Origin of the sequence: Corynebacterium meridianum (genome assembly GCF_016342265.1) — a bacterium.
In the GTDB taxonomy this organism is placed as follows: Bacteria; Actinomycetota; Actinomycetes; order Mycobacteriales; family Mycobacteriaceae; genus Corynebacterium; species Corynebacterium meridianum.
Genome location: NZ_JAEIOS010000009.1, coordinates 346028 through 403198 on the forward strand (window position 1 = coordinate 346028; position 57171 = coordinate 403198).

General features: G+C 67.1%; 56 protein-coding genes, 2 tRNA genes and 1 riboswitch (2 of these 59 only partly in view). Of the genes, 25 read left to right on the forward strand and 33 right to left on the reverse strand.

The window, feature by feature from the left end; all coding sequences use genetic code 11:
• Positions 1-58, forward strand: the final stretch of a protein-coding gene (locus JDV75_RS01555; RefSeq protein WP_198737493.1) for a TetR family transcriptional regulator. 623 nt of this gene lie to the left of the window's left edge; the window shows 58 of its 681 coding nt (coding positions 624-681); its start codon lies off the left edge, out of view; the stop codon is at positions 56-58.
• Positions 59-66: 8 nt separating this feature from the next.
• Entirely contained in the window at positions 67-1623 is a 1557-nt protein-coding gene (locus JDV75_RS01560; protein WP_255520494.1) for an MDR family MFS transporter, read from the forward strand.
• Between the two features lie 100 nt (positions 1624-1723).
• Here the strand turns inward: JDV75_RS01560 and JDV75_RS01565 are convergent, their stop codons facing one another.
• The 3 genes from JDV75_RS01565 to JDV75_RS01575 form a co-directional block, all read right to left on the reverse strand.
• A complete protein-coding gene (locus tag JDV75_RS01565; protein ID WP_198737494.1) occupies positions 1724-2254 on the reverse strand; it encodes a GNAT family N-acetyltransferase in 531 nt (176 codons plus the stop codon).
• A gap of 196 nt (positions 2255-2450) precedes the next feature.
• Entirely contained in the window at positions 2451-3161 is a 711-nt protein-coding gene (locus tag JDV75_RS01570; RefSeq protein ID WP_198737495.1) for an LGFP repeat-containing protein, read from the reverse strand.
• A 151-nt stretch (positions 3162-3312) separates the two neighbouring features.
• On the reverse strand, positions 3313-4023 hold the full coding sequence (locus tag JDV75_RS01575) for a type 2 periplasmic-binding domain-containing protein (protein WP_198737496.1): 711 nt from the start codon (positions 4021-4023) through the stop codon (positions 3313-3315).
• Positions 4024-4046: 23 nt separating this feature from the next.
• Here JDV75_RS01575 and JDV75_RS01580 point away from each other — a divergent pair, with 23 nt between their 5' ends.
• The 7 genes from JDV75_RS01580 (at position 4047) to pcaD (ending at position 12714) form a co-directional block, all read left to right on the forward strand.
• Positions 4047-4466 (forward strand): DUF5997 family protein, encoded by a 420-nt coding sequence (locus tag JDV75_RS01580; RefSeq protein WP_198737497.1) that lies wholly within the window; start codon positions 4047-4049, stop codon positions 4464-4466.
• A gap of 185 nt (positions 4467-4651) precedes the next feature.
• Positions 4652-5734: a bifunctional metallophosphatase/5'-nucleotidase gene (locus tag JDV75_RS11870; protein WP_232958056.1), complete on the forward strand. Its 1083-nt coding sequence runs from the start codon at positions 4652-4654 to the stop codon at positions 5732-5734.
• A gap of 17 nt (positions 5735-5751) precedes the next feature.
• On the forward strand, positions 5752-6705 hold the full coding sequence (locus JDV75_RS01585) for a 5'-nucleotidase (RefSeq protein ID WP_336244274.1): 954 nt from the start codon (positions 5752-5754) through the stop codon (positions 6703-6705).
• Positions 6706-6857: 152 nt separating this feature from the next.
• Positions 6858-9407, forward strand: coding sequence for an ExeM/NucH family extracellular endonuclease (locus tag JDV75_RS01590; protein WP_198737499.1), 2550 nt, complete (start codon positions 6858-6860; stop codon positions 9405-9407).
• A 172-nt stretch (positions 9408-9579) separates the two neighbouring features.
• Entirely contained in the window at positions 9580-11262 is a 1683-nt protein-coding gene (locus JDV75_RS01595) for an FAD-dependent oxidoreductase (RefSeq protein WP_198737500.1), read from the forward strand.
• A 52-nt stretch (positions 11263-11314) separates the two neighbouring features.
• A complete protein-coding gene (locus JDV75_RS01600) occupies positions 11315-11587 on the forward strand; it encodes a metal-sensitive transcriptional regulator (RefSeq protein WP_198737501.1) in 273 nt (90 codons plus the stop codon).
• 329 nt (positions 11588-11916) lie between these two features.
• A complete protein-coding gene (gene pcaD, locus JDV75_RS01605) occupies positions 11917-12714 on the forward strand; it encodes a 3-oxoadipate enol-lactonase (protein ID WP_198737502.1) in 798 nt (265 codons plus the stop codon).
• Between the two features lie 116 nt (positions 12715-12830).
• Here pcaD and glyA read toward each other — a convergent pair whose 3' ends face one another.
• On the reverse strand, positions 12831-14141 hold the full coding sequence (gene glyA / locus JDV75_RS01610) for a serine hydroxymethyltransferase (protein ID WP_198737503.1): 1311 nt from the start codon (positions 14139-14141) through the stop codon (positions 12831-12833).
• Between the two features lie 175 nt (positions 14142-14316).
• Between glyA and coaA the strand changes: the two genes are divergently transcribed.
• Positions 14317-15243, forward strand: coding sequence for a type I pantothenate kinase (coaA, locus tag JDV75_RS01615; protein WP_198737504.1), 927 nt, complete (start codon positions 14317-14319; stop codon positions 15241-15243).
• Positions 15244-15276: 33 nt separating this feature from the next.
• On the opposite strand, the gene JDV75_RS01620 is transcribed toward coaA, so the two are convergent.
• The 4 genes from JDV75_RS01620 to mca all read right to left on the reverse strand — a co-directional run bounded on the left by JDV75_RS01620 (position 15277) and on the right by mca (position 17860).
• Entirely contained in the window at positions 15277-15813 is a 537-nt protein-coding gene (locus JDV75_RS01620) for a flavodoxin domain-containing protein (protein ID WP_198737505.1), read from the reverse strand.
• 24 nt (positions 15814-15837) lie between these two features.
• Positions 15838-16608: an isoprenyl transferase gene (locus JDV75_RS01625; RefSeq protein ID WP_198737506.1), complete on the reverse strand. Its 771-nt coding sequence runs from the start codon at positions 16606-16608 to the stop codon at positions 15838-15840.
• 94 nt (positions 16609-16702) lie between these two features.
• A complete protein-coding gene (locus tag JDV75_RS01630) occupies positions 16703-16984 on the reverse strand; it encodes a hypothetical protein (RefSeq protein WP_198737507.1) in 282 nt (93 codons plus the stop codon).
• The gene (gene mca, locus JDV75_RS01635) at positions 16985-17860 is read right to left on the reverse strand and encodes a mycothiol conjugate amidase Mca (protein WP_198737508.1); all 876 of its coding nucleotides are present in this window, start codon (positions 17858-17860) and stop codon (positions 16985-16987) included. It lies immediately after the preceding gene.
• Positions 17861-18076: 216 nt separating this feature from the next.
• On the opposite strand from mca, the gene JDV75_RS01640 reads away from it, so the two are divergent.
• From JDV75_RS01640 to JDV75_RS01650, 3 genes are all read left to right on the forward strand, one after another.
• Positions 18077-18535 (forward strand): DUF4307 domain-containing protein, encoded by a 459-nt coding sequence (locus JDV75_RS01640; protein ID WP_336244268.1) that lies wholly within the window; start codon positions 18077-18079, stop codon positions 18533-18535.
• A 321-nt stretch (positions 18536-18856) separates the two neighbouring features.
• Positions 18857-19384 carry a transcription elongation factor GreA gene (gene greA / locus JDV75_RS01645; RefSeq protein ID WP_198735519.1) on the forward strand — a complete coding sequence of 176 codons (528 nt, stop codon included), beginning with the start codon at positions 18857-18859 and terminating at the stop codon, positions 19382-19384.
• Positions 19385-19418: 34 nt separating this feature from the next.
• Complete coding sequence (locus tag JDV75_RS01650) at positions 19419-19958, forward strand: hypothetical protein (protein WP_198737509.1); 540 nt, start codon at positions 19419-19421, stop codon at positions 19956-19958.
• A 228-nt stretch (positions 19959-20186) separates the two neighbouring features.
• Here the strand turns inward: JDV75_RS01650 and JDV75_RS01655 are convergent, their stop codons facing one another.
• The 8 genes from JDV75_RS01655 to JDV75_RS01690 form a co-directional block, all read right to left on the reverse strand.
• A complete protein-coding gene (locus JDV75_RS01655) occupies positions 20187-21017 on the reverse strand; it encodes a Bax inhibitor-1/YccA family membrane protein (RefSeq protein WP_198737510.1) in 831 nt (276 codons plus the stop codon).
• A 168-nt stretch (positions 21018-21185) separates the two neighbouring features.
• The gene (locus tag JDV75_RS01660) at positions 21186-22358 is read right to left on the reverse strand and encodes a helix-turn-helix domain-containing protein (RefSeq protein ID WP_198737511.1); all 1173 of its coding nucleotides are present in this window, start codon (positions 22356-22358) and stop codon (positions 21186-21188) included.
• Between the two features lie 720 nt (positions 22359-23078).
• A tRNA-Leu gene (locus tag JDV75_RS01665) sits at positions 23079-23155 on the reverse strand.
• Between the two features lie 38 nt (positions 23156-23193).
• Complete coding sequence (locus JDV75_RS01670; RefSeq protein WP_198737512.1) at positions 23194-24156, reverse strand: Ppx/GppA phosphatase family protein; 963 nt, start codon at positions 24154-24156, stop codon at positions 23194-23196.
• Positions 24153-24710, reverse strand: a complete 558-nt coding sequence (locus JDV75_RS01675; protein WP_198737513.1) for a DUF501 domain-containing protein — start codon at positions 24708-24710, stop codon at positions 24153-24155. Before JDV75_RS01675 ends, JDV75_RS01670 begins: the two co-directional genes overlap by 4 nt.
• Before the next feature lie 45 nt (positions 24711-24755).
• Positions 24756-25364, reverse strand: a complete 609-nt coding sequence (locus tag JDV75_RS01680; protein ID WP_198737514.1) for a septum formation initiator family protein — start codon at positions 25362-25364, stop codon at positions 24756-24758.
• A 116-nt stretch (positions 25365-25480) separates the two neighbouring features.
• Positions 25481-26758, reverse strand: coding sequence for a phosphopyruvate hydratase (gene eno / locus JDV75_RS01685; RefSeq protein ID WP_198737515.1), 1278 nt, complete (start codon positions 26756-26758; stop codon positions 25481-25483).
• A gap of 247 nt (positions 26759-27005) precedes the next feature.
• A complete protein-coding gene (locus JDV75_RS01690; RefSeq protein ID WP_198737516.1) occupies positions 27006-27794 on the reverse strand; it encodes a lytic transglycosylase domain-containing protein in 789 nt (262 codons plus the stop codon).
• A 184-nt stretch (positions 27795-27978) separates the two neighbouring features.
• Between JDV75_RS01690 and JDV75_RS01695 the strand changes: the two genes are divergently transcribed.
• Together JDV75_RS01695 and JDV75_RS01700 are read left to right on the forward strand one after the other, a co-directional pair.
• Positions 27979-28407: a hypothetical protein gene (locus JDV75_RS01695; RefSeq protein ID WP_198737517.1), complete on the forward strand. Its 429-nt coding sequence runs from the start codon at positions 27979-27981 to the stop codon at positions 28405-28407.
• 94 nt (positions 28408-28501) lie between these two features.
• The gene (locus tag JDV75_RS01700) at positions 28502-29023 is read left to right on the forward strand and encodes a hypothetical protein (RefSeq protein ID WP_198737518.1); all 522 of its coding nucleotides are present in this window, start codon (positions 28502-28504) and stop codon (positions 29021-29023) included.
• Between the two features lie 40 nt (positions 29024-29063).
• On the opposite strand, the gene JDV75_RS01705 is transcribed toward JDV75_RS01700, so the two are convergent.
• The 3 genes from JDV75_RS01705 to JDV75_RS01715 form a co-directional block, all read right to left on the reverse strand.
• On the reverse strand, positions 29064-29693 hold the full coding sequence (locus tag JDV75_RS01705; RefSeq protein WP_198737519.1) for a MazG nucleotide pyrophosphohydrolase domain-containing protein: 630 nt from the start codon (positions 29691-29693) through the stop codon (positions 29064-29066).
• 22 nt (positions 29694-29715) lie between these two features.
• A complete protein-coding gene (gene mfd / locus JDV75_RS01710) occupies positions 29716-33399 on the reverse strand; it encodes a transcription-repair coupling factor (protein WP_198737520.1) in 3684 nt (1227 codons plus the stop codon).
• Between the two features lie 68 nt (positions 33400-33467).
• Positions 33468-34166, reverse strand: a complete 699-nt coding sequence (locus JDV75_RS01715; RefSeq protein WP_198737521.1) for a TetR/AcrR family transcriptional regulator — start codon at positions 34164-34166, stop codon at positions 33468-33470.
• 86 nt (positions 34167-34252) lie between these two features.
• Between JDV75_RS01715 and JDV75_RS01720 the strand changes: the two genes are divergently transcribed.
• The 6 genes from JDV75_RS01720 to pth all read left to right on the forward strand — a co-directional run bounded on the left by JDV75_RS01720 (position 34253) and on the right by pth (position 39830).
• Positions 34253-34324: transfer RNA gene (locus JDV75_RS01720), tRNA-Gln, on the forward strand.
• A gap of 90 nt (positions 34325-34414) precedes the next feature.
• Positions 34415-35569, forward strand: a complete 1155-nt coding sequence (locus JDV75_RS01725; protein WP_198737522.1) for a hypothetical protein — start codon at positions 34415-34417, stop codon at positions 35567-35569.
• 83 nt (positions 35570-35652) lie between these two features.
• Positions 35653-37152, forward strand: a complete 1500-nt coding sequence (glmU, locus tag JDV75_RS01730) for a bifunctional UDP-N-acetylglucosamine diphosphorylase/glucosamine-1-phosphate N-acetyltransferase GlmU (RefSeq protein WP_198737523.1) — start codon at positions 35653-35655, stop codon at positions 37150-37152.
• A 2-nt stretch (positions 37153-37154) separates the two neighbouring features.
• Positions 37155-38132 carry a ribose-phosphate diphosphokinase gene (locus tag JDV75_RS01735; RefSeq protein WP_198735488.1) on the forward strand — a complete coding sequence of 326 codons (978 nt, stop codon included), beginning with the start codon at positions 37155-37157 and terminating at the stop codon, positions 38130-38132.
• A gap of 269 nt (positions 38133-38401) precedes the next feature.
• Positions 38402-39049 carry a 50S ribosomal protein L25/general stress protein Ctc gene (locus tag JDV75_RS01740; protein ID WP_418884369.1) on the forward strand — a complete coding sequence of 216 codons (648 nt, stop codon included), beginning with the start codon at positions 38402-38404 and terminating at the stop codon, positions 39047-39049.
• Positions 39050-39203: 154 nt separating this feature from the next.
• The gene (gene pth, locus JDV75_RS01745) at positions 39204-39830 is read left to right on the forward strand and encodes an aminoacyl-tRNA hydrolase (RefSeq protein WP_336244269.1); all 627 of its coding nucleotides are present in this window, start codon (positions 39204-39206) and stop codon (positions 39828-39830) included.
• Positions 39831-39903: 73 nt separating this feature from the next.
• Here the strand turns inward: pth and JDV75_RS01750 are convergent, their stop codons facing one another.
• The 5 genes from JDV75_RS01750 to JDV75_RS01770 all read right to left on the reverse strand — a co-directional run bounded on the left by JDV75_RS01750 (position 39904) and on the right by JDV75_RS01770 (position 45448).
• Complete coding sequence (locus tag JDV75_RS01750; RefSeq protein ID WP_198737526.1) at positions 39904-40374, reverse strand: hypothetical protein; 471 nt, start codon at positions 40372-40374, stop codon at positions 39904-39906.
• 19 nt (positions 40375-40393) lie between these two features.
• A complete protein-coding gene (locus JDV75_RS01755; protein ID WP_198737527.1) occupies positions 40394-42187 on the reverse strand; it encodes a S8 family peptidase in 1794 nt (597 codons plus the stop codon).
• Positions 42188-42496: 309 nt separating this feature from the next.
• Complete coding sequence (locus JDV75_RS01760) at positions 42497-42673, reverse strand: hypothetical protein (RefSeq protein ID WP_198737528.1); 177 nt, start codon at positions 42671-42673, stop codon at positions 42497-42499.
• A 131-nt stretch (positions 42674-42804) separates the two neighbouring features.
• Positions 42805-44256 carry a glyceraldehyde-3-phosphate dehydrogenase gene (locus tag JDV75_RS01765; protein ID WP_198737529.1) on the reverse strand — a complete coding sequence of 484 codons (1452 nt, stop codon included), beginning with the start codon at positions 44254-44256 and terminating at the stop codon, positions 42805-42807.
• Between the two features lie 145 nt (positions 44257-44401).
• The gene (locus JDV75_RS01770) at positions 44402-45448 is read right to left on the reverse strand and encodes a nitronate monooxygenase (protein ID WP_198737530.1); all 1047 of its coding nucleotides are present in this window, start codon (positions 45446-45448) and stop codon (positions 44402-44404) included.
• Positions 45449-45545: 97 nt separating this feature from the next.
• Between JDV75_RS01770 and JDV75_RS01775 the strand changes: the two genes are divergently transcribed.
• Positions 45546-47198: a peptide chain release factor 3 gene (locus JDV75_RS01775; RefSeq protein WP_198737531.1), complete on the forward strand. Its 1653-nt coding sequence runs from the start codon at positions 45546-45548 to the stop codon at positions 47196-47198.
• Positions 47199-47215: 17 nt separating this feature from the next.
• Here the strand turns inward: JDV75_RS01775 and JDV75_RS01780 are convergent, their stop codons facing one another.
• From JDV75_RS01780 to JDV75_RS01790, 3 genes are all read right to left on the reverse strand, one after another.
• Positions 47216-47494, reverse strand: a complete 279-nt coding sequence (locus JDV75_RS01780) for a FeoC-like transcriptional regulator (protein WP_198737532.1) — start codon at positions 47492-47494, stop codon at positions 47216-47218.
• Positions 47495-47505: 11 nt separating this feature from the next.
• Positions 47506-49518, reverse strand: coding sequence for a ferrous iron transport protein B (gene feoB / locus JDV75_RS01785; protein ID WP_198737533.1), 2013 nt, complete (start codon positions 49516-49518; stop codon positions 47506-47508).
• Between the two features lie 77 nt (positions 49519-49595).
• Positions 49596-49856, reverse strand: a complete 261-nt coding sequence (locus JDV75_RS01790) for a FeoA family protein (RefSeq protein ID WP_198737534.1) — start codon at positions 49854-49856, stop codon at positions 49596-49598.
• Positions 49857-50388: 532 nt separating this feature from the next.
• Between JDV75_RS01790 and JDV75_RS01795 the strand changes: the two genes are divergently transcribed.
• Positions 50389-51036, forward strand: coding sequence for a TetR/AcrR family transcriptional regulator (locus JDV75_RS01795; RefSeq protein WP_198737535.1), 648 nt, complete (start codon positions 50389-50391; stop codon positions 51034-51036).
• Here the strand turns inward: JDV75_RS01795 and JDV75_RS01800 are convergent.
• Positions 51002-51370 carry a GntR family transcriptional regulator gene (locus JDV75_RS01800; RefSeq protein ID WP_198737536.1) on the reverse strand — a complete coding sequence of 123 codons (369 nt, stop codon included), beginning with the start codon at positions 51368-51370 and terminating at the stop codon, positions 51002-51004. The two genes, JDV75_RS01795 and JDV75_RS01800, sit on opposite strands and share 35 nt — an antisense overlap.
• A gap of 127 nt (positions 51371-51497) precedes the next feature.
• Between JDV75_RS01800 and JDV75_RS01805 the strand changes: the two genes are divergently transcribed.
• The gene (locus JDV75_RS01805) at positions 51498-52763 is read left to right on the forward strand and encodes a DUF6882 domain-containing protein (RefSeq protein WP_198737537.1); all 1266 of its coding nucleotides are present in this window, start codon (positions 51498-51500) and stop codon (positions 52761-52763) included.
• A gap of 14 nt (positions 52764-52777) precedes the next feature.
• A riboswitch (FMN riboswitch) is annotated at positions 52778-52930 on the forward strand.
• A gap of 122 nt (positions 52931-53052) precedes the next feature.
• Entirely contained in the window at positions 53053-53790 is a 738-nt protein-coding gene (locus tag JDV75_RS01810; RefSeq protein WP_198737538.1) for a nicotinamide mononucleotide transporter family protein, read from the forward strand.
• Between the two features lie 77 nt (positions 53791-53867).
• On the opposite strand, the gene JDV75_RS01815 is transcribed toward JDV75_RS01810, so the two are convergent.
• From JDV75_RS01815 to JDV75_RS01835, 5 genes are all read right to left on the reverse strand, one after another.
• Positions 53868-54929 carry an enoyl-CoA hydratase/isomerase family protein gene (locus tag JDV75_RS01815; protein ID WP_198737539.1) on the reverse strand — a complete coding sequence of 354 codons (1062 nt, stop codon included), beginning with the start codon at positions 54927-54929 and terminating at the stop codon, positions 53868-53870.
• A 98-nt stretch (positions 54930-55027) separates the two neighbouring features.
• Positions 55028-55921, reverse strand: coding sequence for a polyphosphate kinase 2 (gene ppk2 / locus JDV75_RS01820; RefSeq protein WP_198737540.1), 894 nt, complete (start codon positions 55919-55921; stop codon positions 55028-55030).
• A gap of 80 nt (positions 55922-56001) precedes the next feature.
• On the reverse strand, positions 56002-56325 hold the full coding sequence (locus tag JDV75_RS01825) for a putative quinol monooxygenase (RefSeq protein WP_198737541.1): 324 nt from the start codon (positions 56323-56325) through the stop codon (positions 56002-56004).
• A 77-nt stretch (positions 56326-56402) separates the two neighbouring features.
• A complete protein-coding gene (locus JDV75_RS01830) occupies positions 56403-56891 on the reverse strand; it encodes a hypothetical protein (protein WP_198737542.1) in 489 nt (162 codons plus the stop codon).
• 230 nt (positions 56892-57121) lie between these two features.
• A protein-coding gene (locus JDV75_RS01835; RefSeq protein ID WP_198737543.1) for an ATP-binding cassette domain-containing protein crosses the window boundary here: on the reverse strand, positions 57122-57171 show its 3' portion. Its footprint extends 1786 nt past the window's final position; 50 of the gene's 1836 nt are visible here — the last part of the coding sequence; its start codon lies beyond the right edge, outside the window; its stop codon occupies positions 57122-57124.

Genomic DNA, 57171 nt, shown 5'->3' on the forward strand with positions numbered 1-57171 from the left:
CGCCGATGCGCTCGAGGACATGACCCGACTACTAGCGAAGGGAGATGAGGAGGCGTGAGCCGGCCTCTGACCACCACCCCGCCCGAGGTAGCGTCCCCCACCCCGTCGGAACAACCCCGACTACCACTGATCTTCACCGCACTGATCCTGGCCATGCTGATGAGTTCCCTCGGCCAGATGATCTTCTCCGCGGCACTCCCGACGATCGTCGGTGAACTGGGCGGGGTCGAACACATGACCTGGGTCATCACCGCATTCCTCCTCGGCCAGACGATCTCACTGCCGATCTTCGGGAAACTGGGCGATCAGTTCGGCCGGAAGCACCTCTTCATGTTCGCGGTCTGCCTCTTCATGGCGGGCTCCGCACTGGGTGGCTTCGCGGACTCGATGGACGTCCTCATCCTGGCCCGGGCGATTCAGGGGGTCGCCGGTGGTGGACTCATGATCCTCTCCCAGGCGATCACCGCCGACGTCGTCTCCGCCAGGCGACGGGGAAAGTACATGGGGATCATGGGATCGGTGTTCGGATTGTCATCCGTACTCGGTCCCGTGCTCGGTGGTTGGTTCACCGACGGCCCCGGCTGGCGGTGGGGCCTCTGGTTGAACATCCCGATGGGCGCCCTGACACTCCTCGGTATCGCACTGTTCCTCACACTGCCGAACCATGCGCAGGGTGGGAGGCTCGACTGGGCGGGGATGGCGACGATGGCACTGGCCACGACGAGTTTCATCCTCACCGTCACCTGGGGAGGCAGGGAACACGAGTGGACCTCGCCGGTGATCCTCGGATTGATCACCTCCGCCGTGGTGTTCTCCGTTCTCTTCATCATCGTGGAGCGGAGGGCCCGGGATCCACTGGTCCCGATGTGGCTGTTCAGCAACCACAATTTCCGGCTGACGACCGCCGCCGGCCTCATCGCGGGGATCTTCATGTTCGGCTCACTGGCGTACATGCCGACCTATCTGCAAATGGTCCACTCCATGAGTCCGACCGAGGCCGGCCTCATGATGGTGCCGATGATGATCGGCCTGATGGGCACGTCGATCGTCGTCGGCGCGCTGGTCACCCGGACCGGCAGATACCGGATCTATCCGGTCGTCGGAATGGCGGTCACCGGACTCGCACTGTGGTTGTTGTCCGGCCTCTCCTATGAATCCCCGTTCCTCGAGGTCGGAGGGTACCTGTTCGTGCTCGGATTCGGCCTCGGCTGTGCGATGCAGATCCTCGTCCTCATAGTCCAGAACTCGTTCCCCGTCGCGGTGGTCGGGACCGCGACCGCGGCGAACAACTTCTTCCGGCAGATCGGCGGGGCCGCCGGTTCCGCCCTGGTCGGTGGAATCTTCGTGAGCAACCTCTCCGGTCTGCTCACCGACCGCCTCCCGGCCGCACTGTCTCAACTCGGCGAGGAGGCTGCGGAGACCGGTGCGAAGATCTCGGAACACGGCGCCAACCTGACCCCGGGCCTGGTGCAGTCGCTGCCCGACCCGGTCCGTGTCGCCATCGACGCCGCCTACAGTGATGCGCTCACCCCGGTGTTCGCGCTGCTCGCGCCCCTCGCCGTACTCTCCGCGGTGGTTCTGTTCTTCGTCCACGAGGAACAGCTGAAGGAGACCGTCGCCTGACGGTCACGCCACGCCGGAGCCCCGAGAAAACGACGTGGACGGCCTCCCTCACCGGGAAGCCGTCCATGTCGGTGCGCGCGGCGGAAAAGAACGGAAAAACTCAGACGGCTTCGGGCTTGGGGAGGAGCTTCTCCCAGATGATGGTGTCGCGCCACTGTCCGGCGAGCTCACCGTAGGGCATCTTCGCGAGGTGGCTCAGTGTTCCCGCCTTCTCGAAGCCCCGGGACTGGTGGAGCTTCGTCGAGCCAGTGTTCTCCGGGAAGATCCACGAGTGGATGGCCCACTTCTCCAGCTCGATGCATTTTTCGATGAGGGTATCCAGCAGAGCGCCGGCCACCCCACGCCCCTGTGCCCTCGGGTCGATGTAGATCGAGTCCTCGACGACCCCGTGGAAGACCTCGCGCTGCGAGATCGGTGCCGCGGAGACCCACCCCAGGACCGTCTCATTGTCGGACCGTTCGACAGCCACGAAAGCACATTCCATGATCTTGCGGCCGTTGAATTCCTCCCATGTCAACGCGTGCCGTTCATAGCTGGCGTGACCGGTGTCGAGCCCACGTTCGTAGATGTGCCGGACCTGGTCGTAGTCGTCCTCGGTCAGCGGTCGGATGATGAAGTCGCGTTCAGACATGACCCGAAGAATATTGTGCGGGAACCCACACGGCAACCTGAGAATTCGCCGGAGTTTCTGACCGGTGTCAATTCAGCTGCTCCCGGACCGGAATCCCGGTGTACCGAAACGAAAGAATCCCCGGCAGCCGCCGGGGATTCTCTCATCCGACACTCACTTCCCGATCAGACGAGGAACTGGGTGTCCGGGGTCCGAACTAGTTCTTCTCGACCGTGGGGCCCCAGGTGCCGTCGGTCTGCGACCAGATGATGTCACCGTGCTCGAAGTTCTGGGTCCAGCCGTTGCCGTCCTGGCGCTCGACCTCGTACGCGGTGGGCATACCGAGCTCGGACTCGAGGCCACCCTCGGACATCCAGGTCTCGGCGATCTTGCCGTTCAGGCGCTGCGCACCGGTGTCCTTGGAGTAGGCGATGTAGTGGCCCTCGTTGAAGGCGGCGAGGTAACGGCCGTCCTTCTCCTCGAGATCGGTCAGCTTGCCGAGGTGACCGGCGGTGCCCCCCATGGACTCGTACATCTCGACGATCGGGGTCGGGACGGCGACCTCCTTGCCTGCGGCGTCGGTGACGTCGGTCTTGTGCTCGGCGTCGTTCATCGCGTCCTTCGCGCCGTCCTTGGCGTCATCGGCCGCATCCTTGGCCTTGTCGGCGCCGTCCTTGGTCGCGTCCTTGACGTCATCGGCCGCATCCTTGGCAGCCTCCTTGACGTCGGTCGCCGCATCCTTCGCGGCGTCCTTGGCGTCCTCTGCGCCTTCCTTGACCGCGTCACCGGCGTCGCCGGCGGCCTCAGAGACCTTGTCGGTTGCGGAGTCCAGGTCTTCCTTGGCCTCCTGCGAGCAGGCCACGGCGCTGAAAGAGATGCCCAGTGCGGCGACACCGGCGAGAATACGGGTACGGGTCTTCTTGGTCATTGAGAATCAAATCCTAAGCATGTAGTTGGTCAGTGCATCATCTACTATGACACCGCTGAGAGAATGATGCCAATCCTGATACATGACCGTCACCCTCCCGACACAACACTGTGATAATACCTTTTAGGTTCGCCTGACCTGGGAACACCGTTCACTTGCGTCGGCGGCGGCGTGCCGCACCGGCCCCGCCGCGGCCCACGGGCTTACGCCGTGAGGCGTCCCCGGAGGCGGTCCGGCGCGCTTTCTTCGCCGCCGCCTTCTCCGACGCACTCCGCTTCGGTTGAGCGGTTCGTGAGCTGGCCTCCGTCCGCCCCCTGGCGATGCCGACGAAGTCCTGGATCATGTCACAGTCATCGACCACCCGCCACACGAGAGCGATCGTCGTCGGCCGTCCGTCGCGGTACCCGCGGTTCTCGGTACGGCGGGAACCGAGTCGCCTCAGCAGCGGACGCGGGGCAAGGACGGCACCCACACCCGTCGCGACGATGTCCACAGCCTCCCCCACCGCCCGGATGTCGACGGAGCCGTCGACATCCGGGCGGTAGAAGACCGTCTGGTCCGAGATGTCGTCCACGCCGAGCGTGTCGGCGAGAGTGAGTTCACTGTCCTTGGGGACCGCGATCCCGGGCTCCTCCTCGTAGAGGCGCACGAGGTGGTACGTGTCGTCGATCCGGGGATCCGGGAGCCGGACGAGGGCCAGGTCCACCCGACCGTCGATGAGCTCCGCCATCGGATCGACACTTTCCCCGGCCACCGGTTCCCCGTGACCGGTCCGTTCCCCGAACCTGTCGAACCACTTCCCCGGCGCCGTACCCGTGACGAAACCGATGGACAGGGCGGGCTCGGAGCTACGGGGTTTCATACCGGGAATGTTACCGTGAAGCAATGACAGAGTCTGAAGTACGTCCGCCTTCAAGTACCGCGATGAAACCGCTCACCGCCGCCAAGAAACTGGGTATCTACCTGCCCGCGGCACCGGAGGAGTTCCAGCGCAATGCGCTGACCCACGCGGAGTTCGTCGAACTGCAGCAGAATCCCCCGCAGTGGCTGACCGAGCTGCGCGCCACCGGCCCCCATCCCCGTCCCGAGGTCGCCCGGAAACTGGGGATCACCGTCGCGGCGCTCAAGCGCAACGACATGGACCGGCCGCTGACGACCGCGGAGATCAAGGATCTTCTCGCCGATCAACCGGAATGGCTGCGGAAGGCCCGGACCACACTCGCCGAGGAGCGGGCGGCCGCAGCCGCCCGCGAAGCCGCCGCCGGGGACTCCGCGGAAACCGGTGACACCCCGGACGAGGGATAGCGCCCCATCAGCCCCCATTCCGGGGCTGAAAAGGGTGACGGAGCGATGAATACACGGGAAGCGGACGAAGAATCCCCAGCGGAGGGAACAGAATATCTGACAGTCCCCCATTAGTGACATGATTCGTTGATTAACTGCAAGGGACCGTGATCCGCGTTTCATTTCCCTGTTGGAGCGACCTTGCAATGAACATCCACCGCCATTCCAGCCTCTCCGCACTCACCGTCGGCACGCTGGCTCTCAGCGGCCTGGCGGTACCCACCGCCGGCGCGGAAGAGGTGACACCAGTCACCGTCAACATCCTCGCCACCAGTGACTTCCACGGCCGCATCTCCGTCGTTCACGGCCGTGACGGTTCCCTTGTCGACCCGGGCGCCGCCGCACTGGCCTGCTTCATCGACGCCGAACGGGACCGCAACCCCGACACGAACTTCGTCGCCGCCGGCGACCTCATCAGCGGCTCCCCCTTCGTCTCCTCGATCCTCCGCGACAAGCCGACCCTCGACGCGTTCAACGCGATGGGCCTCGATGTCTCCGCACTCGGCAACCACGAATTCGACAACGGCTTCGGGGATGTCAGCGCCCGGGTCTCGTTCGACGGCACCGGGCAGGCGAAGTTCCCCTACATCGCCGCCAACATCAGCGGTGCAGATCCCGCACCGGCCCCGAGCTACATCGTCACCACCGCGTCCGGGGTCCGGATCGCCTACGTCGGTGGAGTGACCGCGGAGGCCCCCTCCATCGTCAATCCCGACGGAGTCGTCGGCCTGCAGTTCAGCGAGCCCGTGGCCGCCATGAATGCCGAGGCCGAGAGGATCGCCGCGGCGGATGAGGCCGACGTGATCATCGGGCTCGTCCACGAGAGGGTGCACGTGAACTCCGGCTTCAGCGACGCCTTCGACGCCGTCGTCGCGGGACACACCCACAAGGAGACCCTCGAAACCGGCCCCGAGCGCGCGGGCCGCCAGCCCCTCGTCGTCTCCAGCCCGGCGAATACGGGCGCCTGCTCTCCGACATCGACATCGTCATCGATCCCACGACCGGCGAGGTCACCTCCGTCACCGCATCGAACCACACCGCCACCGACATCTGGGCGGAGTGCGGCGAAACCCCCGACGCCGAGGTGCAGTCGATCGTCACCTCCGCCGAGGAGGCGGCCGCCGAGGAGGGGCAGCGTGTCGTCGCCACCGTACCGGAGCCCTTCCTGCGCGGACGGGATTCCGCCGACGGTGACACCGGCGGCAACCGGGGCGTGGAGTCCTCACTGAACAGCCTCCTCGCCGACGTGGCACTCGACTCCATCAACGCGAAAACGGCGTTGAAGGCCGACATCGGCGTCATGAATGCCGGCGGTGTCCGGGCGGACCTCGCGGCCGGCGAGGTGACCTTCGCCGACGCGTACCAGGTCCAGCCCTTCGGGAACCCGATCGGCACCGTCGACATGACCGGAGCGCAGTTCATCGAGCTGCTGGAGCAGCAGTGGAAGCCCGGCCAGTCCCGCGCCCGTCTCGCCCTGGGTCTTTCCTCGAACGTCACCTACATCTACGATCCCGCCGGTGAACAGGGATCCCGGATCACCCGGGTCCTGGTCAACGGCACCCCGATCGATCCCGCGGCCACCTACCGCGTCGCCGGCAACCGCTTCCTGCTCAACGAGGGCGACAGCTTCACCGCCTTCGGTACCCAGACCGGATCGAACACCTTCACCGACACCGGTCTGATGGACGTCGATCTGTTCATCAGCTATCTCGCGGCCAACCCGAACATCGCCCCCCGTGACCAGCAGACCTCCGTCGGCGTCCACCTGGACGGAACCGCGGAGGACGGTTCCGTGGCAGCGGGCTCCGCGATCACCGTCAACCTGTCCTCGCTCTCCTACACCGGTGGGGAGCCCGTCCCGAAGAACGTCACCGTCACCCTGGGTGACGAGAAGGTGACCGTCCCGGTCGACAACACCATCGTCGCCGGCAACGACGAGACCGGCCGGGCGACCGCGACCCTGACCGCCCCGACCGGAGCCGATGCACTCATCCTCCACATCGAGACCGATTCCGGCACCGTCGCGGAACTGCCGCTCACCGTCACGGGCGGTGCCACCGGGGAACCGGAGCCCGCAACCCCCGGCAGCTCGTCGGTCCTGAGCTCGGACATCCAGAAGGCGGCCAGTCCCCTCGGTAACTTCGCGTACATCCTCGGCGGGGGCTCGCGGCCCTCATCGCGATGTTCGTCGCATGGTTGAGCATCCGGTAGCGGGGTAGACGGTCATGACACGACGACTCTCACTCCCGGCCACCGCACTCGTCACGGTCGGTGCCTCCCTGTTCGCCGGGGCCCTCCCCGCCACCGCGACGCCCGCGGGAGACAAAATCGTCATCAGCCAGGTGTTCGGCGGTGGCGGAAACAAGGGTGCCGGTACTCACCTCCGACTTCATCGAGCTGTACAACCCGACCGATTCCCCCGTCAGTGTCGACGGGTGGACCCTGCAGTACCTCTCCGCGAAAAACACGGCGGCGAACCCCGGACAGATCAGTGAGCTGACGGGAACGATCGCGCCGCACTCGCACCTGCTGGTCCGCGGGGCCCGGGGAGCCGGTGGCACCGTGGACTTCACGGCGGACATCGACGCTCCACAGCTCACACTGGGTGGCAGGGCCGGTACAGTGGTCCTGGCCACCGACGCAACGCCGTTCGACGCCGCAGCCACCGGCGGATCCGCCGTGGACATTCTCGGCTACGGCGGCGCAGCGGTCTCCGAGGGGACCCCTGCGCGGTCCCTGGACAACACGCTGGCGGCCGTCCGCGGTGACGACGGGGCGGACACCGACGACAACGCCGCCGATTTCACCGCCGCCGCCCCCTCCCCGAGATACTCGGGCGGCCCGGCCGTGGGGGCCACGGTCCCAGACCCCGAACCGGAGCCCGAGGCACCCGCCCCCGCAGGACCCCGGGAGGTGACGATCACGGAGATCCAGGGCACGGGTGACGTCTCCCCACTCGTCGATGAGGAGGTGCGCACCACCGGAATCATCACCGCCACCTGGCCGGACGGCGGACTGGGCGGTTTCGCGCTGCAGACCGGCGGCACCGGCCGACTCCACGGCGCGGATGCGGCGTCCACGGGTGTCTTCATCTACACCGGCCGGGGTTCCGAGCCCTCCCCCGATCTCATCGGCAGCTGCGTGGCCGTCACCGGAAAGGTGTCGGAGTTCCACGGACAGACACAGATCGCGGGGCGATTCGTTCCGGTCGATGCGGCGACCACGTCCGACTGCGCGGAACCGGTCACGCCGATCACCGACACGGTCCCCGAGGACCCCGCCCTGCGGGAGGCCCACGAGGGCATGCTGTTCCAGCCGGCGGGTGTGCACACGGTGACCGAGAACTACAACCTCAACAGGTACGGCAGTTTCGGCGTCGTCGCGGGTGAGACCCCGCTGTTCCAGGCAACTGACGTGGTAGAGCCCGGCGCGACCGCTGTCGCGTACGAACGGGACAACGCGCGTCGACCGCTCACGATCGACGACGGCAGTTCCCGGGATTTCCTCCGCAACAGTGAGGCCCGCGACGTGCCCCTGCCGTATCTCAGCGCCGACGGGGAAACCCGCCCCCTGCGCGCCGGGGATCACGTGACCTTCTCCCGGCCGATGGTGCTGGGCTACTCCTTCGGGGCCTGGACCCTGCAGCCGACCACGCCCGTCGACGGCACGACCCGGGCCGACGCACTGCCGGTCTCGTGGACCTCCGGCCGGGACGCCGAACGCGGTAGCCCGGATTCCGTCGGCGGCGACACGAGCCTGGCGAGCTTCAACGTCCTCAACTTCTTCACCGATCTCGGCCGCGACGAACCGGGGTGTGCTCCGGTCACGGACCGTGTCGGCACACCCGTGACCGGTGACCGGTGCACGGTCCGGGGGGGCGCCTACACACCGGAGGCGCTGGCGGACCAGCGGGCGAAGATCGTCTCGGCGATCAACACACTCGACGCCGACGTTCTCGGCCTGGAGGAGATCGAGGACAGTTCCCGGTTCGGACACGACCGTGACGCCACACTCAATCACCTGGTCGACGCGCTGAACGCGGCGGGCGGGAACTGGGCCGCGGTTCCTTCTCCGACGACTGTTCCGGATGGGCCGGGCACCGGTGACGTGATCCGCACCGCCTTCATCTACGACCCGGCGCGTGTCCGCCCGGTCGGTGAGTCCCGGATTCTCACCGACGACGCCTTCACCGGCATCGCCCGGGAACCCCTGGCCCAGGAGTTCGCGCCGGTGGGCGGCGGCACACACGTCGTGGCGGTGGTCAACCACTTCAAGTCGAAGGGTTCCGTCGCCCGCGGTGACGCGGACACCGGCGACGGTCAGGGCAACAACGCCAGGTTGCGCGCCGCGCAGTCCCTGGCGCTGGTGTCCTGGCTCGCGGGTCAGAAGGACTGGGGTGACCTCCCGCAGTTCATCATCGGGGACCTGAACTCCTATTCTCGCGAGGACGCGGTACGGGTCATCGAGGACGCCGGATTTACCAACGTCGGCCGGCACTTCGACGCCGGGACGAGCTACCAGTACGGGGGCCGCCTGGGGTCCCTCGACCATGTCCTGGCCAACCAGCGGGGCATGGCCGTGACCACGGGCGCCGATGTGTGGGACATCAACGCCGACGAATCCACCGCGTTCGAGTACTCGAGGCGGAACTTCAACGCGGTAGACCTCTTCTCGGCCGACCCGTTCCGGGCCTCCGACCACGATCCGATCAAGGTCGGACTCTCCCTCGGTGGCGGCACACCCGGCGACGTGGATCCCGGACCGGGGGTTCCCGAACCCGGAACGCCGGACGGATCAACGGCAGCGGCGGTGGTGGCGGGATTCCTGGCGCTGCTCGGCCTCGGTGGCCTGATCGCGTGGCTCACCGGACTCCCCGCACTACAGGGACTGCTCCACCGCTGATCGCACGGTGGTTTTCACGGGGACGGCCCCCGCACATCCGGAAGGAATGGTGCGGGGGCCGTCCCGCGTTCCTGCGGCGCCGGTACAGGACTGAAACTTGCCGCCCATATACCCCGGGGGGTATATTTCGCGGTACCCGTACATCCACCACCGACACCACCAGGAGCACACCATGAGACTCGTCATCGTCGGAGGTGTCGCAGGCGGAATGAGCTGCGCCGCCCGCGCCCGCCGCCTGGACGAATCCGCCGAGATCATCGTGTTCGAACGCGGCCCCCACCCGTCCTTCGCCAACTGCGGACTCCCCTACTACGTGGGCGGGGAGATCACCGACCCGGGCGCACTGCTCGTCCAGACCCCGGAGTCACTGCGCGCGGCACTCGACATCGACGTCCGCGTCCACCACGATGTCGTCGGCCTCGACGCCGCGACCCGCACCCTCTCCGTCGACACGCCCGACGGGAGCATCCGGATCTCCTACGACGCACTGGTGCTCGCCCCCGGTGCGAAACCCTTCCTCCCGCCCGTTCCGGGACTCGACTCCCCCAGGGTCTCCACGCTGCGTACCGTGGATGACGCGACGGCACTGCGGGACCGGGTGACCTCGGGCGACCGGAACGCGGTCGTCCTCGGCGCCGGTTTCATCGGGGTCGAGGCCGCCGAGGCGCTCGCGCTGGCGGGGCTCCGGGTGGACCTGGTGGAACTCGCCGACCACATCCTCCCTCCCGTGGAGCGGGAGATCGCCGGCCCGGTGACCGCGGAACTCGAACGCACCGGCGTCACCGTCCGGACGGGGGTCGCCGCGGAGCGGATCGAAACCGGGGATGACGCGGACACCGTGGTCCTCTCCGACGGCACCTGGCTGCGCGCCGACCTGATCGTCCTGTCGGTCGGCGTGCGTCCCGACACCGCCGTGTTCGGGGAAGCCGGGGTTGCCTGCGAGCGCGGGGCGATCATCGTCGACGAACACGGACGCACCAACCTGGACGACGTGTGGGCCGTCGGTGACGCCGTCGCCGACACCGATCCCGTCACCGGGGCCCGACGCCCGGTGGCCCTCGCCGGTCCAGCGAACCGCGCGGGCAGGCTGGTCGCAGACGACATCCTCCGGTCGGGTTCATCCCGGCCGACGCCGCAGCCCCTGGGCACCGCCATCGTGCGGGTAGGCGAGGCGACCGTCGCGATGACCGGCGCCAACCGTTCGGCGCTCGAGGCGGCCGGGATACCGTACTTCACGGTGCACCTGCACCCCCTGCAGCACGCCGGCTACTTCCCGGGAGCGACGCAGGTCCATCTCCTCGCGCACGTCCACGCCGAGGACGGCACCCTCCTCGGTGCGCAGGCACACGGGGCGGACGGCGTCGACAAGCGGATCGACGTCCTCGCCACCGCACTGCGCGCCCGCATGACCGCCGCCGACCTCATCGACCTCGATCTCGCGTACTCCCCGCCATACGGCGCGGCCAAGGACCCCGTGAACATGCTCGGCATGATCGCCGCGAACGTCACCGACGGCACGGTACGGCTCTGGTACCCGCAGGATCTGCCCGACGTGCGGCGCGACTGCCTGATCCTCGACGTCCGCGGCGCGGCCGAGGTCGATGCCGTGCGGATCCCCGGGGCGCTGAACATCGCCCACACCGAACTACGCGACCGCATCGACGAGGTCCGGGGCGCCGCGGACGGAAGGCCCGTGCGGATCCTGTGCGCCTCCGGCGTGCGCTCCTATCTCGCGTACCGACTCCTGACGCAGCACGGCTTCGACGACACGGCCACGCTCTCGGGAGGGATGCTCACCCTCGAAGCATGGCTGGGGCACCGTGCGGACACCGTCCTCGAACACGGGCGGAACTGACCCGCACGGACGCCACGACCACCGGACACCATCACGACGAAGGGGAAACACCATGACCGAATTCCAGCCCGAGGACAAGAAACGCATACTCAACCGGCTACGCCGCGCCCGCGGACAACTGAACGCAGTCATTGAGGCGGCCGAATCCGGCGCGCCCTGCCGGGACGTCGTCACCCAGCTGGCGGCCCTGAGTTCCGCACTGGACCGCGCCGGCTACGCCATCATCTCCGGGGCGATGAAGGGCTGCATCCGGGACGAGGACTCCCGGGAGGACGGCGATCTCACCCCCGAGGAGCTGGAGAAGCTGTTCCTCATGCTCGCCTGAGTCGCACCGCCCGACAACCACCACCCCACGACAAACCAACCCCACACGGAGGAAACAATGTGCCGAGCAGTCACCTGCCGCAAATGCGGAAAAACCACCTGGGCCGGATGCGGCCAACACGTCGACCAGGTCATGCGCAATGTCCCGGAATCGGAGCGGTGTCCGGGGCACGCCGATGAACCCGCGACCGGATTCCTCTCCCGGTTGTTCGGACGCCACTGACGTCCGCCCCCCGGGAGCGTCCCGCGTCACTACACTCGGCGGTGTTCGGACCACCACGAGACCCAGCCGCCCGGCTCCCGGGACGGTGACGGAAGGATGATTGCGCAATGACCGAGAACACCACGAACTCCGGGCGATCCGCCGTCCGCCTCGACGTGAAGCTCACCGGGGAGACAGCGGACGCCATCCCCGTGGTCCTCATCGGATCCCTCGGCTCCGACCGTTCGATGTGGGAGGAGCAGATCGGACCACTGTCGGAGAAGTGGCCGTTGATTGCCGTCGATCTGCGCGGCCACGGCGCCTCCCCGGTGCCGGACGGACCCTACTCGATGCCGGCTCTCGCGGCGGACGTGCTCGCGACCCTCGACGACCTGAGAGTCCGGCGCGCCCACGTCGTGGGCCTCTCCCTCGGCGGCGCGATCGCCCAGCAGATCGCGCTCGACGCACCCGAGCGGGTGACCAGCCTGACCCTGGTGTCGACCGCGGCGAAGTTCGGCGAGGAGCAGACGTGGCGGGACAAGGCCGCCACCGTGCGTTCGGAGGGAACGAAGGCCCTGGCGGACACCGTCGCGCACAACTGGTTCACCCCGACGTTCGGTGAGGCCGGGGCGTTCGCGGAGTACGAGGCCATGGTGTCGGCCTGCCCGGACGAGGGCTATGCGGCGTGCTGCGAGGCACTCGCCGAGTTCGATTCCCGCCCCCGGCTGGGTGAGATCAGCGCCCCGACGCTGGTGATCTCCGCCGCCGACGACCCCTCCACTCCGCCGGACGTGGTGCGCGTCCTCGCCGACGGGATCCCCGGTGCCCGTCTCGAGTCCGTGAGCCCGGCCGCCCACCTCGTCAACGTGGAGCAGGCGGCCGTGGTCAACCAGCTGCTCGCCGACCACTTCACCGCCGCGGTCTGATCCCGGCCGACCAAGAACCGGACGCGAAACCGCCCGCCCACCGGGTGCAAACGGTGGGCGGGCGGTTTTTCCGTGTCACGGGTCGGATCGGTCATCCGGCCCGGATGCGGGAGGGATCAGAGCATCTTCCACTCTTCGAGGCCCTCGTACAGCGGGTAGGACTCGGCGAGCTTCGCGGTGCGGGCACGCAGCGCGTCGACGTCGGCGTTCTTTCCGTTCGCCAGGGCGGTGCCGATGATGTCGGCGACCTCGGTGAACGCGGCGTCATCGAAGCCACGGGTGGCCAGCGCCGGGGTGCCGATGCGCAGGCCGGAGGTGACCATCGGCGGGCGCGGGTCGAAGGGCACGGCGTTGCGGTTGACGGTGATGCCGACCTGGTGCAGCAGGTCCTCGGCCTCCTGGCCGTTGAGCTCACTGTTGCGGAGATCCGCGAGCACGAGATGGACGTCGGTGCCGCCGGTGAGGACGTCGACGCCGGCGGCGGCGCAGTCGGAGCCGGCGAGGCGCTCAGCGAGGATGCGGGCACCGTCGAGGGTGCGCTGCTGGCGGGCTGCGAACTCCTCGGAGCCGGCGATCTTCATGGCGACGGCCTTCGCGGCGACGACGTGCATGAGCGGTCCGCCCTGCTGTCCGGGGAATACGGAGGAGTTGAGCTTCTTGGCCCACTCCTGCTTCGCCAGGATCATGCCGGAACGGGGACCACCGAGGGTCTTGTGGACGGTGGTGGAGACGACGTCGGCGTGCGGGACCGGGGAGGGGTGCACGCCACCGGCGACGAGACCCGCGAAGTGGGCCATGTCGACCCAGAGCTTCGCGCCGACCTCATCGGCGATGGACCGGAACGCGGCGAAGTCCTGGTGTCGCGGGTAGGCGGACCAGCCGGCGATGAGGACCTGCGGCTTCTCCTTGATGGCCTGCTCGCGGACGCGGTCCATGTCGAGGCGGAACGTGTCCTCCTCGACGCCGTAGGCGGCGACCTCGTAGAGCTTGCCGGAGAAGTTGAGCTTCATGCCGTGGGTGAGGTGGCCACCGTGTGCCAGTGAGAGGCCCATGATCTTGTCGCCGGGATTGGCCAGTGCCATGAGGACCGCGGCGTTCGCCTGCGCTCCGGAGTGCGGCTGGACGTTCGCGAACTCTGCACCGAAGACCTCCTTGGCCCGGTCGCGGGCGAGTTCCTCGACGACGTCGACGTGCTCACAGCCGCCGTAGTACCGGCGCCCGGGGTAGCCTTCCGCATACTTGTTCGTCAGGACGGAGCCCTGTGCCTGCAGGACACCGCGCGGGACGAAGTTCTCGGATGCGATCATCTCGAGGGTGTCCCGCTGACGTGCGAGTTCGTCGCGGAGAACCTGCTCGACGGCGGGGTCGAGTTCGGCCAGCGGCAGCCATCGTGAGTCGGTGTTCGGGGTGGAGCTGGATTCGGTCATGTGTGCCCGGTTTCCCTTCGTGTCAGCACCTCCCGGGACAAGACCACGCCCCGGGATATTCAAATGCCCCGTAAGTCTATCCCCCGAGGACGTGATTGTGGGTCGGGAGGTCCGTCCACGGGCGCACCCGGCCCCTGTGTCCGGGGGGCGGGGCCGTGTTGTGCACAATGGACCCATGGCACGCCCACGGGAGATCAGCCCGTACCTGGACTTCGACCGGACCGAGTGGCGGCATCTGCGTAAGTCGATGCCGCAGGTCCTGACGGCGGACGAGGTGGTCCAGCTACGCGGTATCGGTGAGAACATCGACCTCGACGAGGTCGCCGACGTCTACCTGCCGTTGTCCCGTCTCATTCATCTCCGGGTGAAGGCGCGGAAGAAACTGATCAGCACCACCTCAACCTTCGTCGACAAGCCGGTTGAGCACGTACCTTTCATCATCGGTGTCGCGGGTTCCGTCGCGGTGGGCAAATCGACGACGGCACGCCTGCTGCAGGTGCTGCTCCAGCGGTGGGAGTCCCATCCGCGGGTCGATCTGGTGACGACGGACGGTTTCCTCTACCCCACCGCCGAGCTGAAGCGCCGTGGGCTCACATCCCGGAAGGGCTTCCCGGAGAGCTACGATCAGCGGGCACTGATGCGCTTCGTCACCGACGTGAAGTCGGGCAGCCCGGTGTGCCGGGCCCCGGTGTACTCGCACGAACTCTACGACCGGGTTCCCGACGAGGTGATCGAGGTCCGTCAACCGGACATCCTCATCCTGGAGGGACTGAACGTCCTGCAGACGGGGCCGACCCTCATGGTCAGCGATCTGTTCGACTTCTCCGTCTACGTCGACGCACACAGCGATGACATCGAGGAATGGTTCATCCACCGGTTCATGGCGCTGCGCGCGACGTCCTTCAGCAAGCCTGGTTCGCATTTCGCGCACTTCGCCGATCTCGACGACGAGGAGTCGCGCCGGGTGGCCCGGGAAATCTGGCAGTCGGTGAATCTGCCGAATCTGGTGGAGAACATCCTCCCCACGCGGGTCCGCGCCTCACTGGTACTGGTGAAGGGCCGTGACCATCTCGTGCAGCGGGTCCGGATGCGCAAGATCTAGGTCCCCACGGAGCGGGGCAACCTCCGGGAACGTTCAGGCCCGGTTGCGGTGCACCCACTGTTCCACGGGCCCGAGCTCAGCGTCATCGACACGGTCGATGTCACGCCCGTACTGACGGACGATCTCCTCCTCGTTCTCGTTGCGGTTGGACTTGCGGCGGAGCATCTGGTTCAACGACCACAGTGCCCCCCTGTGAATCCTGTTGAGCTGCGAGTGCATGAGCCTGCCCGGCAGGTAGAAACGGGTGACGTTCCCCGCGTTGTCGCCGAGTGCCTTGGCGGCCACATCCTGTTCGCGGACCCAGGAGCTCACGCTCATGCCGACGACAGCCAGTGCGGTCGGGCGGCCGCCGAGGTCATTGCCCCGCAGCCATTTGGCCCCGCTGATCTGATTGGCGTAGTTCGGGGAGAACACCACGACTGGCCCGGTTCCCGGGAGCTCACCGACGGAGGAGGGGGCGTCACCGAGGGCGATCGGGGTCACCCCGAGGCGTTCCGCGAAACTTCGGGCGTAGTGCTCGGTGGAGCCGTAGGTGGAATCGAAGATGACGGTCAACTCGGGCGTGCTCATCGTTGGGTCCTCACAGAAAGCGGGTCATTTTCCGAAGCGTCTGCTCCGGAAGGCGTAGGAGCGGAGCGCCCGGAGGAAATCGATCCTACGGAACGCCGGCCAGTAGGTGTCGGTGAACCAGATCTCGGAGTAGGCGGCCTGCCACAGCAGGAATCCGGAGAGGCGCTGTTCGCCCGATGTCCGGATGACCAGATCGGGGTCGGGTTGCCCCGAGGTGTAGAGGTGGCGGGAGATCGAATCGACGCCGATCTCGCCGACGATCTGCTCCGGGGACAGTCCCTCGCCGGCTTTCTCCGCGACGAGATCCCGGACGGCGTCGACGATCTCCTGGCGGCCGCCGTAGCCGACCGCGACATTGACGGTCACCCCGGTGTGTTCCCCGGTTTTCCGGGTGGCGGCACGTAGCCGTTCGGCGAAGTCTTCCGGGAGCAGGTCGAGATGCCCGACGAGACGGACCCGGCAGTTGGTCTCCGGATCGGCGAGCTCGTCGACGACGTCGCCGATGATGTCGAACAGCAGCTGCAACTCATTTTCCGCGCGCCCGAGGTTCTCGGTCGACAGCAGGTAGACCGTGACGAGTTCGACGCCGGTCTCGTCGCACCAGCGGACCATCTCACCGATCTTCCGCGCACCGACGCGGTGCCCGTGGCTGACATCGGCGAAGCCCGCCTCGCGGGCCCAGCGCCGGTTCCCGTCGCACATGACCGCAACATGCTTCGGTCGCCGGCGTCCACGGATCTCGCGGCGCAGCCGGTTCTCATAGACCGGGTAGAGCAGTTGCGGGAGGAGTTTCACGGTACCGATTCTAGTCGCGGGCGTCCCGGGGAGGGGCACGGGGTGGAGGATGCGGGGACTTCCACAGCGAACTCCACGATTCCGGGGTGGATCCTCAGAACCAGAGTCGTTTCGGCGTCTTCAGTCCCTCATCAGCCATCGCCTTGTCGATGGCCTCCTGATCGAAGGGGTCGATACCGTGCGCCTCGGCGAACTCCCTCCGCCGGGCCATGCTGCGGACGCGCCGACTGAGCGCCCAGCCGATGTAGAGCACGATCGCCCCGAGGAGCACGAGCACGAACAACCCCACCGGGGAGGCCTTGCCGAACTCCGGGCCGAGCGGGCCGGACCTCTCCGCCTGCGCGAGAATGACACCGGCGACGCCCTGGATGTCCATCTAGTTCTCCTCTGTCCCGATACCCGCAAACAGGTCCGTCTCCGGCAGGGTGGTCTGCACCCTGGTCCGCGCGAGCTCGAATTCTTCCGTTGGCCACAGCTTACGCTGCACCTCAACCGGGGTCGCGAAGAACATACCCGCCGGGTCGATCTGCGTGGCGTGCGCCCGGAGGGCGTCGTCCCGGCGGTCGAAGTAGTCGGCACACGGCACCTGGGTGGTCACCCGGGCCATGATGTCCGCGCGGTCGCTGTTCCAGCGCTCTAGCATCGGACCGAACGGACTGGGCCGCCCCGCGGCGACGAGTTCGTCGTGGAACAGCTTCATCCGCTGCCGGATGAACCCGTGGGTGTAGTACAGCTTCAGCGGGGTGTGCGGCTCCCCCAGCTCCGAGTGGTAGCCCGGGTCCCCGGCCGCGTCCCAGGCGACCATCGACACCTCGTGGACCTTCAGGTGATCGGGGTGCGGGTAGCCACCGTTCTCGTCGTAGGTGACGATGACCTGCGGGCGGAAGTCCCGGATGACCCGGACGAGGTCCCGCACCACGCGGTCGGTGTCCGCGAGCGCGAAACACCCGTCGGGAAGCGGCGGTAGCGGATCCCCCTCGGGCAGTCCGGAATCGACGTACCCGAGCCAGACGTGACGGCACCCGAGGGCACTGGCCGCCGCAGCCATCTCGTCCTTCCGGATCTGGTCCATGTTATCCAGGACACCGGGGCGATTCATCGCCGGGTTGAGGATCGAGCCGCGTTCACCGCCGGTGCAGGTGACGACCATGGTCTCGGCGCCCTCGGCGGAGTAGCGCGCGAGCGTTGCGGCACCTTTGCTCGCTTCGTCATCCGGGTGCGCGTGGATGGCCAGTAGGCGGTGCTGACTCACAGTCTTGTCGTCCTTCTTTCGCGGCTGGTTGCGGTGCGCGGCCAGGCTCCTGCCCGACGGCGGCGTTGTCCCGGAACCATCCTAGACAACCCCCGGACCGCACCGCACCGCCGCCCCGACGCACGTCTATCATGGAATCCGTGCACCCCGACGGGCTGCACCGGAGCCGGTCACGACCGGCGCCGGACACACGGACAGATAAGGAAGGCCGCCACCGTGGAGAAGCCGTCCCCCCGCCAAAAACTCCCGTCCGACCGCTACGCGGTGACCGCCGACGGCAGCCGCGGCAATCTGTCCGGCCGGATCATCGCGGTCGGCTCGGTACTCTTTCTCATCGCCGCCATCGTGGTCACCGTCCAGTACTTCCAGAAGACGGCTGCCGCGACCGTAAGCGCGACCACCTCGGGTTTCGAACGCGCCGAGGACGACTCGACCCTTCGGATGTTCGTGGACGTCACCCGGAAGAACACCGACACCGAGAGCTACTGCATCGTCCAGGCGCTGGACTACGACAAGATCGAGGTCGGACGCCGCGAGTTCCTCATTCCCCCGGGCGGAGATTCCACGGAGCGCTACACCGTGGAGATCCCCACACGCGGTCTCCCGGTCGCGGGGAAGGTGTACGGCTGCCACGAGAAGGTACCCGCCTATCTCACGGAGGCCGAGCCCCGCTGAACCGGGTTCCCGGGGCGTCCCGTGTGTTAGAATCCATCGCGAAACAGCCCTGACGACACACGTGTGTCCGGCGTTGTTCCCCGAACAGTGGCTCCCGTTTCACCGGGTGGTCACTGTAGGCACCACAGTCACGCCCCGTGGACCGCACCCGGACGCTTCCGCGTCCTACGTCGTGCGGGCACCCGGGGCACTGTCAGCTGTCCGGGAACATCCCGTGCCGATGACACAGGTACCGATGACTCCATCGGCGCAGGGCGATCGGACGGTGTGCACCCGCCATCATCCGATCACGACGACGAAGACTGGGAAGGCACCGACACCATGGCTGACATTCAGAAGCAGTACATCACCCCGGAAACCAAGAAGAAGCTCGAGGCGGAGCTCAACGAGCTCATCGCCCACCGGCCAGTGGTCGCTGCGGAGATCAACGAGCGCCGCGAGGAGGGTGACCTCAAGGAGAACGCCGGCTACGACGCCGCCCGCGAGATGCAGGTCGAGGAAGAGGCCCGCATCCAGCAGATCTCCCAGATCCTGGCCAACTCCACCACCGAGCGCGCGGCCGTCGAGGAGGGCGTCGCACACGTCGGTTCCGTCGTGCACGTCTACTACGACGGCGACGAGTCCCAGAAGGAGACCTTCCTGATCGGCACCCGCGCGGCCGCGAGCGACAACAAGGATCTGGAGACCTACTCCGAGCAGGCTCCCCTGGGCAAGGCGGTCCTCGGCGCCCGCGAGGGCGAGACCCGCGAGTACACCGCCCCGAACGGTCGCGTCATCAGCGTCACCGTCGTCTCCGCCGAGCCGTACAACTCCGAGAAGTACGCGACCCTGCGTTCCCAGAGCCAGTAGAACCAGCCCCCACAAGAAAGGCCCGGAAACGATCATGACCACCCGCACCCGCACCCTGGCGGCCGTCGCCGCCGCCACCCTGGCCCTCGCAGCGTGTTCGCCGCCCAACCAGGTTCCGACCGAGGAGCGCGTCGTCACCGCGACGGAGCTGTCCTCGCCCGCCAGCATCGAGATGGACGAGACCTCGGCCATGCCCACCACCAGCGCGCAGCACGGTGAGTCCGCGTCGCACGGCTCCACCACCACCGCCACCACGACGAGCAGCGCCGCGGATCCCGAGACGCTTCCCGGCGTGATCAACTGCGTCAGCGCCCCCTCCCAGCGCCCTACCACACTGAACCTCGCGTGCTCCGGCAACGACGACCGTCTCGTCGACATCGTCTGGCTCACGTGGACCGAGGAACAGGCCACCGGCACCGCGACCCGTATCACGAACACGTGTGAACCGACCTGCGTCGACGGCACGGAAGAGACGACCCCCGACGTCGAGGTCGTCCTGAGCCTGCCGCGCAACACCCCACAGGGCCCGTCCTTCACCCAGATCACCGTCGACGGGGAGACGATCGCCCTCTAGGGCGGAGCCTCCCCCCTCCGACCCAACCCGGCAACCGGTTCCAGATTTCACCGGTCGCCGGGTTTCTCTTTTCCGCCCACCGGTGGCCCGCCGGAGCATGGACCACACGGAGATGACCCGCAGAGTCCCTTCCGCTCCCCCACACACGAAAGAAACCCGGTAGCCTCCCGCTGTCGCGGGGGCTACCGGGTTTCCCGGTCTGCCTGCTTGTCCGGGTGAGATACCCGGTCAGCGGTTGTTGAAGTAGCTCAGCAGACGCAGGATCTCGGTGTAGAGCCAGACCAGGGTTACCGCGAGGCCGAGGGCGACGCCCCAGGCCATGTTCGCGGGGGCACCGGCACGGACGAGCTTGTCCGCGGAGTCGAAGTCGACGAGGAAACTCATGGCGGCGAGGACGATGCACACCAGAGAGAAGATGATCGCGATCGGACCACCGTCACGCAGGACGTTGAAGGAGGTGAACATCGACATCAGCATGTTGCCGACGATGAGGATGAGGACACCGACCATGCAGCCGACCAGAATGCGCGTGAACTTCGGGGTGACCTTCACGGCACCGGACTTGTAGACGTACAGCATGCCGAGGAACACACCCACGGTGCCGAGCACCGCCTGGCCGATCATCGCCCCGGCGTTGGCGCCGCCGACGAGGACACCGGAGAACATCAGGGAGATCCCGCCGACGAACAGGCCCTCGAAGGCCGCGTAGGTCAGGGCGATCGGGGCGGAGCCGTACTTTCTGCCGAACGAGAAGATCAGGACGGTGACGAGGCCACCGATCGCGCCGACAATGGTGAGCAGCATGGCGAGGCCCGGATTGATCATCGTTCCGATGAGAAAGTTGACCACCGCGACCGCGACGATGATACCCAGCATGATGCCGGTCTTCGTGACGATGTCGTCCACCGTGATCGGGCGCTGGGCATCGGGGGAGCCACCCTGCTGGGCGAGGTACGGGTCCTGGTAACCGGCCTGCGGGTAGCCCGTCTGGTAGGGGTTCGGCTGGGGCTGATTCCGATTGCCCGTCAGTGAACTGAGAACAGGGTTGCTACTACGCACGTCGTCCCTGGTCCTTTCTGTTGTCCTGGATTTGTCGTGAAGACGTTTACATTCCGTATAACGCTTCCTCCGACGTGAAAGTTCCCGGATGCGCACAACAAACAGATAAAGCCGGGGAACCGACCGACGGGCCGACCCCGGCTTCACTGTGAATCGCGAACCGCTGCCCTACCCGGCGATCGATCCGCCGGCGATTTCGACGAACTGCTCGTTCTGGAAGTCCCGCGGCGAGATGCCGTGCATCCCCTTGAAAGCCCGGGAGAAGGCGGCCGTGGACCGGTACCCGACCGTCCGGGACACGTCCTTCGGGCGCAGGCCCGCACGCAGCAGCTTCCGTGCCTCATCCATCTTCTGCGTGAAGGTGAACACCGATGGCGCGGAGGCGGTGTCGGCCCGGGTGACCACTCCGAGAGCACTGCGGTAGCAGTCCACGACGTCCGCGAGCTCCGGGGTCGCGTCCAGATCCGTGTCCGCGCTCATGGGCAGGGCGATCGATCCGGCGGCGATGTCGAGGCGGGTGTTTGTCCCGGCGGGAATCGTCGCACTGTCCCCGTTTCCGAGGAAACGGCAGTAGCCCGGGGTGGTCAATGTCGCGGTTCCGCGGTAGACCCACAGGACCACGTCTGATCCGGTGGAACGGTGCCAGGTACTCGACGAGGGGATCTCCGGAGGAGTCCCCGCCGGAGCCATTCCGACGGAACCGGGGGTGTAGGCGGACGGTGTGCAGCCGGTGTGACGACGGAAGGCGCGGGTCAGTGACGAGGTGGCGGCGAAGCCAACGAGATTGGCGACGACCGCAACGGAGAAATCTCGAGCGAGGAGTTCCGCGGCCGAGGACACTCGGTAGGCGGTGCGCCACTCGGAGAACGTAAGACCGGTGGAGGCGAGGAACTGCCGCTGCAGCGTCCGGGCGGAAACCCGGTACTGCTCGGCGAAGTCCTCGAGAGAGGTCTGGTCACCGGGGTTGACGCGCAGCCGCTCGGCCACGGCGTTCGCCTCGTCGGCCTCCGGCGCGGGCGGCGGGGCCGCGGGATCATCGAAGAGCCTCGCGATCTCCGGGGAGAGGGTTCGGGCGCCCCGCAGGTAGCCCAATGACCGGGAGAACTCGTAGACCATGAAGTCACCCCATTCCACGCCGAGATGGACGCGGCGGGACGTCCCGGAGATGCCCAGATTCGGGAAGACGATCGGGATGACCAGACCATCGCCGGACACCGTGGACGGCCCTGCGGCGAAACAGAGTTCACCGGCGGGGAGTTCACACTTCCAGGTGCCGACCCTGATCGTCGCGGAACCCGAATGGCACCACAGGAGAGCCGGATGGGGGTAGGAGACAACCATGTCGTACCTCAATCATCTTTAGGCGACGCTAACCTAAACGATAGTAACGGTAAGGCAACACTAAGACACTAGCAGCCCGGACGAAAATCCTTGTCAATTGCCTGTAGTGCAACCATTCGGTGAGGTCAAGGCATCCTTCTTTCGACTACCCCCAATTGTTCATCCACCCCCATCATGGGGTGCCGTGCGAAAAGTCACAGGCCAGGGGGCAGAGGAACTGCAGCACCGCCGACTTCCGGAATGATTCTGCGGCACCGTCCGCAATCGCTGAACCGCCGTCGAAATGTGCCCGCTCGCGCACGTTCGCGACGACCCCCTCCGGCCCACCGTCGAAGCTCCATCGTCAAATGGAGAAGGCTCGCCCTCGGAGACGGAGCCCCGTCGACAATTCCCTCCCAGCTCATGCACTGGCATCAACTTGGATGGGTGGCGCCGGTTGGCTGAGTTTCATGGTCGGCGGCCTGTTCGTCGCAGGAGACCGCTGGCGGTGGACCGGTCTGTGAGCCATGCCATGGAACCGGTCGTGTGCCGGCCCGAATGCGACTCTCCGGAATCTCACCCGTCAGTCAGACACGCTCGCGGGATGGGCGCAATCGGTGTCGGGAAACCCTCGGCCGGTGACTCCCGCAGGCCCTGAGTTCCCCGGGGAGCCTCGGAGGATGCACCCGTTACGGCCCATCTCCACGGCCGCCGCCGGGTCAGATGGGCGCAACCTCATGCTGGTGCCCCCAGTGGGACTCGAACCCACACTGCGCGGATTTTAAGTCCGCTGCCTCTGCCAATTGGGCTATAGGGGCGTGCCGGCACAGTTTAACGCACCGGCCCCCGAGCGTCCCTATCCCTGGTCCAGCTCGTCGGCGAGGCCTGCGATGATGCCGTCGAGGATGTCCTTCTCGGAGACGACCATGGAATCGACCCCCGTGGCGTCGCGGGCGAGATCGATGATCCCCTGGACGACGACGGAACCGCCGCCGAGGACGTCCGCACGCCCGGGGTGGATGACCGGATTGGTGGCGCGCTGTTCAGAGGTCTCGGCGATGAGGTGGTCGGTGAGCACCTTGAGTGCGTCGAAGCGGAGCACGGAACCGTGGATCGCGCTGGCGTCGTAGCTCTCCAGTCCCAGGGCGAGTGCGGAGAGCGTCGTGAATGTTCCCGCGCAGCCGACGAAGGTGCGTGCCTTATCAACTGGGACGATGGTGCGGACCTGATCGAGGCGTTCCGCGACGTACTCGCGGGCGATCTCGATCTCGGTGTCGGTGGCGGGGTTCGAGCGCATGATCCGTTCGGTGACCCGGACGCAGCCCATCTGGGCGGAGTGGCTGCCGAGGATACCGTCGTCGACGGTGCCTACGACAAACTCCGTGGATCCTCCGCCGAGGTCGATCACACAGAACGGGCCGGTCTCCGGGGGCAGGTCGGCGACCGCGCCGCGGAAGCTCAGTGCGGCCTCTTCCTCGCCGGTGATGACCTCGGCGACCGCCCCGGGTTTGATCCGGCCGAGGAGCTGGCGGGTCATCCGGAAGAAGTCCTCGCGGTTGTGGGCGTCGCGGGTGGCGGAGGTGGCGACCATGCGGACATCGGCGACGCGTTCAATCTCCATGATCTCGACGTAGCGTTCGAGGGCCGCGCGGGTTCGTTCGAGGGCCGCGGGTGACAGTTCACCGTTCGCGTCGACGCCTTCCCCGAGCCGGACGATCTCCATGGCCCGGTGGATCTCCCGGGTCTGCCCTCCGCCGACCTCACAGATCAGAAGCCGGAGGGAGTTGGTTCCGCAGTCGATCGCTGCGAGGCGGGTCATTTCCGGACCTCCGCGTGGGTGAAGTCGAACTGTTCGATGTCGATGCCGAGGTCGGCGCAGGTGGGCCAATCGGCGGGGATCGCGGTGCCGCGGAGGTCGGCGTGCTCGGCGGCCAGCGCGACAGCCTCGTCACCGAGCCGGAAATGGCCCGCGCCCTCGGCGAGGGCGTAGGCGATGAGGACGTGGAGGCACTTGACACGCTCGGGCATCCCGCCGCCGGAGAAGTCTGTGCCGAGGTCCTCGAGGGCGTTGCGCCGTTCGAGGTAGTGGCGGTGTGCCGCGTCGTAGTCGGCGGCGAGCGTCAGGTCGTCTTTGAGGCGGTCGCTCATCCACTTCATGACGTGCGCGACCTCGAGGCGCGATGCCTCGGCGGTGAGGCGGGGGTCGGTGAGGTAGTAGAGCGTCGGGAACGGGGTCCCGTCCGGTAGGCGCGGCGCGGTGGTGACGACACCGGGTTCCCCGTCCGGGCAGCGGTAGGCGATGTCGATGACTCCGCGGGGTTCGCGACCGAGTTGTTCGGTCACCCGGGCGATGTCGGCGTCGTTGACTGTCATGTGTGTTCTCCTTGTCGCCCCGGGCTGCGGGGTGGTCAGATTCTGTCAGTCGGCGGGCGCGGGGGCGGGCGGTTCCTCCGGTGGTGCGGGGACTGCGGTCGGCAGGTTGCCCTTCCGGCTCTCGTCCACCGGATCCGTCTCCGGGGCGGTACCCGGGAGAGCCAGCTCGGTGTCGCGGCTCGCGACGGAGTTCCACAGCACGTCCCACCAGGGGTCGCTCACCGCCTGCGTGGCGTCCTCCCCGCCGACGGTGGTCGCGGTCGAGGTGGTGATCTCCGGGTCAATGATGCGGAAAGGGGTCTCCCCCGGTTCGATCACGCCGAGTCGCTGCCGGGCCTGTTCCCGGATGTACGCCTCGGAACGGTACTTCTCTATCTCGTCGACGAGGGCGTCGCGGCGCTCGGTACGCTCAGCGATGGATGCGCTGAGCCGGGCGATTTCCGCCCGCTGCTGGAAGTAGTTGCGCACGGGGACCGCGATCATCACCAGCACGAGGATGAGGACGAGGATCAGTATCCCGACCTGGAGGGCACTGAACCTCCCGCGGGTTCCGGGCGCACGCGACGGCCTCGCCGCCCTCCCGGGTCGCTGTTCTGATGTTCTGCGGTTGGTGACGGGTACCCGTTTCCGCCGCAGGTGCGCTTGATTCACCATTGTCCGTCGATCCTACCGCGCCGGCGTGCGGCTGTGCGAGCACCGGGACACGAACGGGCCCGGACGCCCCCTGTTACGGGGATGTCCGGGCCCGGGCCCGTGTTTCCTACCGGGTGTTACTTGGCGAAACGCGGGAATGCGGAGCGGCCGGCGTAGCGTGCGGCCGGGCCGAGCAGCTCCTCGATACGGAGCAGCTGGTTGTACTTGGCGACACGCTCGGAGCGGGCCGGGGCACCGGTCTTGATCTGACCACAGGACAGTGCGACGGCGAGATCGGCGATGGTGGTGTCCTCGGTCTCACCGGAACGGTGGCTCATCATGCAGCGGTAGCCGTTGCGGTGGGCCAGCTCGACGGCGTCGAAGGTCTCGGTGAGGGTACCGATCTGGTTGACCTTGACCAGCAGTGCGTTGGCGACGTCGTTGTCGATGCCCTGCTGGAGGCGCTCCGGGTTGGTGACGAAGAGGTCGTCGCCGACGATCTGGACCTTGTCGCCGATTTCGGCGGTCAGGGCCTTCCAGCCCTCCCAGTCGTCCTCGTTCAGCGGGTCCTCGATGGAGACGATCGGGTACTTGGCGACGAGCTCGGCGTAGACCTTGCTCATCTCCTCGGCGGTGCGCTCGCCACCCTCGAAGTGGTACTTGCCGTCCTTGTAGAACTCGGATGCGGCGACGTCGAGGGCGAGGGCGACGTCTTCGCCCGGGGTGAAGCCGGCCTTCTCGATGGCCTCGACGATGAGGTCGATGGCCTCGGCGGTGGAGCCGACGGAGGGGGCGAAGCCACCCTCGTCACCCAGACCGGTGGAGAGGCCCTTCTCCTTGATGACGCCCTTGAGGGTGTGGTAGACCTGCGCGCCCATGCGCAGTGCCTCGGCGAAGCTGGAGGCACCGACGGGGGCGATCATGAACTCCTGGCAGTCGACGCCGGAGTCCGCGTGGGCCCCACCGTTGACGATGTTCATCATCGGGACGGGAAGCAGGTGGGCGTTGGGGCCACCGACGTAGCGGAAGAGCGGCAGGCCGGCGGAGTCGGCTGCGGCGTGGGCGACAGCCATGGAAACGCCGAGGATGGCGTTCGCGCCGAGCTTGGACTTGTTGGGGGTTCCGTCGGTGTCGATCATGACCTGATCGATCTCGCGCTGATCGTCGGCTTCCATGCCCGCCAGTTCGTCGACGATGGTCTCGTTGACGGCCTCGACGGCCTTGAGCACGCCCTTGCCCATGTAGCGGTCACCGCCGTCGCGCAGCTCGTGTGCCTCGTGGACGCCGGTGGAGGCGCCGGAGGGGACGGCCGCCTTCCCTGCGGAGCCGTCGGAGAGGACGACCTCACACTCGACGGTGGGGTTGCCGCGGGAATCCAGGATCTCGCGGGCGAATACGTGCATGATCTCAGCCACAGTGGCCTCCTATGCCTTTTGGATGATGCTTCGGTTGTCGTTCTACGTGGCGCCGCACAGGCCCTCAACCGGAACACACCACCCGGGCAGTACCTCACACAACCGGAAATAACCGGGCGTTTTAGGGAGATGCACCCCGGAGGGATCTGATGGTCGGCGACCATGCGGAACGCTCATCTTCAATTGTTCCATGAAATGCCCGGGCGCGCCGCCGGACCACACATCCGGGCACCACATCACACCGCCGTCACACCGGCGGTTGGCGAAGCGCGTAGGCCGCGGCGGCGTCCCGGACCTTGATGAGGTAGTCGGCGGAGTTGTTGTAGGACCGGATCGCCTGGGTCCAGCCTTCCGGGGTCGCGAGGTCACGGTCGTGTGCACAGAGCAGGCGTGCGGACGCGAGGGCCGCATCATCGATCTGCTGGGGATCCGCGGTACCGTCGCCGTTCGCGTCCCGGCCGTAGATGCGCCACGAGGAGGGGATGAACTGCATGGGGCCGACGGCGCGGTCGAATTCGGCGTCGCCGTCGAGTTCCCCACCGTCGGTGTCCGGCACCCGCGCGAGGCCCGGGCCGCCGTCCAGGGGCACACCGATGACCGGTGGGTCTACGACCCCTTCCGCACCGATCCGGGAACCGCCGAAGATCCTGCCCGAGTAGGTTCCGTGCCGGGTCTCGACGTGACCGATTCCGGCGAGGGTGTTCCAGGCGAGGTGGCAGTTCGGCCAGCTCTGCTGGGCGATGAGCGCCGCATTGCCGTACGCCTGGACCGCCGCGACGGGGATCCCCGTGTCCGCGGCGATCGGTTCGGCCCAGAATCCGAGCTTTAGCGAGGTTCTTCCGGGGGCGTTGACGTCGATCTGCGGGACCGCCTCCCCCACCGCCGGAGGGACATTGTCGGGCACGGGCTGCAGTTGCCTGATCGGACTGGGACCGTCGAGAAAGGACAGGATCCAGCCGACGAATGCGACGACCATCACCACGGCCAGGACCGAGGTGAGGCCGGCGACGAAGGTGCGGCGGACTGCGGATCTCATAGCGGCGAATTGTACCCGTGCCACTCCCCCGGAAAGCCAGCCCTGCAGAACATCCGCACCACCGGTACCAATTACCTCTCTGATTGTTTTTCTTCACTTCAGTAACGGGTGGGGCTACAGTTTCAACCAGACCCCGTCCGCCGGCCACCGAACGGACCCCACCGAATAAGGATTCAGGAGAATCATGTTCCTCAGACGCGCCCTCACCGCAGCCGCCACCACCGCCCTCATCGCCACCGGAGTCGCCGCCCCGGCCTCCGCTGCCCCGTTCGGCACCATCGGACTTCTCCTCGGCACGAACACCGCAGCCGAGGTATCGTGCACCGACCTCGGGGTACTGCTCCGCAGCACGAACATGATCACCGACACAACCACCGCGCGTGAGCTCACCGGAAATCTGACCACCGCGGGTGACCGGCTCGTCGAATCCCTGGGACTCCGGGGAACCGCGAACCTCATCACCGCCAAGACCGCCGGCGACATCACGGGTCGCGCACGGGAATGTGGACTCGTCAAGCCCGACCCGATCGATGACGCACTCGCCGCGATCGGCAGTTCGGACCTGTCCCGGCAGCTGCCCGTGCTGAGCTCCGCCATCAAGCTGGCCAACTGACGGACTCCCGTCCGTTGTCCGGATGACGCGAAACAGGACGGGTTTTTCGGATAAGGTGGCAGCACGTCACCGAATAGCCCTCATGAGGAGCAGTATGTTCAGCAAACGCCTAATCGCCGCGACCGCCACGGTCGCCATCGCGACCGCCGGACTGGCGGCCCCCGCAGCCGCCTACGAGACCGAGTTCCGCGGATTCCTCTTCGGGGACACCGCGGCATCGGCGATACCCTGCGCAGATGTCAAGAGCGTGCTCACCGACGCGGGCATCCTGAAGAAGGACATGACCGAGAGCGGCCTGCGGAAGGCGATCAACGACAAGAACACCGCGATCGTCCAGCAGCTCTACGGCTCGCCCGACGCGACCGAACCGGTCTCCGAGAACCAGGCCAAAGAGCTGGCCAAGCGCGCCAAGAAGTGCGACCTGGTCAAGGATGAGGACGCGGACACCATCATCGGAGGTGCCGGTTTCGGCAGCTCCGAGATCACGAAGATCCTCCAGTCCCTGGTGAAGCTCCTCAATGCCCTGAACCCGGCCAAGTTCCACCTGGACAAGCTCGTCGGTCTCACCGCACCGGCGGGCAACACCCCCGCGCTGAGCTCCGGCCTACCGCGCTAGCCGCACACACACCACGGAGAGCCGGGGCGGTGACGAAGTGTCACCCGCCCCGGCTTTTCGCCGCCTGCCACAGGCTCTCCTGCTGTTCGACGGGGACCGTGGCGCTGGTCCCATCGAACAGGTAGGGCGCCCTGCGACGCAGCTTGGAGGTAAAGGAGTCGGCGACGTCGTCGAGGTCGAAATCTCCGCGCCTCGCGGCGATCTCGGCGTGGAAGAGCACCTGGAGCAGTACGTCCGCCAGTTCCCCGCGAAGTTCGGTCGCGGTACCGGCGCCGTCCGCATGGGCCCGGGCCGCCGCGGCGAATTCCTCGGTCTCCTCCCGCAGATACGGGAGCAGACTGACGTGGTCCTGGCCCCGCTCCCACTCCCCGATCCGCAGAGCCCGGGTCATCACCACCCGGGCCGCCGCGATACCCGATGCGCCCGGTCCCCGGATCTTCTCACCCGCGGCCGATCGACGCAGGGTCTCCGGTGAACCGGGATCGGTGTCCACCCAGACCGTCGCCGACCCCGCGATCGACTCCCGGAGCCCGCACCCCAGCACGAGTTTCCGCACCACACCTGGAACGGACCCGCCGAATGCGACCGTATGCCCCGCCTCGGCGGCGGCGGCGATCACCTCCGCCGGAATCAGCGTGGGTGATGCGGGATCGAGCAGCAGAACCGTCATGCGGTCATCCTAGCGGCGGATTTCAGCCACCGATCGAGATGATCCCCGGTTTCCGGCCGCCCGCCCCGACCTTGCCGCCGGTGACGTCCAGGGGCGGCACGTCGAACATCGCGGAGAGGAAGTCCGCGCACCACTGGATGAGGGCCACGTCGCGCAGCTGCGGATCGGTGACCTTCCTGCCTGCCTTCGGAAAGCTCAGCTGGATGGCCTTCGCCGCCGCCCGGTAGTTGGACCCAGGGTAGAGGCGCTTCAGCCGGACCTGCTTCGAGTCCGGCAGATCGACCGGGTGCACCTTGATCCTGGTGCCCTGGACCCCGATGTCGGTGATCCCCGCGGCGCGGCACTGGTGCCTCAGGCGTGCGACGGACAGCAGCCGCTCGACCTCGACCGGAATGGGGCCGTAGCGGTCCTCCATCTCCTCCACCGCGAGCCGCAGGTCCGTCTCCGTCTGGGACTGGGCGAGCTTCCGGTAGACCTCGAGGCGCAGGCGCTCGGAGTTGATGTAGTTCTCCGGGATGTGCGCGTCGACGGGGAGATCGACCCGGATCTCCTTCGGTGCCTTGTCCGTCGCATCCAGCGGTTTTCCGTCGGCGATGGCGCGGTACATCTCGACGGCCTCGCCGACGAGCCGGACGTAGAGGTCGAAACCGACACCGGCGATGTGTCCGGACTGCTCCGCACCCAGCACGTTGCCCGCGCCACGCATCTCCAGGTCCTTCATGGCGACGGCCATGCCCGCGCCGAGGTCGTTGTTCTGCGCGATCGTCGCCAACCGGTCGTAGGAGGTTTCCGTGAGCATCTGCCCCTTCGGGTAGAGGAAGTAGGCGTAGCCCCGCTCCCGGGAACGCCCGACCCGGCCGCGCAGCTGGTGCAGCTGGCTCAGCCCCATGTGGTGGGCGTTCTCGACGATGAGGGTGTTGGCGTTGGCGATGTCGAGACCGGTCTCGACGATGGTGGTGCACACCAGCACGTCGTACTCGCGGTCCCAGAAGCCCTGGACGGTCTGCTCGAGCTGCTCCTCGGCCATCTGTCCGTGGGCGACGACGACCCGGGCCTCCGGGATGAGCGCACGCAGCTGCGCGGCGCGCTTCTCGATGGTCTTGACCTTGTTGTGCACGTAGAACACCTGGCCGTCGCGCAGGAGCTCACGGCGGATCGCCGCGGCGATCTGCTTGTCCTCCTGTGCGCCCACGTAGGTGAGCACCGGGTGCCGATCCTCGGGCGGGGTGAGGATCGTCGACATCTCCCGGATCCCGGCCATCGACATCTCCAGGGTCCTCGGGATCGGGGTCGCCGACATCGTCAGGACGTCGACGTGGGTGCGCAGTGCCTTGATGTGTTCCTTGTGCTCCACGCCGAAACGCTGCTCCTCGTCGACGATGACGAGCCCGAGGTTCTTCCAGCCCACGCCGGTCTGGAGCAGGCGGTGGGTGCCGATGACGATGTCGATCGTTCCGTCCTTCAGCCCCCGGAGGATCCGCTTCGAGTCTGATCCGGAGGTGAACCGCGACAGTCCCTCGACGGTGACGGGGAAACCGTCCATCCGTTCGGTGAACGTCGCCAGGTGCTGCTGGGCGAGCAGCGTCGTGGGGACGAGGACCGCGACCTGGCGGCCGTCCTGGACCGCCTTGAACGCGGCCCTGACTGCGACCTCGGTCTTGCCGTAGCCGACATCGCCGACGACGACCCGGTCCATGGGCACGGGTTTCTCCATGTCCTCCTTCACGGCATCGATCGCGAGCATCTGGTCCTCGGTCTCGACGTATGGGAAGTTGTCCTCCATCTCCCGCTGCCAGGGGCTGTCCGGCGCGAACGGGTGTCCCGGGGAGCCCTGCCGCTTCGCGTAGAGCTCGATGAGCTCACCGGCGATCTCCCGGACGGCGGACCGGGCCTTCTTCTTGGTGTTCTTCCAGTCCGAGCCGCCCATCTTCGACAGGGCGGGTTTCTCCCCGCCGACGTAGCGTGAGAGCAGGTCGAGGGCGTCCATCGGGACATAGAGCTGGTCTCCCGGCCCACCGCGCCGCGACGGCGCGTACTCGATGACCAGGTACTCCCGGCGGGATGTGCCGTCGCCCGTGGTGATGGTCCGCTCCGTCATCTCCACGAAACGGCCGATACCGTGGGACTCGTGGACGACGAGGTCCCCGGGCTTCAGCGCCAGCGGGTCAACCTTGTTCCGGCGCTTGGCGGGGCGCCGTTTGGCGCCGGCGATGTCACCGACACGGTTGCCGGTCAGGTCGGTCTCGGTGATCACGACCAGCGGGAGGGCCGCGGCATCCTTCAGTTTGCGGACCTTCGGGAACACCAGGCCCGCGTGACTCAGTGCCTGGTATAGGGTGACCTCGCCCGGGGACGGCTCCCAACCCGGCGTCGCCACATGGGTGGGGATCCCCTTCTCCCGGAACCTCTCGGTCATCCGTTTGACCGGTCCGGCGCCCGGCGCGATGAACGCCGCCCGCCCCCCGGCGCGGGTGTGCTCGAGGAGCAGCGCCATCATGGCGTCGATCTCCTTCAGATCTCCGCGCGGTGTCGGTCCGGGTACGAAGTCCAGCGGGAGAGTCTCCGATTCGGTGGCGTCCCCGAGCATCCCCGAAGGGCCGAAGGTCCACCACGGCGATCCGACGGTACGGGCGGATACCTCGAGCGACTCCCAGGACCTGTAGGACCCGGGTGACAGGTCGAGCCCCTCGGCCGCGACGGGGCCGGTGGCCCCCATCGCTGCGGCCTCCCAGCCTGCGGCGAGGAACTCGTCGTCGGTGGTGATCAGGTCGTCGATGCGGGTGCGGATCTTCTCCGGGGCACAGGCGAGGATGTGGGTGCCCTCGGGCATCAGTTCGGGGAGGCTGACCAGGGGGGTGTCGGTGAGAACCGGGATCAGTGCCTCCATGCCGTCGGCGGGCTGTCCCTCACCGAGTGCGGTGAGCAGTTCGACCAGGGTGGCGTTGCCGGGGTGGCTGACCGCGAGTTTCCGGGCCCGGTCGGAGACCGCGTCGTCGACGAGCAGTTCACGGCAGGGGTAGATCTCCACCTCCCCGACCTCGAGTTCGGGGATCGTGCGCTGGTCCGCGACGGAGAACTGGCGGACGTCGGTGATCTCGTCGCCCCAGAACTCCACGCGCACCGGGTAGTTGAGTGTGGTGGGGAAGATGTCGATGATGCCGCCGCGGGTCGCGAACTCCCCTCGCCGCGCGACCATGTCCACGTGCCGGTACGCCCGGCCGACCAGTCCCCGCACCAGGGAGTCGAAGTCGTACTCGCGTTCTTCGGCGAGGATCACCGGATCGCGGCCGGGCGCGGTCTCGAGCACTGGTTGGCAGAAGCCGCGGGCCGCGGTCACGACGACGCGCAGGCGTCCCGCGGAGAGATCGTGCAGGACCTTCGCCCGACGTCCGACGGTGTCCACCCCGGGGCTCAACCGTTCGTGCGGCAGCGTCTCCCAGGAGGGGAACCACGCGACCTTCTCCCCCAGCATCGCGCTGAGTTCCGCCGTGAGGTCCTCGGCCTCCCGGCCGGTGGCGGTGACGACCAGCAGCGGTGCGTGGTGCGCGAGGGCCCCTATCATCCAGGGCCGGACCTGATCGATCCCCGTCACATGCAGTCGAGGTTCCCCGACCTGACCGACCAGTCCCTTGATCTTGGGGTCGGTCGCCGCGACCTTGAGCAGGCCGGCGAGCGCAGGTGTCGACGCGGACGGTTTCTGGGGCAAGGTGACTCCTGACGTGACGTTCCGGGGCACGGTGCCCCGTCGTTGATGATGGTGGTGGACGCAGCGGCTCAGCGTCCGGGCCCGGTGACGGCGGCGTCCCCGGTCGCTCCGGGTTCTTCCGACGCACCATCCGTCCCGGTGTCCGGGGTACCGTCCGCGGTGGCCATCGTCCGCAGCCGGGGTGTGGCCTCCATTCCGGCGAGACCGTTCCAGCAGAGGTTGACGATGTGCGCGGCGACCTCCTCCTTGGGGGGTTCCCGAACGTCCAACCACCACTGGGCCGTCGTCGAGACCATACCCACCAGCGCCTGACCGTACAGCACCGCGTAGTCCGGATTGAGCCCCGAACGGGTGAATGCGTGGGCGAGGATGTGCGCGACCTGCCCCACCGCGTCGTTGAGCATCGTCGAGTAGCTGCGTTCGGCACCGGGGGTCAGGTCGCGGACGAGAATCTGGAATCCGTCGGTATGCTCCTCCACGTAGCTGAAGAGCGCGAGTACGACACGCTCGATGCGTTCGCGCGACCGTCCAGTGGACAGCGATCCGGTGATCAGGGCCTCCAGCCGCAGCATCTCACGGTCGACGACGACGGCGTACAGTCCCTCCTTGCCTCCGAAGTGCTCGTAGACCACCGGTTTGGACACCCCTGCCCTGGCCGCGATCTCCTCGACGCTGGTGGCCTCGAAACCGCGTTCGGCGAACACTTCCCGACCGACGTTGATCAACTGCTCACGACGCTGCTTGCCGGTCATCCGCTGCCTCACCATGGTGACGATCCTACCGCCCCTCCCGAATCGGGAGACCTCCCTGTCGTACGGTAGAGTCTCAAGCGCCGCGATCTTCTGAGCGGCGTTTCCCCGTGGTGTAATTGGCAACACTCTGGTTTTTGGTACCAGCTTTCCAGGTTCGAGTCCTGGCGGGGAAGCTCTTCCATTCATCCCCGTTCGGGGATTAGTCTGGGTGTACCACCGCACCGCTCCGACCGGTGAGTGGTGCATCAGACAGGGAGGAACCCGTGTCCCACACCCCAGCCATGGCCCGCCGGATGCCCCGGACCGTGTTCGCCGCCGCGAGCGTCGCGCTCATCTCGATCAGCCCGGTCGCGGTCGCCACCACCGCCGCCGCTGAACCTGCCCCGGCCCCCGCCGACTCCTGCGCATGGACCGCGACCGCCAGCCTCACCAGCACCGACGACGCGGATCGGGCCACCGGCGATGTCCCCTACCGCGTCAGCCTGCAGCTGCGGAAGAAGGCGACGCGCGACCACCTGGAGTGGCGTCCCTCGGTCCGGATCTTCCAGCAGATCGCGGACACCGCGCACCGCGACGCAGACGGCGAACCGGCGACCTACCGACAGCTGACATCCGGCTACGACTTCACCTTCACCACAGGAGCGGAGCCGGAGGCCGTGTACACCGTCGAAGATCTCCGCCGCGCCGACGGCCTCCGCGCCTATACCGCCGGGTTCAACCAGTACTCCACGGACGACACCTCCGCCATGTCCGCCGGAGAGACGATCTCCATCGGCATCGACGATTCCGCCGAGCTCGCATTCAACAGCGATCCCGCGCACCGCGACCGGGGGTTCGGACTCGGGAAGCTCGTCAGCGCAGCCGTCCCAGCCAGTCGAACGGGATACACCGCCACCGCGACCATCAGCGGCCGTACCATCCCTTACCCCTGGCAGAACGCCGCCTGCCACGATCTGGGGGTTCACGCCGCCGCCGACAAAGTGTCCGCTCCCGCGGGGACACGCACGATGATCGGAACCGTTTCCGGAACAACCTCCGACACGACGGGATTCGCGGTGCGTCTACTCGGTGCCGACGGTGCCGAGATCGGGTCGGGCGACGTTGCCGCCGACGGAACGGTCGGCATCCGTCCGAACGAGGGCACCACCGGCGGGGCTACCGCAAGGATCATCCGGACCCAGGTCAATCCCGTCGACGGAAGTACCACCACCGCCACGATCGGAGAGATCCCGCTCACGGTCATCGATCCTCCGGCGGTTCCCGACCCCGGAAACGGCGGGAAGCCGGACTCCGATACCGGACTTCTCGCCCTGCTGAAATCCGTATTCGGACCGTTCCTCGACCGGCTGGCCTCCTTCCTCAACGGATTCTCATCCACCGTGGTGTCCGCAGCCGCCGATTCATCTGAACATCGTTGACCCGAACACGGGTTGAACCGCCGGGGCTCCGGTAGCGTGGGAGTGAACGAATCCGTCTTTCACACCCCATGATCGGAGCCCCCATGACAGAGACCCCCTCTGACGATGTGGCCGTAATCATCCTCGCCGCAGGTGCCGGCACCAGGATGAAATCCGCGACGCCGAAGATGCTGCACAGCGTCGCCGGGCGCACCATGCTCGCCCACGCCCTGCACGCGGCTGCGGGATTGCGGCCAGCCAACATCATCACGGTCGTCGGGCATCAGCGGGACAAGGTCATTCCGGCGGTGGCGGAGGAGCTTCCCGCCCTCGAGGCCGCCTACGGCACCCCATCCCTCGGGATCGCCCGCCAGGAGGAGCAGAACGGCACCGGACACGCCGTCGCCTGCGGCCTGGAGGAGCTCTCCCCCGACTTCACCGGCACCGTCGTGGTCACCACCTCCGATGTGCCGATGATCAACTCGGAAACCCTGCGCGCTCTCGTCGATGAGCACAACACCAAGCCGCGGGCCGCGGTCACCGTCCTCACCGCCACCCTCGAGGACCCGACGGGTTACGGCCGTATCGTGCGGACACCGGACGGGGAGGTCACCCGGATCGTGGAGCAGAAGGACGCCACCGAGGATGAGCTCGAGATCACCGAGATCAACTCCGGCGTCTACGCCTTCGACGCGGACCTCCTGCGTACCGCGGTCACCCAACTCGACACCGACAACGCGCAGGGAGAGTTCTACCTGACCGACGTCATCGGCATCGCCCGCGACAATGACCGTTCCGTGCGGGGGCACCGCCTGGATGACGCCTCCATCATCGCCGGCGTCAACGACCGGGTTCAGCTCGCGGCCATCGGCGCCGAATTCAACCGGCGCCTGTGCGAGACGGCGATGCGCGGGGGCGCGACCATCATCGATCCCGCATCGACCTTCATCGACGTCGACGTGAGGATCGGCCGGGACGTCGTGATCGAGCCGGGTACCCAGCTGCGCGGCCACACTGTCATCGGCGACAACTGCACCATCGGCCCCGACACCACCCTGACCGACATGGTCGTCGGCGACGGTGCCTCCGTCATACGCACCCACGGCTCCGAATCGACGATCGGCCCGCGGGCAACGGTCGGACCCTTCACGTTCATCCGTCCGGGCACGTCCCTCGGCGAGGAGGGCAAGCTCGGCGGTTTCGTGGAGGCGAAGAAGGCGACGATCGGTCGCGGGTCGAAGGTGCCGCACCTCACCTATGTGGGGGACGCGACCATCGGCGAGGAATCGAACATCGGTGCGTCCAGTGTCTTCGTCAACTACGACGGGGTGAACAAGCACCACACCACCATCGGCAGCCACGTGCGCACCGGCAGTGACACGATGTTCATCGCACCGGTGACCGTGGGTGACGGGGCGTACTCCGGGGCAGGTACAGTAATCAAGGATGACGTCCCACCCGGGGCACTGGCCGTCTCCGGCGGCCATCAGCGCAACATCGAAGGTTGGGTGCAGCGGAAACGGCCCGGAACCCCGGCAGCGGACGCCGCCGAACGTGCAGCAGCGCAGCTCAGCGTCAACAATCAGGAAGGCGAAGCAGAATAGACATGTCTGCCCAGTGGATCGACAACCAGAAGAACCTCATGCTGTTCAGCGGGCGGGGAAACCCGGCGCTCGGCGAGGCCGTGGCCCGGGAGCTCGGTGTCCAGCTGACCCCCACCACCGCCCGGGACTTCGCCAACGGCGAGATCTTCGTACGTTTCGAGGAGTCCGTCCGCGGCTGCGACGCCTTCGTGCTGCAGTCGCACACCCAGCCGCTGAACAAGTGGCTTATGGAACAGCTCATCATGATCGACGCCCTGAAGCGCGGTTCGGCGAAACGGATCACCGCGATCCTACCGTTCTACCCGTACGCCCGGCAGGACAAGAAGCACCGCGGCCGCGAGCCGATCTCCGCCCGCCTGGTCGCGGACATGCTGAAGACCGCGGGCGCCGACCGGATCGTCTCCGTGGATCTGCACACCGATCAGATCCAGGGGTTCTTCGACGGGCCGGTCGACCACATGCACGCCATGCCCATCCTGACCGAGCACATCAAGAAGAACTACAGCCTGGAGAACATCTGCGTCGTCTCCCCCGACGCCGGTCGCGTGAAGGTCGCCGAGAAGTGGGCCAACACCCTGGGCGGTGCGCCGATGGCGTTCGTCCACAAGACCCGCAGCGTCGACGTCGCCAACCAGGTCACCGCGAACCGTGTCGTCGGTGACGTCGCCGGCCGCACCTGCGTGCTGCTGGACGACATGATCGACACCGGTGGAACGATCTCCGGCGCGGTCGGGGTCCTTCGCGAAGCCGGTGCGGGAGACGTCATCATCGCCACCACGCACGGCGTGTTCTCCGGCCCCGCCCGCGAGCGACTGTCCCGCTGCGGTGCCCGTGAGGTCATCGCGACCGACACGCTGCCCCAGAACACGGACGGCTGGGACAACCTCACGGTGCTGTCCATCGCGCCGCTGCTGGCGAAGACGATCCACGAGATCTTCGAGAACGGATCTGTGACCACCCTCTTCGAGGGCCAGGCCTGATCCACCGCCACCGGCCACGCCCCCGCGCCGCGGCACATTGTGTCCGGTTCCGGGGGCGTGGTACTGTCATCAGCGTCTCGGCGAGGGCCGATCCCCCGGATCAGCCGTTATCGACGCGATGTGACGCATGAAGCGCCCCACCTCCGTACGCGGAGGACGGACAGCCTGCGATGACTCGACGAGAACCCGGGTCCCGCAGGCTTTTGTTGTGTCTGCGTCCGGGACCACACATAACTGTCCAACCAACGCCCAGGAGAAACACCATGGCCATCAACAAGGCTATCCCGCTCGAAGCAGCACCCCGTACCGAGTTCGGCAAGGGCGCGGCGCGCCGTGCCCGCCGCGACGGCCTGATCCCCGTCGTGATCTACAGCAAGTCCATCGATGAGCCGCTGCACGTCACCGTCGACCGTCTCGACTTCACCGCGATCATCCGCAACCACGGCGTCAACGCCGTCGTCGACGTCGACATCGAGGGCGAGAAGCAGCTCGCCATCGTCAAGCACCTCGACCAGAACGTCCTGACCTTCAACATCGACCACGTCGATCTCCTCGCCATCTCCCGCGGCGAGAAGATCGAGGTCGAGGTCCCGGTCGTCCACACCGGCGAGCCGGCTCCGGGCGCCATGGTCATCCAGGACGCCGACGTCCTCGCCGTCGAGGCTCCCGTGCTCTCCATTCCGGAAGAGTTCGAGATCGACATCGAGGGCCTGGAGATCGGTACCCAGATCACCGCCGCCGACGTCAAGCTGGAGGAGGGCATCACGCTGGTCTCCGATCCCGAGACGCTGATCATCAACATCGTCGAGCCCGAGGAAGAGGAACTGCCGGAGCCCGAGGGCGAAGAGGGCGAGGGCGACACCGAGGGCGAGTCGGTCGAGGCCTCCGAAGAGGGCCCGACCAACGACAGCGAATAGTCTCCTGTCACGGACGGGTTGAACCACCCGCCCGGCTGAACACCCGCTCCGGGGCAGCCCGACCGCACACGTGGTCGGGTGCCCACCGGGGCGGGTTTTCCGCTGTGCACGGGGTGTCCGTGAGCCCCGGTCCGTGTGTGCGACAATGTTCGGCGTGAGTTCACCTGACACCATCCCCCGGAACAACCCCGGACCCCCCACCGGCCCACTGCTCGTCGTCGGGCTGGGTAATCCCGGTCCGAAGTACGCGGCCACCCGGCACAACGTCGGCTTCATGGTCGTCGACGAGCTCGCGGAGCGGGCGACCCCGATGCCCGCGACCTTCAGCGTGCACAAGCGCTCGAACGCCGAGATCGCACAGATCCGGATCAGCGGGCGTCCCGTGATCCTGGCGAAGCCGCGCAGCTTCATGAATCTCTCGGGCGGCCCGGTCAAGGCACTCGCCTCGTATTTCGGCGTGGAGCCGGCGGACATCGTGGTCATCCACGATGAACTGGATCTCGAGCCCGGTGTCGTCCGGCTCAAGCTCGGCGGTGGGGAGAACGGCCACAACGGGTTGAAATCGACCAGTAAGTCCCTGGGCACCAGGGACTACATCCGGGTGCGCATGGGCATCGGGCGGCCCCCGGGACGGATGGATCCGGCGGACTACGTGCTGCGCCCCATCCCGCAGTCGGCGTGCTCCGACCTGGCGATCCAGTGCGCGGATGCGGCGGACGGGGTGGAACTGATAGCCGAATCCGGCCTGGCCATCGCGCAGAACACGATCCACTCCCGGTGACGGGAAACGGCCCCGGGCGGTGAGAATCGCCCGGGGCCGTTTTCTTCTCAGCCGCCCGGATTCCCGGAGGGTGTCATCGTCCGGTGTCTCCGGAGGGTACCGAGCCACGGTCGGGATCGACGTGGACGACCCCCTGGCCGGCATAGAGTTCCTTCGTGAGGCGGGACAGCTGTTCCGGTGTCAGGCCACCGTCCACGGTCACGACCACGGACAGCTCACCGGAGTGGTCGACCGCCCGTGCCCTGGTCGCGGAGACTCCGATCCCCGCGCGCTGCGCCGCATCGGCGATCTCCTTCTCCCGCAGTTTCTCGTCTCGGATCGCGGGCGAATCCGGGGAGAAGTAGACGATGACGCCGTCTGCTCCCCCGGTCACCCGGGGTGCGGGTTGCCGGGATACCGTGATCACCGGCGCATCGGATTCATCGGCTCCGGTCGGCTGTCGTGGTGCCGGAGCACAGGCACCGGTGGACACGATCAGCGATCCCAGCACGAGGCCGATGAGCGGTTTCCGCGACGCCGTGGTGCTGGTTTTGCGTGTTCTCATCGAGTTCTCATCCCCGTCATCAGCGCCAGAAGTGTCCGAGTCCGTAGTAGCTCAACCAGTAGAGCGTCCGGAGCCAGTCCAGGTAGCCCATCCGGCGGCCCGGGGCGGGTGCGGGACGGGTGTCGTCCTCGCGGGGTTCGCTCCCGGAGTCGTCACGGACGTCCTCGACGGGGGCGGAGACGGGTTCCGGTTCGACGGAAGTCGTTCCCTCGTCGCCGCGATCATCGATCGGGGTCTCCCCGGGTTCGATGCTGCGGGGCAGCCGCGGCTGGCGGTGCTCCCCCGCGCCGACCGCGGCGGCGGCGTCGATCAGTCCCGATCCGCATCCGGCCCAGCAGTTACGGCTGAGCGGTCGGGCGGTGTCGGTGATCCGGGTCTTGATCTGGTCGGGGGTCAGACCGGGTTCCGCGTGGTGCAGCAGCGCCGCGACACCGGAGACCAGCGGGGTGGCCATCGAGGTGCCCTCGTAGTAGGCGTAGGCCGGGGAACCGGGGGTCCTGGTGCCGGTGTTGAGGGTGGACAGCACACCCGCACCGTTATTCATGTCACCGCCCGGGGCGGTGATGTCGAGGACGTGGCCGTAGTTCGAGTAGCTGGCCGGGGCACCGGTCTCACCCGACGCGCCGACCGTTATGACGTTGTCGCAGTTGGCGGGTTGTACCCTACTGGCATCGATGGCGTCGTTGCCGGCAGCGACGACGACGGTGGCGCCACGTTCCACGGCGAAGTCGATGGCCCGCTGATAGGTCCGGGAGCAGCGCCCCTGCCCGCCGAGGGAGAGGTTGATGACCGACGCCGGGTTGGTGTTCTCCGGTGCGCCGTTGACACGTCCACCTGCGGACCAGATAATGGCGTCGGCGATGTCCGAGGTCAGACCGCCGCACTTACCCAGGGCACGGACGGGCAGGATCCGCGAGCCGGGGGCGGTTGCCGCCACGCCGATGCCGTTGTTCGTGGCGGCGCCGATGGTGCCGGCGACGTGGGTGCCGTGCCAGGAGGAGTTCGCTCCTTCCGGATTGTTGCATTCGCCGGGCAGGAACCAGTCACCGTTGTCCTGCGGGTTGCTGTCCCGGCCGTCGCCGTCCCGGGAGCTCCACGGATCGGAGATGAAGTCGTATCCGTCGAGGACCCGGGCGTCGAGGTCGGGGTGCGGCAGGATTCCCGAGTCGACGACGGCGACAACGGTACCTCCCGCGTCGGGGGTGGTGGTCCAGGCGGTGTCGACGCGGGCGCCGTTCGGTCCGTGGATGGGCCACTGCTTGTCGTAGTAGCGGTCATTCGGGGTGGAGAAGATCGTCATCCGGGCGTCGGGTTCGACGTAGTCGACCTTGTCGTTCTTCCGCAGCGACTCCATGAAGTTCTCGGCTTCGTCGGCGTTGAGCTTCCGGTCGGTCGCGACGACGAGGGCTCCGGTCGCGGTCTCCGAGACTTCGGTGGTCCTGGTTCCGGCGTCACCGGCGGCGCGGCCGAACACTCCGGCGCGACCGTTGTCGGTGACGAGTTCGTCGAGATCCGGGTGCTCGCCGTCGCGGTAGGCGACGATGAACCGGTCCATGCCGTCGGCGTCGGGTGCGGTGTCGTCGTGCGGATCGAGCCGGGTGTTGTCGTCGGGGTTGTTGATGACGGTGGGGTCGTGGTCGGCGTTGGCGTCCTGCGCGACCGCGGGCGAAGTGACCGCCAGGATTCCGGAGGCGACGACGGTGCTGAGGGTCAGCGCCGCCACGAGGGACCGGCGGCGGGCCGGCTGGCGGGACGTGGTGGTGTCAGCGTTGGGACGGGGTCCTACGGTGCGGACTCCAGGGGAAAAGGGCATTGGCAGATGCCTTTCAGGTCGGTTGCATCAACCACACAGTTGATGCAAATGTTTTCTAAATGACACCGTAACGTTACATTTGGCACCACTCTCCCGACAGGACCCGGAAACCTCCGGAAGCCCGCGGATCGCCAACCTGTGAACGTTGTTCCCCCTCCTCCGCTGGCCAACCGTCCCCACGGAATCAACCTGGGAATTCCATGGGACTTTGCACGCCACCCCCAAATAACCGCAACGCGACCAAACGTCGCTGTCCTGACGGGGCGGCTCCCGACATCCACCACCGGGCGTGCCCGGCCACTCGCTACGTCAGCGGATCCTGGCCTTCGCCCAGACCTTCTCCAGTGCGGCATCATCGAGATCGAAAGCGTGCACCTTCTCCAGGCGCTTCAGGACGACGGGACACAGCTTGCAGCGCTGCCGGGAACGACAGCACTTCTTCTTTCCCCCCTTGGCGGCTTTGCGCCGCATCTTCATCATGTCCACGTCCACGAGCCTATTACCGGACTCCCCCGTCGACACCTGCCGCAATGAGATCAGGCACTCGACCACCCCCGTAAAGGGCGAAACCCGCCCAGAGGCGAACTCCCGGGCGGGTCGGACGCGAAAAGGTGGTGTCAGAGCTCGTCGATGTCCCGACGGCGGGGCAGGACGATCGGGCGGGCGTGCGCAATCTCCTCGACGATCCGGATGACCTGGCTGGAATACCCGAACTCGTTGTCGTACCAGACGTAGAGCACGAGATGGTTTCCCTGCGCGATGGTGGCCAATCCGTCGACGATGCCGGCCTGCGTGGTGCCGACGAAATCCGTGGACACGACCTCCGGGGACTTGATGTACCCGATCTGCTGACGCAGCACGGACTTCAACGACACGTCCCGGAGGTAGGTGTTCACCTCGTCGACGGTGGTCTCCTTGTCCAGGGTCAGGTTCAGCACCGCCATGGACACGTCCGGGGTCGGCACCCGGATCGCGTTGCCGGTGAGCTTGCCACCGAGTTCCGGAAGCGCCTTGGCCACGGCCTTCGCGGCCCCGGTTTCGGTGAGCACCATGTTCAACGTCGCGGCCCGCCCACGCCGCTCACCCTTGTGGAAGTTGTCGATGAGGTTCTGGTCGTTGGTGAAGGAATGGACCGTCTCAACGTGTCCGAAACTCACGCCGAAACGATCATTGACGGCCTTGAGTACGGGGGTGATCGCGTTGGTGGTGCAGCTCGCGGCGGACAGGATGCGGTCCCCATCCGTGATATCGGAGTGGTTGATCCCGTAGACGATGTTCTTCAGATCCCCCTTACCCGGTGCGGTCAGCAGAACCCGGGCCACACCCTTCGACTTCAGGTGCTGTTCCAGGCCCGCACGGTCGCGCCACCGCCCGGTGTTGTCCACCACGACGGCGTCGTCGATACCGTATTCCGTGTAGTCGACGGTCGCCGGATCGGATGAGTAGATCACCTGGATGGGAGTGCCGTTCGCCCAGATGATGTTCTTCTCCCGGTCGATGCTGATGGTGCCGTCGAACTGGCCGTGGACGGAGTCACGGCGCAGCAGTGAGGCACGCTTCTCCAGGTCGATGTCGCCGTTCTTCCGGACCACCACAGCCCGGAGCCGCACCCCTAGGCCACGGCCCTCGCGGGCGACGAGGATGCGGGCCAGGAGCCGCCCGATCCGGCCGAAGCCGTAGAGCACCACATCGGTCTCGGGGGTCTCCGCCGCGGTGCCGATGACCTCGGCGAGTTCCTCCTCGAGGAAGGTCCTGAGGTCACCGGCCCCCTGCTCCCGGAAGCGGGTGGCCAGGCGCCCGATGTCGATGGATGCGGTACCCAGATCCATCTCGACGAGCTCCCGGACGATGGGCAGGGTCGCGGCGAGGGACATCTCCTGCTCCGTGATCCGGCGCGCGAAACGGTGTGATTTCACGATGTCGATGGCGGTGACGTTCTCGAGCAGCCGACCGTAGATCGAGGTGACCACGTTGCGCTCCCGGTGCAACCGGCCGAGCAGCGGCACCATCTCCTCCGCGAGTGCGAGCCGTTCATTGAAGTTCCGGTGGGTGGCGGTCAGGTCGGTCATGGGTGTGTGACTTCCTCTTTCAGACGGGTCGGCGGCACTGGATCAGGGGTGTATGCGGGCAACGCGACATACCAACACCAAGGTATCCAACATCCCGGGGGAAGTGTCCGTTTTGATCACCCCCGGGGGCAGTTCCGATGAAGCGTCAGGCACCGGACAATCGCCGCAGGATCGAAACGGCGGATCCGCCGGTCACGTGATCCACCCCGGTACCCGCCCAGGCCGCGAACATCTCCGTGTCCCCCGTGTGCCCGGCCGCCGCCCTCAGCGGGCGCATGACCGCGTTCACCGCCGGATACACCGCCGGGACATCCGCACCCACGCCCTCGGTGAATGGGGTCGCCACTCCCCTGGCCGGCCTGCCGGAGTAGGCCCGGGTGACGACTGTCCGGGGTGCACCGGCGAGTGCCGCGCGGTGCACCGGTGCCGTACCGGCCTCGTCCGAGAGCAGCAGCGCCGTGCCACACGCGACCGCCACTACACCGGGGAGTGCGAGTGCCTCCGCCACCGAGACGGCGTCCGACAATCCACCGGCGGCGACGATCGGCACCGCACCGCCGGTGGACCGGTGGACCTCCGCCACCAGATCGGCGAGTGGCTGCGTTCCGGGTTCCTCGGCGACGGTGCAGGTCGCCCGGTGTCCACCGGCCCCCGGGCCCTGGACGATCAGCGTGTCGATCCCGCGGTCCACCGCCTCGCACGCCGCCCGGGCATCGGCGACCGTGGCCCAGGCCTCGATCCCCGATGCGTGGAGCCGGTCCACCTCCGCTGCGGTGAACAGGCCGAAGGTGCACGACACGGCAGCGGGTCTCCTCTCCTTCCCGGCACCGCACACTGCGTCGAGCTTGGCGGCGAACCGGTCCGTCGGGTCCGCGTCCCGGAGCCAGTCTGGGACCCGGCCCGGATCGAGTCCCAGCTGACGCATCCGGTGCTCCAGACCCCGCGCGTAGTCCACCACGGCGGCGAGATCGGCGGCGTCGGGGTCGGCCTGCGGATAGAAGAGGTTGACTCCGAACCGGGCGGCACGGGTCTCCGCCATCTGCGCCACCAGTTCCTCCGCCCCCAGGTATCCACCGGCGAGGAATCCGAGTGACCCGGCCGCGTCCGCGGCGTCGACGAGTGCGGGCGTGGACGGGCCACCGGCCATGGGGGCGGCTATGACCGGGCAGGAGAGGTCGTGGACGATGCTCATGGCGCCCAGGCTAACGGCACGCAGCTGATGGCGTACCCTGACGGGAGTCACGATCTCCACCCCCGTCCGGCCGTTTGTCTGAAAGTTGCACCGAAACATGAGCGAGAGCACCCCCCACAACGATCCGGCGTCCGAGGCAACCCGCCGCCGCACCTTCGCGGTGATCGCCCACCCGGACGCCGGTAAATCCACCCTGACCGAGGCACTCGCGCTTCACGCCCACGTCATCAGTGAAGCGGGTGCGGTCCACGGCAAGGCCGGACGCAAGGCGACCGTCTCCGACTGGATGGAGATGGAGAAGGACCGCGGCATCTCCATCGCCTCCTCGGCGCTGCAGTTCGAGTACGCCCCCGCCGGGCACGAGGGTGAGCCGTACATGATCAACCTCGTCGACACCCCCGGTCACTCCGACTTCTCCGAGGACACCTACCGGGTGCTCACCGCGGTCGACGCCGCCGTCATGCTCATCGACGGCGCCAAGGGACTCGAGCCGCAGACGCTGAAGCTCTTCCGGGTGTGCAAGGCCCGCGGCCTGCCGATCGTCACCGTGGTCAACAAGTGGGACCGCCCGGGCAAATCGCCGCTCGAGCTGATGGACGAGATCGTCGCCGAGATCGGGCTGCAGCCCACCCCCCTGTTCTGGCCGGTCGGCGAGGCCGGTGACTTCCGCGGACTCGCGCGCCTGGACACCGACGGGGAGATCGAGGAATACATCCACTTCATCCGGACCGCAGGTGGTTCCACCATCGCACCGGAGGAGCACTTCACCCCGGATGAGGCCGCGGAGAAGGAGGACGTCGCCTGGGAGACCGCCGTCGAGGAGGTCGAACTGATGACGGCGGACGGTGCCGTCCACGACCGGGATCTCTTCCTCGACTGCACCACCTCCCCCGTCATCTTCGCCTCCGCGATGCTCAACTTCGGCGTCCACCAGATCCTAGACGCCCTCTGCGAACTCGCCCCCGGTCCGGCTGCCCGGCACACGGACCCGAAGGTCCTGGCGTCCGCGTCCTCCGCGGTCGACGAGTCACGGGCGCCGGGCGACGACTTCTCGGGTGTGGTGTTCAAGGTGCAGGCGGGCATGGACCGCAACCACCGCGACTCCCTCGCCTTCATGCGGGTCGTCTCGGGCGAGTTCTCCCGCGGCATGCAGGTAACCCACGCACAGAGCGGGCGCAGTTTCTCCACGAAGTACGCGCTCACCGTCTTCGGCCGGACCCGCTCCACCGTCGAGGCCGCCTACCCGGGTGACATCGTCGGTCTGGTCAACGCCGGTTCCCTCGCACCGGGCGACACCATCTACGAGGGCCGCAAGGTCCAGTTCCCGCCGATGCCGCAGTTCGCCCCCGAGCACTTCCGCACCCTGCGGGCCAAGTCACTGGGCAAGTACAAGCAGTTCCGCAAGGCACTCGAGCAGCTAGATTCCGAGGGCGTCGTCCAGGTCCTCAAGAACGACGCCCGCGGCGATGCCGCACCGGTGATGGCCGCAGTCGGCCCGATGCAGTTCGAGGTCATGCAGGCCCGGATGCTCGCCGAGTACAACGTGGAGACCGTCACCGACGCCGTCCCGTACACCGTGGCCCGGCGTACCGACGCGGCAACCGTCCCGGAACTGGCGAAACAGCGCGGCGTCGAGGTGTTCACCCGCACGGACGGCGAACTGATCGCCCTGTTCGGCGACAAGTGGCGGCTCCAGTTCATCGAGAAGGAGCACCCCGAGTTCACGCTCGAGGCACTCGTCGCCGACTGATCGGCGGCAGGGCCCGGTCAGCCGATGACCGGGTCAGTGACCGGGCGCCGCAGGACCAGCGCGACAGGTCCCGGTGTGCCTCCGCCGGAGGCGCATCCGCCCCCGGCACCGGCGGCCGGGCAACAGGAACACCCGCCCCCGGAGCAGAGCGCGCCGAGGGGTGCGCGGGACAGCCTCCCCATCCGCTCCAGACGCTCGATCGCGGCGTCGACCAGATCCGGGTCGAGCCCGGTCTGACGGACGATGGCCGAACGGTTCACCGCTCCCCGCACGATGGCCTCGGAGACACTGGTCAACGGCCCCGCCATCACAGCACCAGCCTGAGTGCGTTGAACACCAGGACGGCCAGTGCCCAGGCACCGGTCAGCTGAACGGCGGTACCGACCACCGTCCACCACAGCCCGATCTCGCGTCGTTGGGCCGCGAGCGTCGCCACGCATGGCGTATAGGCCAACAGGAAGATCATGAAGGCCCACACCGCGGCCAGGGCGTGCCCGCCGGAGGCCTCGGCGAAGTCCACCCGGATCGCGGCCGCGAGCGGACTCTCGGCCTGTTCCTCCGGGTCGGCGTCCGTCGGATCCTCGACCGCGTAGGTCTGCGCCCAGGACGAGATCACCGCCTCCTTGGCCACGAAGCCCGTGATCAACGGCCCGGTGAGCGACCAGGTACCGAAGCCCGCGGGACCGAACACCGGGGCCATCGTCGAGGACACGGCACCGTAGGCACTGTCCTGGGGCGGCAGGTCCTCGTCACCGAAACCGTATCCCCCGACCACCGGGGTGGACTGGAGCGCCCAGACCACGATGACCGTGGCCACGATGATGCGGCCGGCGGTGTGCAGGAAGCCCTTCAGCCGCATCCACATCACCGACAGCGCCAGCCTTGGTCCGGGGAGCTGGTAGACGGGGAGATCGATGACGAGGGGTTCGGAGCCGAGTGTCCGCCAGACCATGGTGCGCAGTCCGAGTCCGGTGAGCACCACGAGCCCGAGGGAGATCAGGTACATCACGAACACCACGGTGCCGGAATGCTCGGGGAAGAACACGCTGGCGACCATGACGTAGACGGTGAGGCGCGCGGAGCAGGAGGTGAACGGGACCAGCAGGCAGGCGACCAACCGTTGGCGCGCGGAACCGAGGACCCGGGTCGCCGAGATCGCCGGGACATTGCAGCCGAAACCGACGATCAACGGGATGAATGCCTTCCCGGGCAGACCGATGGCGCGCATGAGCCGGTCGGCGACCACCGCCGCACGGGCCATGTAGCCGGAGTCCTCGAGAACCGCCAGGCAGAGGAACATCAGCGCCATGAGCGGCACGAAGGTCAGGACCATGCCGACGCCGCCGATCAGCCCCTCGGTGACCAACCCGCGCAGGGGTTCCCAGGTGAGGCCGACGGTGTTCATGATCCACAACGCGCCGTCGGTGACCGGCCCGCCGAACAGTCCGTCCAGGTAGTCCTGCATCGGCGCGGCCACGGTCGTGGTGATCTGGAAGACGAGCCACATCGCCGCGAGGAACACCAGGGGCCCCGCCACGGGATGCAGCGCGACCCGGTCGATCCGGTCGGACACGCTGTCGGCGGCGGGACTGCTGGTCACGGCATCCCGGCAGACCTCGTCCACCCAGGCGAAGCGGGCGTCCTCCCGGGCGAAGTCCGCGTCCTCCCCGTCCATCCCGGTACCGTCCGATATCGCGACCGGACGGACGGGTGTCACGCAGCAGGAGCTCCGCTCGAGTTCCCGGGCGACCGTGTCCGCCAGATGATCGGACAGCTCGTTGCGCCGCGGATCGACGGCGACGACCGGGACACCCGTCGCGCGGGACAGTGCGTCGACGTCAACCGAGATTCCCCGGGACGCGGCGACATCGAGCTTCGTCAGTGCCACGACGATGCGGTAGGGCTCCTCCGCGATCTGGGCGACCAGGTAGAGGCAGCGGGCCAGGTTGGCGGCGTCGACGACCACGACCACCGCGTCGGGACGCTCGTCCACGGGATCCTCGATGAGTTTCGCGCGGGTGAACTCCTCGTCGGGGCTCATCGGATCGAGCGAATAGGCACCGGGGAAATCGATGATGTCGACGGTCCGGTCTTTCGTGGTTCCGGCACGCCAACGTCCACGGCAGACCTCCACCGTCGTCCCCGGCCAGTTCCCCATCACCGCCCGGGACCCGGTCAAGGCGTTGAACAGCGTGGATTTGCCCGCGTTCGGGGCTCCGACCAGGGCCACGACGGGGGTTCCGGGTGGCGCCGGTGCGAGCCCTCCGCTGCCGTGACAGGAAGCTCCGTGATTCTTCGCTCGGGTCGTGTGGGTGTTCATGATGTCCGTCCGCTTCGGTGATGGGGAGTGAGCCGGTGTCCGGCGGCGGGCTGTGCCGCTGGAAACCGGGGATGTGTTCAGCCGACGTAGATGTCGGTTGCGGTTCGTTTGTCGAGGGCGTAACGGGATTGCCCGATCCGGACGATCCGGGCACCACCGGAGCAGGTCTGCACGACCTCGATGCGGGATCCATTCCGGAAACCGAGTTCCGCGAGCCGCCGTCGCAGCCGTGGTTCGGATCCCGCACGAACCATCACTCCACCCGATCCGGCCTTGAGGCTGTAGAGCGGGACCGGATCGGGGTGTCCCACATCCCCGCTACCGGATTGTTCGACCATCGCCATGGTCAGTCCTCTCGACGTGGGGCCGGTCGGCCCCGGTGAATGGGTGCGCGGACCGGTAGTTGGATCGGCGGATCGGGGCTACCGGGCCGGAGGAGAACAACTGCCCTCCTGTTTGCTTAACCTACGCTCGCCAATCGCGAAAATAACCATCTAAGTGAGCCTCACTTAACGCACCCTGCGCCCGTTCGTGCCTCACGGCTTCACTACTGCATATGATCCTCATTTAGATAGGCTTCCCATGCCATAAGCTCTTCGAACCACAGCAGCTGGAATCCATCTCCGGCGCGCCGGAAAATCGCACGTCACAGCAAACGAACATCCCCCGGCGAGATGCCCGGTGCGCGGAACGACACACGGCGCCACACCCGCCGAACACACGGAACACCCGACGTTCAAATGGTTCGGCCCGGACACTGAGAATCTCACCACATTCCCCCCGAACTGAGGTATCCGAAGTGCTTCACGCGACAGATGAAGCTCTGATCGCCCATCGGGTGACCGACGACCGGGACGTTAAACTTGACGCATGACCGGAATACGCGAGACGAAGAAGGCGACCACCCGGGCAACCCTGGCCCGGTGCACCGCCGAACTCGCCTACGAAAAGGGGGTCGAGGGCATGACCGTCGCCGCCATCACGGCGGCCGCGGGAGTCTCGCAGCGGACCTTCCACAACTACTTCGACTCCCGCGAACAGGCACTGCTCGCATTCATCGAATCCAGCATGGAGAAGCTCGGCGGGAAGCTCGCCGCCCTCGCCGAGGACAGCGACCCGATCTCCGCCGTGGAACAGCTCGTCATCAACGAGGTCACCACGGGGGACATCGGCGTGGACTCATTCTTCGCCCTCGATCGGCTGACACGCGCACTGCTGTCCACGAACCCCGCGGACGCCGGCGAGCTCCAGCTCGCGGCACTCCGTGACGCGGTCGACCGGATCCTCACAGAACAGCTGGGCCTGACCGATTTCGAGGATGTGGTCGCGGTGCACGCGATCCTCCACGCCGGTTTCGTGGCGCTGATCTACCACGATTTCGAGACCCGGCACGGGCGCGACGTCGACGACCCGCTCACCCTCATCAGGAGGGCATTCACCGTGGTCCGGGGCGGCGTGGACGAGACCCCCGCCCACCGGGTTGTCAGTCGCACCCGAGTTCCGTCTTCACCATCCTGAGCACCGTCGCCCCTTCGATCCCCTGACAACGGGCCCGGGCAACGAGCACACGGAGCTCCGCGGACAGACGCTCCTCCGCTCCGGGAACCGGCTCCCCCGGAGCCAGCACCACGCTGCCGAAGCGGTGGCTGGTCTCGATGATCCCCTCCGACCGGAGCAGATCGTAGGCCTTCTTCACGGTCGCCGGGTTGATGTCCAGCGCACCTGCCACCGTTCTCACGGAATCCAGGTTCTCACCCGCGGGAAGGTCGCCACGGACGATGGCACGGACGATCCAGTCGTGGAGCTGCATGAAGATCGGGGTGTCCGAGAGGGGGTCGAGACGAATGTCCATCGGGGTGGGATCCTCCACTGCTGCGGCTTCAACTGCACCGCTCAGGCTAATACACCGGCAGTGGTCAGTGTCGGTCGGGTGCCTGCGGATAGAGTGGATCCACGGAACCCGCTGAAGGAGCACCCCAATGGAACATCCCGCACCACGGACACTCGCGGAAATCGTCATCGACGGCACGATCGCGTGCGCCGATGCCGACGCAGCTTTCGCCGCCGCACTCGGACGCACCGGGGGAATCGAGTTCAACCGCGACGACGACCGGATGGAGGTTCGCGCGGCTCGCCACAGTGCCCCGGATTACTCCACCACCGGGACCATCGTCGCGGAGATCTGCGACGGGATCTGGACCTGGCGGAGCGACAGGGCAGCCGAGGCGGCCTGGCGCTTCGATATTCCACAGTTGTCCGGCTCCCTTCCCGCCACCGACGATCTTCTCGCCGCAGCCCGTACCCTCCACGGCTGCACCCCGGGGTTGCTCGCCCCGATGCCGGACGGCACGACGGCGGTCGTGTGTCTCGATCGACCGCAACCCGAGGGGGACACCCGCACCGCCCTGATCACGGCGGCCGGGACACCGCTGGCGGGTGACGATCTCCCCCGCGCGTTGTCCGGCTTCGCGGCTATCCGCGGCCTGGACGTCCACGTCGACGGGTCCGTGTGGTCGTTCTCCGACGGTGCCGCGGCCCGTGTGGAGAACGGGCGCCTGCGGGACATCGCGGGTGGGCTCGACATCGACCCGGTCCGGGCTGATGCCCTGCTTCCTTCCATCGAATCCCAGATGTACCTGGATGCGACATTCCCCGGCGCCACAGCCACCGCCGACTCTGTGCAGGGGCTGGTCACCCTGAGCACACCGCAGGGCCACCGCATGCAGACCCGGGGGGTAGTCCTCGCCACCGTCACCGGGGACACCTGGTGCTGGGGTTGGGCCGACCGGAGCATCTCCGCGACACCCGGTACCGCCGACTGCCATCGGATCCGGGAATTCGGCCGCCGCGAAGGCATCCCGGTGTTCGTCGCCCCGGAACTTCCCCTCTCACTGGCCCGGGAACTCGATCTCGTCTCCGCCGCGAAACCGGTGCTCGGCAGGTGGTTCCACACGACGGTGCAGTTCACCGCCGACACCTGGGCGGTAGTGGTCTTCGCCGACCGTGGTCTCGTTCTCCCCGCCCCCACGGTGGCCATCGTCGGTGCGGTCATCGACACGGTCCGCGGCGTCGATCTGGGGGGAATCGACGCCCGCCGGGCGGTCGCGGCGTACTCACGGTTCCGGGCACTCGGGGGCGTTCCCGCCACCGGATACCCGGACTCCGTTCCGCTCAGGGCGCAGGACGGAACGGTGACCGTCCACTTCTCCCCCGACGGCAGGGTGATGAGCACGACGGTGGGATGACCGGCTAGGCTTGACCATGTTCTCAGGGCGGGGTGGAAGTCCCCACCGGCGGTGACACCTTCACGGTGCAGCCCGCGAGCGCCACCACACGGATGTCGTGCGGTGGGTCAGCAGATCCGGTGTGATTCCGGAGCCGACGGTCATAGTCCGGATGAGAGAGAACCTGCACGGTCGGTGTACCCGGACGTCGGCGAGCCGTACCCGCGGCACACCCGTCCTGGCTGCGACCGGGCAGTTTTTCAGCCCCGAGGATCCATGTCCACACCCCTCTTTCACATCAGGGAGAACCATGAATCCTTTCACCGATCTACTCGACGCCACGATCTCCATCGGCGGCGTCCCCATCCTCTGGCGCGAGATCATCGGCAACGCCTTCGGACTTGCCAGCGCGTACGGCGGAATGAAGCGCGTCGTCTGGGCCTGGCCCATCGGCATCGTCGGCAACCTGCTGCTGTTCACCGTGTTCCTCGGCGGGGTCTTCAACACCCCGCAGGCACTGGACCTCTACGGCCAGGCCGGCCGTCAGGTCATGTTCCTCATCGTCTCCGTCTACGGCTGGTACCAGTGGTCCCGCGCGCGGAAGCAGGGCGTCCGCGAATCCGCGGAGACCGATCCCTCCCGGTCCATCGTGACCGAGCCGCACGAGGACACCGCCGCGGTCCAGCCACGCTGGGCCACCGGACGTGAGCGCCTCGGCCTGCTCATCGCGGGCGTCGTGGGGACCGTCGGTTGCGCGATGATCTTCTCCGCGCTGGGATCCTGGGGTCCGTGGGCCGACGCCTGGATCTTCACCGGCTCCGTGCTCGCGACCTACGGCATGGCGCGCGGATGGACGGAGTTCTGGCTCATCTGGATCGGCGTCGACATCGTCGGCGTCCCCCTCCTCCTCGCCGCCGGCTACTATCCCTCCGCCGTGCTCTACATCGTGTACGGGGCGTTCGTCATATGGGGCTTCACCGTCTGGATGAAGGTGCACACGGAGTCCGGTGGGGCACCCGAACCGGACCGGGAGCACGCCACGGTCTGATCCTCCGTCCGGCGACAGAAGGTCCCGCACGCGTTACGCGTGCGGGACCTTCGCGGTCAGGACCGGGACGCCCGTAGCTAGCGGTGTTTCAGGATCGTCCGGTAGAAGTCGACGTCAACGTCCCCGGTGTGCGACGGCTCGAAGGTGGGGTTTCGGTCCTTGTCCACGAGAACGGCGCGCACGCCCTCGGAGAAGTCGTGTTCCCTCCGGAGTGCGGCACCCAGCGCGTACTCGTTTTCGAGGGCGTGTGCGATGTCCCGCGCCTCGCGGTTGGCCGCGTAGAGTTCGGCTGCCGCGACGACGGATGTGGGGCTGGATTTCGCCATCAGTTCCCGGACCCGGGCCACGAAAGCGGCGTTGCCGTGGGAGCTCAGTGCGTGGTCGATCTCCGCCCAGGAATCGTGCCCGAACGTGGCCCGGATGTCGGGGAGCAGCCCCTCGAGTTCCCCGGCGTCCACGAAGTCCAGGGGGTGGGCGTACTGCTCGAGCGCATCGTCGAGGGATTCGGCGATGACGGTGTCGATGAACCGGTCGACGTCCTCCGAGGCAATGAGATCCGTGGCGAGACCGGACCAGAGCATGTCCGCGGGCGTCAGTCGCCACCCGGTGATCCCGAGGAAAGTGGCGAGCTCCGGTATCGCCTCCCCGCACTCCCCGACCATGCGTTGCATCATCCAGGTGGTACCTACATCGGGGATGAACCCGATGGCCATCTCCGGCATCGCGGCGAACGCCTTCTCGGTGACGACCCGGTGGGAACCGTGGACGGATACACCGAGCCCACCGCCCATCGCGACGCCGTCAATGACCGCGACGATGGTTTTCGGGAACTCCTCGAGCTGCCGGTTCATCTCGTACTCGGCGCGGAAGAACCGGTCACCCGAGTCGAAGTCCCCGGCCAGCCCCTCCTCGCGGCAGGACCGGACGTCCCCGCCCGCGCAGAAACCACGTTCGGACGAGGAACAGATGATGACGCGGTGTACGGAATCATCGTCCCGCCACGTCTCCAGGGCGTCCGAGATGATGTCCACCATCTCGTGATTGAGGGAGTTCAGGGCCTTCGGCCGATTCAGTTCGAGTACACCGGTGGTGTGTCGGACGAAAGCGTTGACGAGGTTCTGGGTGGGACGTTGTTTCATGTACGAAGTCTGTCACATCACGCCACGAACGCGCCACGGTTTCAGTACGGAAAATCCCCGGGGTATGGCCCCGGAGATCATGCCGTCCCCGGCGGAGGCTACTTCTTCTTGTGCCCCGACTTATTGTCCTTCTTCGCAGCCTTGGCCGCTTCCTTCTTCTGCTTCTTCCGGGCGAGCTCCAGCTCAGCGGCGACGTCAGGCACATAGCGGAAGTCACTGCGCGGGGGACGCTCGTAGTCGTTCGTGGACTGCGGGCGCTTCGGAATCTCGGGGAGTTCGCGGTCGATCTTCTCGTAGGGGATCGTCGACAGCAGGTGGCTGATGACGTTGATGCGGGACCGCTTCTTGTCCTCGCTCTCCACCGTGTACCAGGGGGCGGAAGGGATGTCGGTGTGAATGAACATCTCGTCCTTCGCCCGGGAATAGTCCTCCCACCGGGTGATCGACTGCAGATCCATCGGGGAGAGTTTCCAGCGGCGCAGGGGATCCTCACGACGGGAGGTGAAGCGCTTCACCTGTTCCTCGTCCGAGACGCTGAACCAGTACTTCCGCAGCATGATCCCGTCCTCGACGAGCAGTCGCTCGAAAATGGGGGCCTGGTGCAGGAACCGGCGGTACTCCTGCGAGGTGCAAAATCCCATCACCCGCTCGACTCCCGCGCGGTTGTACCAGGACCTGTCGAAGATCACGATCTCGCCGGCGGTGGGGAGCCTCTCCACGTAGCGCTGGAAGTACCACTGCCCCTGCTCCCGGGAGCTGGGAGCGGGCAGCGCCTCGATCCGGCAGGTGCGGGGGTTGAGGTACTGGGTGATCCGCTTGATGGCGGATCCCTTGCCCGCGGCGTCGCGCCCCTCCATTACGACGACCACCCGGGCCCCGGTCTCGACGACCCACTGCTGCATGTCGACGAGCTCGGCCTGCAGCCTCTTCAGCTCGGCTTCATAGTGCTTCTTGGACAGCTTCGGCGGTTTCTTCGCATCCTTTTTACCCATGTTGACCAGCCTACCCTTGACGGCCGGGCGTGGTCAGCACACTTCCGTCCCCGCTCCGGAGCACACGGGAGAACGGGATCTCAGTCGACGCTGAACTCGGCCATCCGGTCCCACTCGGTCTTCCCCTCGATTAGGGTGTTGATGATCTGCGGGGTCTCGACGAGGACGGTCGGGAAGAGTTCGCAGGCCTTCTTGAAGTGATCGGAGTTGACGTGGGCCTCGGCGGCGTCGTCCTTGAAACCCTCTACGAGGATGTACTCGTCCGGATTGTCGGTGGAACGGAACCAGTCGAAGAAGAGACAGCCGTCCTCGGCCCGCGTCGCATCGGTGAACGGTGCGACGGTTTCCCGGAAGGTGTCGGCGTGTTCGGGCTGGACGTTGAAACGTACGTTGATGAGGATCATGGTGCCGATTCTAACGCAGCGCGATGGTGTCATCAGTGCAGCGAAAAAGAGCTCCGGCGGGCCGATCTCCCCGGCGGTCAGTCGGCGACCTGGGGACAGAGACTGTCGGTGGTGTGGCGCTCATCATCGAGAAGCGTCGCGCGGACCGGTGTATCGAGCCGGGCCCGGGTGCTCTCCAGCGCCTGGCACAGGTCATCTCTGTCACCGAGGACGGGGAGATAGACGACGAAGTACCCGGGGGTGTCGCTGTCACCGCCGAGGGAACCGCACGCCGTCGATGAGGTGTAGGTGGCCCCCAGGGTTCGGGTCAACGCTGTTCCGACATCCTCGACCGTGGCGTAGTCACCGAGGATGAGGACCCCCGAGCCGTCACATTCCGGGATGGAGTAGGGCAGAGGTGCGTCCGTTCCGGGATCCTCTCCACCCATGGATCCCGCGGTCGGCACCTGCTCGGTGAGGGGCGTTCGACCGTCATTGGCCTGGATGTCCCTGGAATGCATGAGATCCGTCCCGACGAACACCGCCACCGCCACAAGGGCCAGCAAGATGATCAGCGCCGCGAGCATGTGCGGACAGCTCCTGTTCCGGCCGCGCCCGTCCGGATCCGAGGCGGATTCCGCATCTCGAATTTCCGCCGAACTCAACCGGACACCACCTTTCCGCAGACACAGCCGGTGATCCACATTCCCGAACACCCTTAGGCTTTTAGCTTCCTCTTAAGTAGGCGTCAGTCTAACGTATTGAGTAGGCGGTGTAGATTCTCACTACTGCTCCCCCTCATGCGGGGGTAACTCCATTAGCCTTCGAGTGCCTCCCCCAGCTCCATCCATTGGGTCTCCAGCTGGT

Bases quoted from the DNA above. Each gene is read 5' to 3' on its own strand.
- JDV75_RS01565 (WP_198737494.1), bottom strand. From the start codon at position 2,254: ATGTCTGAACGCGACTTCATCATCCGACCGCTGACCGAGGACGACTAC.
- JDV75_RS01570 (WP_198737495.1), bottom strand. From the start codon at position 3,161: ATGACCAAGAAGACCCGTACCCGTATTCTCGCCGGTGTCGCCGCACTG.
- JDV75_RS01575 (WP_198737496.1), bottom strand. From the start codon at position 4,023: ATGAAACCCCGTAGCTCCGAGCCCGCCCTGTCCATCGGTTTCGTCACG.
- JDV75_RS01580 (WP_198737497.1), top strand. From the start codon at position 4,047: ATGACAGAGTCTGAAGTACGTCCGCCTTCAAGTACCGCGATGAAACCG.
- JDV75_RS11870 (WP_232958056.1), top strand. From the start codon at position 4,652: ATGAACATCCACCGCCATTCCAGCCTCTCCGCACTCACCGTCGGCACG.
- JDV75_RS01595 (WP_198737500.1), top strand. From the start codon at position 9,580: ATGAGACTCGTCATCGTCGGAGGTGTCGCAGGCGGAATGAGCTGCGCC.
- JDV75_RS01600 (WP_198737501.1), top strand. From the start codon at position 11,315: ATGACCGAATTCCAGCCCGAGGACAAGAAACGCATACTCAACCGGCTA.
- pcaD (WP_198737502.1), top strand. From the start codon at position 11,917: ATGACCGAGAACACCACGAACTCCGGGCGATCCGCCGTCCGCCTCGAC.
- glyA (WP_198737503.1), bottom strand. From the start codon at position 14,141: ATGACCGAATCCAGCTCCACCCCGAACACCGACTCACGATGGCTGCCG.
- coaA (WP_198737504.1), top strand. From the start codon at position 14,317: ATGGCACGCCCACGGGAGATCAGCCCGTACCTGGACTTCGACCGGACC.
- JDV75_RS01620 (WP_198737505.1), bottom strand. From the start codon at position 15,813: ATGAGCACGCCCGAGTTGACCGTCATCTTCGATTCCACCTACGGCTCC.
- JDV75_RS01630 (WP_198737507.1), bottom strand. From the start codon at position 16,984: ATGGACATCCAGGGCGTCGCCGGTGTCATTCTCGCGCAGGCGGAGAGG.
- greA (WP_198735519.1), top strand. From the start codon at position 18,857: ATGGCTGACATTCAGAAGCAGTACATCACCCCGGAAACCAAGAAGAAG.
- JDV75_RS01650 (WP_198737509.1), top strand. From the start codon at position 19,419: ATGACCACCCGCACCCGCACCCTGGCGGCCGTCGCCGCCGCCACCCTG.
- JDV75_RS01660 (WP_198737511.1), bottom strand. From the start codon at position 22,358: ATGGTTGTCTCCTACCCCCATCCGGCTCTCCTGTGGTGCCATTCGGGT.
- JDV75_RS01670 (WP_198737512.1), bottom strand. From the start codon at position 24,156: ATGACCCGCCTCGCAGCGATCGACTGCGGAACCAACTCCCTCCGGCTT.
- JDV75_RS01675 (WP_198737513.1), bottom strand. From the start codon at position 24,710: ATGACAGTCAACGACGCCGACATCGCCCGGGTGACCGAACAACTCGGT.
- JDV75_RS01680 (WP_198737514.1), bottom strand. From the start codon at position 25,364: ATGGTGAATCAAGCGCACCTGCGGCGGAAACGGGTACCCGTCACCAAC.
- JDV75_RS01690 (WP_198737516.1), bottom strand. From the start codon at position 27,794: ATGAGATCCGCAGTCCGCCGCACCTTCGTCGCCGGCCTCACCTCGGTC.
- JDV75_RS01695 (WP_198737517.1), top strand. From the start codon at position 27,979: ATGTTCCTCAGACGCGCCCTCACCGCAGCCGCCACCACCGCCCTCATC.
- JDV75_RS01700 (WP_198737518.1), top strand. From the start codon at position 28,502: ATGTTCAGCAAACGCCTAATCGCCGCGACCGCCACGGTCGCCATCGCG.
- JDV75_RS01705 (WP_198737519.1), bottom strand. From the start codon at position 29,693: ATGACGGTTCTGCTGCTCGATCCCGCATCACCCACGCTGATTCCGGCG.
- JDV75_RS01715 (WP_198737521.1), bottom strand. From the start codon at position 34,166: ATGGTGAGGCAGCGGATGACCGGCAAGCAGCGTCGTGAGCAGTTGATC.
- glmU (WP_198737523.1), top strand. From the start codon at position 35,653: ATGACAGAGACCCCCTCTGACGATGTGGCCGTAATCATCCTCGCCGCA.
- JDV75_RS01735 (WP_198735488.1), top strand. From the start codon at position 37,155: ATGTCTGCCCAGTGGATCGACAACCAGAAGAACCTCATGCTGTTCAGC.
- JDV75_RS01750 (WP_198737526.1), bottom strand. From the start codon at position 40,374: ATGAGAACACGCAAAACCAGCACCACGGCGTCGCGGAAACCGCTCATC.
- JDV75_RS01755 (WP_198737527.1), bottom strand. From the start codon at position 42,187: ATGCCCTTTTCCCCTGGAGTCCGCACCGTAGGACCCCGTCCCAACGCT.
- JDV75_RS01765 (WP_198737529.1), bottom strand. From the start codon at position 44,256: ATGACCGACCTGACCGCCACCCACCGGAACTTCAATGAACGGCTCGCA.
- JDV75_RS01770 (WP_198737530.1), bottom strand. From the start codon at position 45,448: ATGAGCATCGTCCACGACCTCTCCTGCCCGGTCATAGCCGCCCCCATG.
- JDV75_RS01775 (WP_198737531.1), top strand. From the start codon at position 45,546: ATGAGCGAGAGCACCCCCCACAACGATCCGGCGTCCGAGGCAACCCGC.
- feoB (WP_198737533.1), bottom strand. From the start codon at position 49,518: ATGAACACCCACACGACCCGAGCGAAGAATCACGGAGCTTCCTGTCAC.
- JDV75_RS01790 (WP_198737534.1), bottom strand. From the start codon at position 49,856: ATGGTCGAACAATCCGGTAGCGGGGATGTGGGACACCCCGATCCGGTC.
- JDV75_RS01795 (WP_198737535.1), top strand. From the start codon at position 50,389: ATGACCGGAATACGCGAGACGAAGAAGGCGACCACCCGGGCAACCCTG.
- JDV75_RS01800 (WP_198737536.1), bottom strand. From the start codon at position 51,370: ATGGACATTCGTCTCGACCCCCTCTCGGACACCCCGATCTTCATGCAG.
- JDV75_RS01805 (WP_198737537.1), top strand. From the start codon at position 51,498: ATGGAACATCCCGCACCACGGACACTCGCGGAAATCGTCATCGACGGC.
- JDV75_RS01810 (WP_198737538.1), top strand. From the start codon at position 53,053: ATGAATCCTTTCACCGATCTACTCGACGCCACGATCTCCATCGGCGGC.
- JDV75_RS01815 (WP_198737539.1), bottom strand. From the start codon at position 54,929: ATGAAACAACGTCCCACCCAGAACCTCGTCAACGCTTTCGTCCGACAC.
- ppk2 (WP_198737540.1), bottom strand. From the start codon at position 55,921: ATGGGTAAAAAGGATGCGAAGAAACCGCCGAAGCTGTCCAAGAAGCAC.
- JDV75_RS01825 (WP_198737541.1), bottom strand. From the start codon at position 56,325: ATGATCCTCATCAACGTACGTTTCAACGTCCAGCCCGAACACGCCGAC.
- JDV75_RS01830 (WP_198737542.1), bottom strand. From the start codon at position 56,891: ATGCTCGCGGCGCTGATCATCTTGCTGGCCCTTGTGGCGGTGGCGGTG.